Below are 55,790 nucleotides of genomic sequence, written 5' to 3' on the forward strand. Positions count from 1 at the left end.
GGCAGCCTGCTCCAGGAGCGGCGCGCGGGCTTCGGCGACGCCGCTGCTCACGGCATCCCCACGCACGTCACGCTGCTGCCGCCGACAGAGGTCGACGCCTCGCTGCTGCCCGCGATCGAGGCACATCTCGTCGAGGTCGCGGCCGCCGGCCGCCCCTTCCCGATGCGGCTGTCCGGCACCGGCACCTTCCGGCCCCTCTCGCCGGTCGTCTTCGTCCAGGTCGTCGAGGGCGCCGAGGCCTGCACGTGGTTGCAGAAGCAGGTCCGCGACGCCTCCGGGCCCGTCGCGCGCGAACTGCAGTTCCCGTACCACCCGCACGTCACGGTCGCGCACGGCATCGACGACGCGTCGATGGACCGCGCCTTCGAGGAACTCGCCGACTACGAGGCCGGCTGGCCCTGCACCGGCTTCGCCCTCTACGAACAGGGCGCCGACGGCGTGTGGCGCAAGCTGAAGGACTTCGCCTTCGGGGGGTCGGTGGTGCCGCCGCAGCCGGGGCACGCGGAGCGCGGGTCCATTCCCGCGAGTTAGCTCCGCCGGTAGGGCCGCGACCACGGAAGTGCCGTGATGCGTCGTCGGCCCTCGGGCGTCTGTGGCGCCGTCATGGCTGGTCGCGCCCACGCGGCAGAGCCGCATGTCGATACAGCCCCGGCGCCCCTTGCGACCCTTCCTGGCGCTGCGGCACACGCGCGCGTGGATGGCTTACGACGCGCCCCGAACCTAGATCGGCAGCCGCCGGAACGCCGCCCGAGGCACATGCCGCAGGGCCGACATCACGACCCTGAGCGCGCCCGGCACCCACACCGTCTCCGAGCGCCGTCGCAGGCCCAGTTCGATCGCCGTCGCTACCGCCTCGGGAGTGGTCGCCAGTGGGGTTTCCTCCAGGCCGGCGGTCATCTTGGACCGTACGAATCCGGGGCGTACGACCATGACGTGGACGCCGGTGCCGTGCAGCGCGTCGCCCAGGCCCTGGCAGAAGGCGTCCAGGCCGGCCTTGCTGGAGCCGTAGATGAAGTTGGCGCGGCGGGCCCGCTCGCCGGCGACGGAGGACAGGACGACGAGCGAGCCGTGGCCCTGGGACTGGAGTGCGCTCGCGCTGACCAGGCTCGCCGACACGGCACCCGTGTAGTTGGTCTGGGCGACCCGCACGGCGTTCAGCGGCGCGCGCTCGTCACGTGCCTGGTCGCCGAGGACTCCGAAGGCGAGCAGCACCATGTCGATGTCGCCCTCCGCGAAGACCTTGCCGAGCACCGTCTCGTGGGACTCGGGGTCCAGCGCGTCGAAGGCCACGGTGCGCACGTCGGCCCCCAGGGTGCGCAGATCGGCGGCGGACCGCTCCAGGGTGGGCGACGGGCGGCCCGCCAGCCAGACCGTGCGGGTACGGCGCGCGATCAGGCGGCGCGTGGTGGCCAGCGCGATCTCGGACGTACCGCCGAGGACGAGCAGGGACTGGGGGATGCCGAAGGCGTCCTTCACGACAGCTCCTAGAGATCTGAGAGTCCGAGAAACCTGAGAGTCTGAGAGACCTGAGAGTCCGAGAGACCTGATGGCGGGTGTTGCGGGCGAGGCGGCCGGGTTCTACAGGCCGAGGCGGCGGGCCAGGTCCGACACGAACACCCCGTGCGGGTCGATCTCGGCGCGCAGGGCGCGGAAGTCGGCCAGGCGCGGGTACATCGCGGCGAGCAGCTCGGGCCGCAGCCGGGCGTCCTTGGCCAGGTAGACACGTCCGCCGGCCGCGGCCACCTCATCGTCCAGCTCGTCGAGGAGGGCGCCGAGGCCGGGCAGGCCGGCCGGGATGTCCAGGGCGAGCGTCCAGCCGGGCACGGGGAAGGAGAGCCAGCCGGGGTCGGCCTCACCGAAACGCTTGAGGACGGCCAGGAAGGACGGGCAGCGGTGCTCGGAGACGCGCCGCACGATCCGGCGCAGTGTGTCCTCCTGGCCGCGTCCGACGACGAACTGGTACTGCACGAAGCCGCCCCGGCCGTAGATCCGGTTCCAGTGGGGCACGCCGTCCAGCGGGTGGAAGAAGGCGGTGAGCTTCTGCAGTTCGCCGGTACGCGCGCGTGGGGCCGTGCGATACCAGAGCTCGTTGAACCAGCTCACGGTGCGGCGGCTCAGCAACCCCTCCGGAAGGAAGGCGGGCGCGCCAAGGAGGCGGGAGGGGCGGAAGGCGAGCGGGTCTCTACGCGCGCGCGTGCCTTCGCGCAACGCCTCCAGGGGTGCGTGGTCGCCGCGCGTGAGGACCGCACGCCCTGTCTCCGCGCCGCGTGCCAGCAGGTCGATCCACGCGACCGAGTAGCGGTAGTGGTCGTCGGTGGCGACCAGTCGGGCCATCAGGTCGTCCAGGTCCCGGGCGCGCTCCGTGTCGACCGACATCAGGGACGTTTCCACCGGCTGGAGCTGGACCGTCGCGGTCAGGATCACGCCGGTCAGGCCCATACCGCCGGTGGTCGCGTCGAACAGGGGGGTTCCGCGGCGGACCATGCGGATCCCGCCGTCGGCGGTCAGGAGTTCCAGCGACAGGACATGGCGGGAGAAGGTGCCCGAGACGTGGTGGTTCTTGCCGTGGATGTCGGCCCCGATCGCGCCGCCCACCGTCACATAGCGGGTGCCGGGAGTCACCGGCACGAACCAGCCGAGCGGGAGCAGCACCTCCATCAGCCGGTGCAGCGAGACTCCCGCGTCGCACAGCACGGTGCCGCCGTCGGCGTCGATCGCGTGGATGCGGTCCAGGCCCGTCATGTCGAACACCGAGCCCCCGGCGTTCTGCGCCGCGTCCCCGTACGCCCGCCCCAGGCCCCTGGGGATGCCTCCGCGGGCCCCGCAGTCCCGGACGGCGGCCGCGGCCTCCTCGTAGGTCCGTGGGCGGATCAGACGGGCGGTGGTGGGGGCGGTGCGGCCCCATCCCGTGACGGAGACGGTGTCGGCAGGCATGTCGGCGACCGTAGCGCCCATTTATGGACGGTTAGTTATGAAACATTCCTTCTCTCCCCGAAATGGGTGATTAATGGGATGTCGTTCAATATTGCCGTAGTTCTTGCGTCGGTGACGTGAACAGTGAGTCCACATGGATCACCTCGACGACAAGGATCACCTGGACGACAAGAACCACCTGGACGACAAGAATCACCGAAGCCTTCTGGGCGCGGACTGCCGAATCCTTTCGGCGTTCCATGCCCGCGGCCGTGACCCACGCGTCGCCTCCGCCGCGCGAGCCCTCTCCCGGGCGGGCGAACACGGCGCGCTGTGGCTGGCGGCGGGTCTCGTGGGAGCCGGCGTGGACGGTGGGCGGCGAGGAGCCTGGTTGCGGGGGACGGCGCTCACGGCGGGCGCGCACCTCGTCAGCATGGGTGTGAAAAGGGTGGTGCGCCGACCGCGCCCGGCACATGTCGAGCCCCGCGTGCGCACTGCCGGCCGGCACTCCTTCCCGAGCTCCCACGCGACCTCCGCGGCGGCGGCCGCCGTCGCCTACGGGGCGCTCGGCGCGTACGCGATCCCGCCGCTCGCCGCCGCGATGTGCCTGTCCCGCCTGGTCGTCGGCGTCCACTACCCCTCGGACGTGGCGGCGGGCGCGGCCCTGGGGGTGCTCGCGGCATGCGTCGGGGCGGGCTGGGTGAGGGGAGGGGGCGCCCATGCCTGAGACCGCGCCCTTCACAAGTGCCGCACGCATCAGGCAAGCGGCGCTCCACGAGCAGCGCACGCCCTCACGGCAGGCCGCACCGCCACCCCGTGAAAGCGGCCTAGGCGCCCTGCTGAAAGGTCTCCTCCGGACTGCGCGCCCCAAGCAGTGGGTCAAGAACGTCCTGGTCATCGCGGCCCCGGCCGCCGCCGGCCGGCTCTTCTCGATCCACGCCCTGACCCAACTCGCGCTCGTCTTCGCCCTCTTCACCGCTTGTGCGGCCGCCGTCTACCTGATCAACGACGCCCGCGACGCCGAGGCGGACCGCGCGCACCCCACCAAACGCCGCCGCCCGGTCGCCACCGGCCAGGTGCCCGTGCCCGTCGCCTACGCCGCCGGAGGCGTCCTCGCCGTCCTCGCACCGGCCGCCGCGGCCTGGCTGACCTCGCCCTCTGTCGCGGCGCTGCTCACCGGGTACATCGGCATGCAACTGGCGTACTGCGTCAGCCTCAAGCACGTCCTGGTCGTCGACCTCGCCGTCGTCACGACCGGGTTCCTGATGCGGGCGATGGTCGGCGGCCTCGCGCTCGGGATCCCGCTGTCGCGCTGGTTCCTGATCACGACCGGCTTCGGGGCGCTGTTCATGGTGTCGGCCAAGCGCTACTCCGAGGCCGTGCAGATGGCCGGGAAGGCGGGCGCCACGCGCGCGTTGCTCACCGAGTACACCACCGGCTACCTGCGCTTCGTCTGGCAGTTGGCGGCCGGGGTCGCTGTCCTCGGGTACTGCCTGTGGGCCATGGAGGAGGGCGGCGACCCGCACGCCGACGTGCTGCCCTGGCGACAGCTGTCGACGGTCGCCTTCATCCTCGCGATCCTGCGCTACGCCGTCTTCGCCGACCGCGGCGCGGCGGGCGAACCCGAGGACGTCGTCCTGCGCGACCGCGCGCTCGCCCTCATCGGTGGGGTGTGGCTGGCGATGTACGGGATGGCGGTGGCCAATTGGTAGGCACGCGCGCGTGGAGCCATCGCGAACCCCCGCCCCCGACCCGGACCCCGCACACGGGCCCGGCAGGAGATCACCGCGCATCACCACCCGCACCACCACCCGCACCCCCGCTCACCGGCCCGAGAACCACCCGCGCCGAACTCCTCGGCTTCGCCACCGTCGGCCTCCTCGCCTACGCCGTGGACCTCGCCCTCTTCACCTGTCTCCGCGGCCCCGCCGCCCTCGGCCCCCTCACCGCCAAGGCCCTTTCCTTCGTCGCCGGATGCGCGGTCGCCTACGCCGGGAACGCCCTCGGTACCTACCGCCACACGCGGCCGAGGGGCCTGCGCCCCTGTGCCGTCTTCGTCGCGGTGAACGTCGCCGGGGCGGCCGTACAACTGCTGTGCCTCACCGTGAGCCACTACGGCCTCGGACTCACCTCCCAGCGTGCGGACACCGTCTCCGGGGCCGTAATCGGCATGGCGCTGGCTACTGTCGTGCGGTTTTGGGGCACTCGGACATTGGTCTTCCGCACGGAGGGCAGAGTCGGATCATGGACTGGCTGAAGAAACTTCCCGGTGTCGGGTCCGCGGTGACCCGGCTGATGGCCACGCACGCGTGGCGGTCGTACGAGCGCATGGACCGGGTGAAGTGGACACGGCTGGCCGCCGCGATGACCTTCATCAGCTTCATCGCGCTCTTCCCGTTGCTGACGCTGTCCGCCGCGATCGCCGCCGCGACGCTCAGCCAGAAGCAGCAGAACAAGCTGGAGGACAAGCTCGCCGACCAGGTGCCCGGCATCTCCGACCAGCTCGACATCGACGCCCTGGTCCAGAACGCCGGCACCGTCGGTCTCATCGCCGGCGCCGTCCTGCTGTTCACCGGCATCAGCTGGGTCGGCTCCATGCGGGAGTGTCTGCGCGCGGTGTGGGAGCTCCCCGACGAGGAGGAGAACCCCGTCCTGCGCAAGGCCAAGGACGCGGGCATCCTGGTCGGCCTCGGCGGCGCCCTGCTCGTGACGATCGCGGCCTCCACGGTCGCCTCCGCCATGGTCGGCTGGATCACCCGGCAGCTCGGCATCGACGAGGGCGGCTGGGGCGGGATCCTGCTGCGCATCGCCGCGTTCCTCGTCGCCGTACTCGCCGGCTTCCTGGTCCTGCTGTACGTCCTGACCCTGCTGCCCGGCGTCGAGCCGCCGCGCCGTCGGCTGCTGGTGGCCGCGCTGATCGGCGCGATCGGGTTCGAACTGCTGAAGCTGCTGCTGAGCGGCTATATGCAGGGCGTGGCCACGAAGAGCATGTACGGCGCGTTCGGCGTGCCGGTCGCCCTGCTGCTGTGGATCAACTTCACGTCGAAGCTGGTGGTGTTCTGCGCCGCCTGGACGGCGACGCAGGGCAAGGACACCGAACTCGCCGACGCGTCCGAGGACTCAGGCGACGAGCCCGGAAAATCGGCTGACGAGCCCGAGGAACCGGCCGACGGCGGCTCTGCGGGCTCTAGGGGCTCCGGGGGTTCTGCCGACGGGTCCCATGAACGGGCCAGCCAGTCCCAGGAGGCCGCCGACGAGTCCCAGAAATCTGCCGCCGACGCGTCCGAGAAACGCGACGTCAGGAACGACCCCGACGACGCACCAGGTCGGGCAGCGGCCACCGGCGGTTGATCAGGAACGCGCCCGCGGCGAGCAGCACCAGCACCCCGCCGGCGATCCCGATCGCGACGCCGATGCCGGTCGAGCCGCCCGCAGTCGAGGCACCCACCGCCGGCTTCGAGGATCCCTGGCCGTCCCCGGTGCCACCGGCCTCCCCGGAGTCGTTCGCACCGGGCTGCGCGCTGGCCTGCGCCGCGCTCTTCGGCGGCACCAGCTCACCCACCGGCTGGACCTTGCCGGCCGCCTTGAAGCCCCAGTCGAAAAGCCTCGCGGTCTCCTTGTAGACCTCGTTGTGCTCGCTCTTCTCCGGGTTCATGACCGTGACGAGCAGCACCTTCCCGCCCCGCTCGGCCACGCCGGTGAAGGTGGCACCCGCGTTCGTGGTGTTGCCGTTCTTGACGCCGGCGATGCCCTGGTAGACGGGGACGTCGCTGTCGCCGGCCAGCAGCCGGTTGGTGTTCTGGATCTCGAAGGTCTCGCGGACCGACTTGCCCTTCTTGTTCTTCTTCGTCTCGCCCGGGAACTTGGCCGTGACGGTCGAGCAGTACTCGCGGAAGTCCTTCTTCTGCAGCCCGGAGCGAGCGATCAGGGTGAGGTCGTACGCCGACGAGACCTGGCCCGGTTCGTCGTAGCCGTCGGGCGACATCGCGTGCGTGTCGAGGGCCTGCAGTTCCTCGGCGTGCTCGTTCATCTCCTTGACGGTGTTCTCGATGCCCTTGTTCATCTTCGACAGGACGTGCACGGCGTCGTTGCCGGAGCGCAGGAAGACCCCGAGCCACAGGTCGTGGACGGAGTACGTCTCGCCCTCCTTTATCCCGACCATGCTGGAGCCGGAACCGACGTCCGCCAGATCGGACGGGACGACCTTGTGCTCCATGGTCTTCGGGAACTTCGGCAGCACCGTGTCGGCGAACAGCATCTTCATGGTGCTCGCGGGCGCCAGCCGCCAGTGCGCGTTGTGCGCGGCGAGCACCTCGCCGGACTCGGCGTCGGCGACGACCCAGGAGCGGGCGGTCAGGTCCTTGGGCAGGACTGGGACGCCGCTCGCCAGATTCACCTGCGTGCCGGGCCGCCCGAGCCGCTCGCCGCCCACGGTCGACATGTTCGCCGGGGGAGTGGCCGACGGGCTCGTACTCGGTGACGGCTTGGGAGCCGCGTGGGAGACGGGCGCGGTCAGTGCGAGGGACGACAGGACGGCGGAGGTGACCAGCAGGGATCGCCTGGCGGTCTTCTTGGGTGCGGGCACGACCGAGAACGTACATGCCGTTCCCATGGAAGTCCCGCGTCCGCCCCCACCCCGCTCGGAGAACCGGACACGCGACGGTGATACTGAACCTATGAAGCTCAGCCGCCCCGTCTCCTGGTTCCTGCTCGCCTTCGGGGTGTGGAGCTGGGTCATCTGGGTCACTTTCGTCAAAAACCTGATCAAGGACAGCAGCGGGCTCGCGTTCGACGACGGACATCCGACGGCGTACTTCTGGGTGCATCTGCTGCTGGCTGTCGTCTCCTTCGTATTGGGGACGGTCGTCGGGGTCATCGGGTTGCGTGGCGTGCGCGCATTGCGCCGGACGACATAGGAACTCGGCCAGAGCGCCGGGCGTTCACTCAGCACGCAAGGGAAAGGGAACGTCGGCGTGGTCATCGTCTTCGTGCTTGTCGCACTGCTCGTGCTGTCCGTCCTGGTGGCGGGCAACTGGTGGCTGTGGCGTCGGCTGTTCCGCGACACGACACGCGGGCCCGGGTTCGTGCGCCGCCTCGGCGTGGCGGTGATCGCCGGCGGCTGGGCGCTGACGATCGGGGCCTTGGTGGCCGAACGTGGGGGCGCGCCCTTCTGGCTCCAGCAGGTCCTCGCCTGGCCGGGCTTCCTGTGGCTGGCCCTGTCGATATACCTGCTGCTGGGTGTGGCGGCGGGTGAGGTGGTACGACCCCTGCTGCGGCGATGGCTCGAACGACGGGCGGGCGCCGTGGAAGCCGTACGGGACCCGGAGCCGGTGCCGGAGGAAGTGACGGCGGCCGCATCCCCTGCCACGGCATCCCTCGCTTCAACCGCCCCGACGTCCGCCGCGACTGCCGTCACCACCCCCGCCCCGGTGTCCGGCACGACGTCCGTCACCAAGTCGCCCCCGGCGCCCGCGCCCGACGAGGCGTCGCCCTCCACCTCCACCTCCACTCCCACCCCTGACTCCACCGACCCGTCCCGCCCCCTCGCCGCCCCCACCCGCCGTCTCTTCGTCTCCCGGGTCGTCGCCGGTGCCGCAGCCGCGGCCGCCGTCGGCACGGTCGGCTACGGCACGTACGGCGTGCTGCGCGGTCCGAAGGTGAAGCGGGTCACCGTCCCGCTGGCCAAGCTCCCGCGCGCGGCGCACGGTTACCGGATCGCGGTCGTCAGCGACGTCCACCTGGGCCCGGTCCTGGGCCGGGGCTTCGCCCAGAAGGTCGTCGACACGATCAACGGCACCCAGCCCGACCTCATCGCGGTGGTCGGCGACCTGGTGGACGGCAGTGTGAAGGACCTCGGCCCGGCGGCGGCCCCGCTCGCCCAGCTCCGGGCGAGACATGGCGCGTTCTTCGTCACCGGCAACCACGAGTACTTCTCGGGAGCCGGGCAGTGGGTCGACGAGGTACGCCGCCTGGGCCTGCGCCCCCTGGAGAACGCCCGCACCGAACTGCCCCACTTCGACCTGGCCGGTGTCAACGACATCGCCGGCGAGAGCGAGGGACAGGGCCCCGACTTCGCCAAGGCCCTCGGCGACCGGGACAAGGCACGCGCGTGCGTGCTGCTCGCCCATCAGCCGGTCCAGATCCACGACGCCGTCGACCACGGCGTCGACCTCCAGCTCTCCGGCCACACCCACGGCGGCCAGCTCTGGCCCGGCAACTTCATCGCGGACCTGGCGAACCCGACCCTGGCCGGCCTGGAGCGTTACGGCGACACCCAGTTGTATGTCAGCCGGGGTGCGGGTGCCTGGGGTCCGCCGACGCGCGTGGGCGCCGAGTCGGACATCACGGTGATCGAGCTGGCGTCCCGTCAGGCCTGACGGGACGCGGGGCGGGCACGGGACCTCAGGTTGGACGGCGCGGGGGCCGCGGGGCGCGGGCCTCGTGCTTGACCGCGCGGGGCAGGGCGCGAGCGCCAGGCTTGACGGCCCGGGGCCGATACCGGCCCCCCGACTGGCCGCGCGGGCGAGACCGGTCCCCCCGACTGGCCGCGCGGCCGCGCTGGCCCATATCTGTGAACAGCCTGTGAAACCTGCTGGAAACGCCCGTAGGTAAGTTCTTTCCCATGTCGCCCGAATCCCCTTCCCCCTGTTGAAACGCGTGTGATTAGGTGTGCGCGCCACTAAGGGGAGTGGCGCATCCATTGCTCATGCGGGGCCCGTCGAGGGCCGGGGAGAGGGCACACCCATGCGTTCGGTTCGCATGCGGATTCTCGCGACGCTGCTGGTGCTTGCAGCCGTGGGAGCGGGCGGCTGGCAGTTGTTGTCATCCGGCGACGACCAGAACAGGACCATCACGGTCGGCACGACGGACGCCGTCACGTCGCTCGACCCGGCCGGCGCCTACGACGCCGGTTCCTGGGCGCTGTTCAACAACGTCTTCCAGTCGCTGCTGACCTTCGAGTCGGGCGGGTCCACACCCGTGCCGGACGCGGCCCGGAGCTGCGGCTTCGTCGGTACGAACCTGAGCACCTACCGGTGCGAGCTGCGCGACGGTCTCACCTTCCCCAGCGGGCGCGTCATGACCGCGCAGGACGTCAAGTACTCCTTCGACCGGGTCAAGCGGATCAAGTCGAACGTCGGCCCGTCCTCCCTGCTGGACACCCTCGCATCGGTGAGCGTGAGCGGACGTGCGGTCACCTTCCATCTGTCCTCGCCCGACGCCACGTTCCCGCTGAAGGTGGCCACCGGGGCGGGCTCCATCGTCGACCGGGAGAAGTATCCGGCCAACGCGCTGCGCACCGACAACGCTGTCGACGGCACCGGCCCGTACACCCTGACCGCGTACACGAAGGACGAGAACGCCGTCCTCGCCCCCAACGCGCACTACAAGGGCGCCCTCAACGGCAGCGGCAGCCCCGTCGAACTGCGCTACTACTCGGACGCCGACGCCCTCGAGAGCGCCTGGAAGGCGAAGCGGATCGACGTCGCCACCCGCACGCTGCCGCCCGAGGTCCTCGCCGGCCTGAACGCCGCCGACCCGGGCCAGCGCGTCTCCGAGGCCGACAGCTCCGAGATCCGCAACCTGTACTTCAACACCCGCAAGGGCTCGCCCCTGCACGACGTCCGGGTCCGGCAGGCCATGGCTTGGCTGATCGACCGCGAGCGGCTGGCGGCCACCGTGTACAAGGGGACCGTCGACCCGCTGTACTCGCTCATCCCGACCGGCATCACCGGCCATACGACGTCGTTCTTCGACGCGTATCCCAAGCTCAGCACCGCCAAGGCGCGCGCCCTGCTCACCGAGGCCGGCGTCAGCCTGCCCGTCCGCTTCACCTACGGCTACGCCACCGGCCGCGGTGCCGCGAGCACCGAGGAGGCCGCGGAGCTCAAGCGGCAGTTGGAAGCCGGCGGGCTGTTCAAGGTGACGGTCAAGGGCTACGAGTGGACCGACTTCCAGAAGCGCTGGGCGGGCGGCAAGCTCGACGCGTACGCCGTCGGCTGGGTCGCCGACTTCCCCGACCCGGACACCTACGGCGGCCCGCTCGTCGGTACCACCGGCACCATGAACACCGGCTACAGCGACAAGACCGTGGACCGACTGATCACGGCCAGCCAGCAGTACGCCGACCGCAGCGAGGCCACACAGGACTTCCGTTCGGTGCAGGAGGCCGTCGCCCGTGATGTCCCGGTGCTCCCGCTGTGGCAGGCCAAGGAGTACGTCGTCACCAGCGAGGACGTCGGCGGCGGCCAGTACCTCTCGGACGGCACCGGTGTCTTCCGCCTCTGGCGTCTCACCTGGATCTGACGCGATCTCGCGGCTTTGACATTCCCTGCGGTGATGCCAGGGTGCCGCCCGGCCCTGCACCATGTGGTGACAGTGTGCGCGGGGTGAGGAGCAAACGTGTTGAGACGCAACGCCTTTCGGCTGCCCCGGCACCCGGCGTCGGTCGGTCTCGCCCGGCGCCGGGTCCGGGACCACCTGGCCGACTGGGGGCACGGACCGCGGGACTCGGCGCTGGAGGACGCGGTGCTGCTCGTCTCGGAGCTGGCCACCAACGTCGTACGCCATGGCCCTCTCCTGGAGCGCGAGTTCGAGGTCGCCGTGACCGCGCTCGCCGACGGTTCGTGCCTGATCGAGGTGTCGGACGAGGGCCGGCTGGAGCCCCGGTTGCGGGTGGTGGAGGAGTGGGAGGAGACCGGCCGCGGCCTGCACCTGGTGGAGCATCTGGCCACGGTGTGGGGGGTGTGGAACCGGGGGCGACATGGGAAGACGGTCTGGGCGCTGATACTCGCCGGCGCCTCCGCCGACAGTTGAGCCGCGGCGAACTCGTCACGACCGCAGAGCGAAGCCGCTACGACCGTGAGGCTGCCCCCGTCGCTACGACCGTGAGGACGCCCCCTTCGGCTACGACCGTGATCCCGCCCCCGCCCCCGTCGGCAGCGTCACCGTCACCGCCACCCCCTCACCCGGCGCCGTCCGCACCGCCACCTCCCCGCCGTGCGCCTCCACCACCCCCTGCACGATCGCCATCCCCAGCCCGCTGCCCGCGCCCCCGCCGGCCCGGAAGAACCGGTCGAAGACACGGGCCGCGTCCTCCTCGCACAGCCCCGGCCCCTTGTCCTCGACGCACAGCCGCACGACCCCGTCCGCCCGCTCCACCCCCAGCCGCACCGGCACATCGGCGGGCGTGTGCGTACGTACGTTGCTCAGCAGGTTGCCCAGCACCTGGCGCAGCCCCGACTCGTCGGCCCGCACGAGCAGCGTGCCGTCCGCGCCGACCGTGATGGGCCGCTCCGGCTGCTGCACCCGCAGGTCCTCGGCGGCGTCGCGCACCAGGCGGCTCAGGTCGACGTTGCGGAAGCGCAGTTCGGGCCGCTGGTCGAGGCGGGCGAGGGTGAGCAGCTCGTCGACGAGGCGGCCCATGCGGTCGACCTCGCCGTTCATCCGGTCCCAGGCCCGCTTGCGCTCGGCCGGTTCCGTCAGCATCCCCTTGTCGTACAGCTGGAGGTAGCCGCGTATCGCGGACAGCGGGGTGCGCAGTTCGTGCGAGGCGTCGCCGACGAAGCGGCGCAGCTGGGCCGCGCTGCGCTCGCGCGTGCGGTACGCCGACTCCACTTGGTGGAGCATGGAGTTGAGGGCGACCCGGAGCTGCTCGACCTCCAGCGTCGGGTCGCGGCTGGAGGGGACGCGCCGGGTCAGATCGCCCTCGGCGATCGCCGACGAGGTCTCCACCATGTCCTCCAGCGGCCGCATCCGGCGGCGCACGCTCAGCATGGTCACGCAGCCCAGCAGCGCCAGCAGCAGCGTGCCGACGGCCAGGTCCATCCTCAGCGCCTTGCCCATGCCCTCGTGCAGGCCCTCGGTCGGGACGGCGATCAGCACGACGGTGCCGTCCGACAGCCGGGCGCCGACCATCCGGTAGCGGTCCCCCTCGACGCGTACGTCCCGCGGCTCCTCGGCGGCGGAGAGGGCGAGCGGGTCCTTGGCCGCGGCGGCGAGCGCGTGCTGGCGGGGTGTCGGCTCCAGCGGGCCCAGAGCCACCGGCCGCCCGCCGGAGTCGACCGCGACGTAGACCATGGAAGGGCTCGGCAGCGGATCCGTGTCCGTTTCGCCGCTGCCGGTGAACTTGTCCATCGCGACGCCCAGTTCGCTCAGCGACTCGATCTGCCGCAGGGTGAACCCGGCGTTCCCCAGCGTGGTGCGCGCGCTCTTCAGTTCGCTGTCGACCTTGTCGAGCAGGTAGAACCGCGCGGTCATCAGGCTGACCGCGGTCGCGACGACGATGCCGACGGCCAGCAGCGCCACGTTCGCCAGCGTCAGCTTGCCGCGCAGCGAGTGGATGCCTCGCCGGCGGCAGACGTCGAGGATCCTCAAGGCCCTCATGCCAGCCCGTATCCGACCCCGCGCCGTGTGGTGATCACCGGCGGTCCCAGGGCGTCCAGCTTGCGCCGCAGATAGCTGATGTAGGTCTCGACGACCGTCGACTCGGGCGGGGCGTGCTCGTACTGCCAGACGTGGCGCAGGAGTTGCTCCTTGGGCACGATCCGGCCGCCGTTGCGCACCAGGAAGCGCAGCAACGCGTACTCGGTGGGGGTGAGTTCGACGGTGCGGCCCGCGCGGCGCACCGAGTACGTCGTCTCGTCCAGCTCCAGGTCGCCGTATCTGAGGGGCGGGCGCTGCGGCAGCACGTCGGCCGGGCGGGTGCGGCGCAGTACGGCCGTGATCCGGGCGATGACCACGTCGACGTCGAACGGCTTGGTGATGTAGTCGTCGCCGAAGCCGAGGGCGCCGACGATCTCGGCGGGCGAGTCGCGCGCGGTGAGGAAGACGAGTGCCAGACCGGGGCGCCGCTCGCGCAGTTCACGGCCGAGGGCGCGGCCGTCGCCGTCCGGGAGCATGACGTCGAGCAGCGCCACGTCGGGTCGGGTGCGCTCGGCGAGGGCGAGCGCCTCGCGGACCGTGCCCGCGATCATGACCTCGAAGCGGTGGTAGCGCAGCGCGATGGCGAGGACGTCCGCGATGCTCTCCTCGTCCTCCACGACCAGCACGGTGCCAGAAGCCGTCGTCATGCCCCCAGTATCGGCGGGGCCACTGACAGTCGGGTGGGCCGGCCGCTTTGGAGTTCCTTGAGAGTCCGCTTTGGAGTTCCTTGAGAGTCATGGCCGTCGTCTGCCACGCGCGCGCGGCGCCGCCAATCCTGTTGCCAGGACCTGGGGGACCGACCGAACCGAATAAGGAGCGTTGAGCGTGGCGGCATTGGCACGGTGGTGCTATCGGCACCGGCTGGTGGTCCTGTTGCTGTGGGTGGGGGCACTGTTCGGCCTGGGCGCGGCGAGTTCGGCCGCGGGCACGAACTACGCGAACGTCTTCTCCCTCCCGAACACGGACTCCACGACCGCGTACGACCTGATGGAGAAGGCCTTCCCGGAGCGCGCGGGCGACACCGACACGGTGGTGTGGAAGGTGGGCGAGGGGAGCGTGCGGGACGAGTCCGTACGGTCCCGGATCGCGCCCGCGCTGGAGGAGATCGGGCGGATGAAGGGGGTCGGCGAGGTCACCGACCCGTACGCGGAGCAAGGGGCCGCGCAGATCAGTCGGGACGGGCGGATCGCGTACGCCCAGATCACGTTCACCGAGCAGGCGAACGGCATCCCCAAGGAGCTGATCGAGGACGTCGTCGACACGGCGCAGGCCGCCGAACGCGACGGCCTCCAGGTCGAACTGGGCGGCCAGGCCATCGCCCGCACCCAGGAGCCCCCGCAGGGCACGGCGGAGGCGGTCGGCATCCTGGCGGCCGCGGTCGTGCTGTTCCTGGCCTTCGGCTCGCTCTTCGCGATGCTGCTGCCGATCGTCGTGGCGATCGCCGGCGTCGGCACCGGCCTGATCGGGACGATGCTGCTCAGCCATGTCACGGACGTGCCCGAAGTCGCCCCGCTGCTCGGCTCGCTGATCGGCCTCGGCGTCGGCATCGACTACGCCCTGTTCATCGTCACCCGGCACCGGCGCGGCATCCTGCGCGGCATGAAGCCGCAGGAGGCGGCCGTGACCGCCCTCAACACCTCCGGCCGAGCGGTGCTGTTCGCGGGCGGCACGGTGTGCATCGCGCTCGCCGGAATGCTGGTGATGAACATGCGGTTCCTGGACGGCGTGGTCGTCGCGACCTCGCTCACCGTCGTGCTGAGCGTGCTGGCCGCGATCACTCTGCTGCCGGCCCTCCTCGGGCTGCTCGGCATGCGGGTGCTCAGCCGCCGGCAGCGACGCCGGCTCGCAGCGACGGGACCGGAGCCCGCGGAGGAGAGCGGCCTGGCGGCGCGCTGGTCGTCGTACGTCCAAAGGCACCCGCGCCCGGTCGCCGCCATGGCCGTCGTCGTCATGGCGGCCCTCGCGATCCCGGTGCTGTCGCTCCGCCTCGGCGCCACCGACCAGGGCAACCACCAGGAGTCGCAGACCACCCGCCAGGCCTACGACCTGCTCGCCGAGGGCTTCGGCCCCGGTTTCAACGGCCCGCTCCAGGTGGTCGTCGAGGGTGAGGCCCCCGCCGGTCTCGTCGACGGCATCAAGTCGACCGAGGGCGTCGCCCAGGTGGCCGCCGTCCCGCCCGCGAACGGCGTCACGGTCATCCAGGTCGTGCCGACCACCTCACCCCAGTCCGAGCAGACGGACCAGCTCATCGACCGCCTGCGCGACGACGTGATCCCGCAGTCGGGCGCCGAGGCCCATGTGGGCGGGGTGACGGCGGTCTTCAAGGACTTCGCCTCCGTCACCGGTGACCGACTGCCGTACTTCATCGCGACGATCATCGCGCTCGGCTTCCTGCTCCTGCTGGTGGCCTTCCGCTCGTTGGTCGTGCCCCTCACGGCCGCGCTGATGAACCTCATCGCGGCGGCCGCGTCCTTCGGCGTCCTGGTGGCGATCTTCCAGTGGGGCTGGGGCACCGAGCTGATCGGCGTCGGCAAGGAAGGCCCGATCACGTCGTTCCTGCCGGTCATCATGCTGTCCCTGCTGTTCGGCCTCTCCATGGACTACCAGGTGTTCCTGGTGAGCCGGATGCACGAGGAGTGGGTGCACACCAAGGACAACGCGCGCGCGGTGCGCGTCGGCCTCGCGGAGACCAGCCGGGTCATCAACTCCGCCGCCCTGATCATGATCTGCGTGTTCAGCGCGTTCGTGCTGAGCGGCGACATGGAGGGCGCGATGGCGGGCATCGGCCTCGCGGCCGCCGTCGCCCTGGACGCGTTCATCCTGCGCACGGCCCTGGTGCCGGCCGCGATGCACATGCTCGGCAACGCGAACTGGTGGCTGCCGGACTGGCTGGAGAAGCGGCTGCCGCACCTCGCGGTCGAGCCGAAGGAGGAGCCGGTGGCCGAGGAGGCCGAGGAGGCCGAGCCGGTCGTCGCGGGCCGGACGTCGGTCGTGCACGGCTTCGTCCGCACCGTCGACGGCGAGCCGGTCGACGGCGCGGCGGTGACGCTGCTGACCAAGGGCGGGCGCCGGCTGGACCGGGTGATGTCCCTGGCCGACGGCTCGTACATCGTCTCGGTGCCGGCGCCGGGAACGTATCTGCTGGCGACGGCCGCCGAGTCGTACGGGTCCCGGGCCGGGCAGGTCGTCGTGACGGACGGGCCGCTCGTGTACGACGTCGAGCTGGCCGAGGGTGAGGTGGACGCCGTCAACTGACGTTCGCCGGAGGCGGTTTCAGGGGCGCTCGTCCTTAGGCGTGCGCCCCTTCGCCGGATCCGGAATGGCGTTCGTCATCCCCGGCAGGAAGTCCGTGAACAGCTCGTGCACCTCGCGCACCAGCGGCCGCAGCACCCGGAACCGTGCCAGCGAGACGCCCCGCGCGGTCAGCCGGGCGCCCCGCTCGGCGAGCCGGTAGCTGCGCTCGCGCCCCTCGGTACGGTCGAAGACCCAGTACAGGACGAGGCCCATCTGGGAGAGCCACATCAGCTCGGGCAGCACGTCCCGGAGTTCCTCGGGCACCTTGGTCTTCGTCGCGCCCGCCAGCACCTCCCGGTGGATGCTGATGGCTTCCACGCGCGCGTGCTCCGACTCGGCGGAGAAGGGGCTGAGCGGGCTGTCGGGATCGGCGGCGTTCTTGAAGAACTGCACCGCGAACTCGTGGTAGGGCGTGGCGATGTCCAGCCACACCTTCAGCACGCCCGCGAGGCGCGCCTCCAGGTCGGTCTCCCGGGCCAGGACGTCCCGGATCGCCGCCCTGTGCTCGGCGGCGATCCGGTCGTAGAAGCCCTGGATCAGGTGTTCCTTGCCCGCGAAGTAGTAGTACGCGTTGCCGACGGAGACCCCGGCCTCCTGGGCGATCGCCCGCATCGTCGTCTTGTCGTAGCCCCGCTCCTGGAACAGCCGCATGGCGGTCTCCAGGATCAGCGCACGGGTCTGCTCGGACTTGGTGGGCGTATCGCCCTGTTCAGGGCTGTCGTTCTTCGAGGACACGGAAACAGAGCCTAACGAGTGGCGTTTGCGCCGATCGTCAGGAGGCCTGTGCCGTCTGGTACAGGTTCTGGGCGTCGGCACCGAAGTACGGGCCGTACATCCGGTTCGGCAGGAAGTTGTACTTGAAGCTGTTCACCGAGGACAGCAGGCCGGTCCCCGTGGACTCGTTGAACTGCGTGAACCACGGGCCGCCGCTGGAGCCGCCGGTCATGTTGCAGTTCATGCCGTGGTCGTTGGACAGCAGGAAGTCGCGGTTGGTGTTGCCGCTGCAGTAGATGAACTTCTCGCCGTCGTACGGCGCGGCGGCCGGGAAGCCGAACGCGTACATGCGCAGGTTGTAGCCGGTGTTGAAGGCCAGCCCCTGCCCGCCGACCACGTCCGTCAGCAGCTTGCCGTCCAGCGGGGCGACCACGGCCGCGCCGACGTCGTAGTTGATGTCCTCGCTCGCCGTCCACTGCGGGGTCGAGAGCGTCTTCGACGCGGACCACCGGCCGTACGGGGCCTGCCCGTCGTGGTAGCCGGGCACGAAGACCCAGTTGGTGTGCCAGGCGCCCTCCAGCTTCACGCAGTGGCCCGCCGTGATGACGGTGCTCTTGTTGGCGCTGGTGACGGCGTTGCCGGAACAGGACGCCGTACGTCCCTGGTAGGTGAAGAACACCCGCCCCGCCGTGGACACGACCGAGCCGCCGCCGGTCCACTGACCGCCGCTGTTCGGGAAGGCCAGCAGACCGATGTCCGCCGCGGCTTTCCCGACCTTCGCCGCCGGGGAGGTAGGCGCGACGGTGGTCGCCGTGCCCTTGAGGGGCGCCGAGCCGCCGTCGACATGGCCGTTGACGGTCACCAGGTCGAGCGGGGTCGCCGCGCGCATCCGTTCCGAGGTCCAGAAGTCACGGGCCTTTTGCTGCGCGCCCCCCGAGACCGAGCTGACGGCCGTCGAGCTGTCGGACCTCGGCGCGGCGCCCGCGGGAGTGGCCAGGGCGCCGGCGGTGAGCAGCGCGGTGACGCCGACGAGGGCGCCGAGGACGGGACGGGGTATGCGGGTGACGCCGGGTATGCCTCTCACGCGTACTCCTTCTGCTATGGGGGGACCGGGCGACCGGGTGGGCCGCCCGGCTGACAGACAGTCGGTGCGAGTGCGGAGTGGAGAACCGGGAGGCAGCGTGCCAACCCCAGCACCGTTTTGGAAGGGCGCATGCCAAAACGGAGTCCGAAAGCGGGGCGTTCAGGACGGTTTGGCACAGGCGTCGCTGTCGCAACCGGGTGGGTTGTACGTCCAGCCCCAACTCGGGTCGTACGACCACCCCTCCGCGCTCCGATAGACCCGCCCGCCCCACTGCGGCGCGCCCTTCTGCGCCCCATGTGCCACCTGCGGCCACGGTGCCCCGCGCCACTTGGCGGCGGCGAGCGCGGCACCCTTGGCGAGCCGTGCCCCCGACGGAGTGCTGAGGCGATGGGCCAGCGGCCGGTGCTCGCGCAGGGCCCACAGGGTGACGATCCAGGCGGCGGGGCCCTGGTAGACCTGCCCGGCGTCGCCGACGACGGTGATCTCTTCGAGCGTGGCGCCGTGATCGAGGCCGGGGTGGCGCCGCCGGGCCTCCTCGGACCCGGCCGGCACCAGCTCCAGCGGCACCAACTGGGGCTGCTTCACGAGCCAGTCGCGCACGAAGGAGCACAGGGAGCAATCGGCGTCGTAGAGAACCGTCAACCGGCGGACCGGGGCGGCGGGCCCGGGGCTCGGAGCGCTGGGCCCGCCTGCCGCGACGGCGTCCGTCTTGCCGGCCACCGGGTCACGCCCCGGCCGACGGAGCGACCCAGTTCTGCGGGGCGACCGGAGGCACCTGCTCCCGCTCCATCGCGCCGCGCCGACGGATCTTGTTGAGGACGTAGACGTTGCCCAGGTGCATCACACCGAGCACCAGCAGCACCACGCCGAGCTTCGTCGACAGGGCCTCGAAGACCCCGCGCGCATCGACGACGGTGTCGTCGTCGCTCAGGTACAGCGCGACGAAGCCGAGGTTGACGAGGTAGAAGCCGACCACCAGGAGGTGGTTCACGGCGTCGGCGAGCTGCTCGTTGCCGCGCAGCACGTCGGCGAGGAAGATCCGTCCGTTGCGACTGAGCGTGCGGGCCACCCAGACGGTGAGGGCGATGCTGACGACCAGGTAGATGACGTAGGCGATGACCGTGCGGTCCATGGCCTGCCCCCTTCTTGAACACGTTCAAAACGCTGACAGGGATGACTGTAGGCCCTGTCTTTGAACATGTTCAACTCAATTGGGTGAGGCCTCCGTCACGCGTCCGTCACGCCCGCGTCCCGGCCACCAGGGGAGGTCCGGGCGCGCCTTCGGTCAGGGTCTGCGCGCGAGCGCCGGCCGTTTGGTGTAGTCCGTGAACCCGATGACGTTCCCCCAAGGGTCGGCGATCTCGACGGTCCAGCCGGTGGCCACGGAGGCGGGTTCGTCGAGCGGTGCGATGCCCGCGTCGCCCAACGCCCGTGCCGCCGCCCTCGCGTCCGGCACCTCCAGCCAGACCCGAGGGGAGGGCCAGGGCGGCGACCGGTGCCCCAGCGTCTCCTCGTACCGCAGCAGGATCCCGGGCGTCTCGCCCCCGACCTTCAGCAGCGCGATCCCGGCCTCGTCGAGCCGGAACCCGACCGCGAACCCGGCGAGCTCGTAGAACCGGACGGCCTCACCGAGGTCGCCGACCGGCAGTAGCACGTTGTCGAACCCGAGCAGCTCGTACGACTCATCATCTGACATGTCGTCAGAGTAAGGGGATGATCGGCCGGAACCGGTGATTGTCCCCATCCCCTTTGGCGTCGATATCGACTTGCTGGTGTTCCGGCCATGCCACCGGCTTCTGAAGTCATACTGATGAGTGGTCAGTGACGGGTGAGACAGGTGAGCAAAGTCGGACCGGACCAACGGAGGGGGCAGCTTCGTGCGGCGGGTGTTTGCGGTGCATTTCGTGCCGTGCGCGCTCTTCGTCGTCTGCCTCTGGGCCCTTCTGCGGGCCGGTTCCTTCACCGGGCCCAGCCACTGGGAGCGGGTGCTCCCCGGAACCCCGGCGGCGATGGCCGGAACCCTGACGGTTCTTGCAGCGTGTGCGGCGATCCTGGGTCTGTTGCTCCAGCCGTTCCAGGTCCGGGCCGTACGAGTGCTGGAGGGGTACTGGTACCGCTGGCCGGTGACGGCCGGGCTCGCCGGAGTGTTGATCGAAGTCCAGCGGAGGCGCTGGGAGGCGCTGCGCGAGCGGGCGGAGGAAACGGCCTCGACCGCGACCGCCCGTGAGGTGCGGGCGGACGCCGGTCGCCGACTGGGGGCACGCCCACCCGCAGACCTGCTGTTGCCGACGGCGCTCGGCAATGCGTTGCGGGTCGGGGAGTTGAGCGCGGGCGAGCGGTACGGTCTTTCCACCCTTGCCTCGTGGCCGCGTATCTACATGCAGATCTCGGACCGCATGTCCGAAGCTCTGACTTCGACGAGGGATGCTCTGGACACTGCCGTGAACCTCTGCTGGAGCTTCCTGGCGGTGGCCCTGACGTATGGCGTCGCCCTGTACGACGAGCCGCACTCGTGGTGGCTCTGCGGTGGGGCGTTGATCCTCGCGGCCATCGCCTACAAGGGGGCGGTGATCGCAGCCCTGGCCTACTCGGGGCTGATGCACGCGGTCTACGACCTGCACCGGTTCGAACTGCTGGATGCGCTGCACTACCCGTTGCCGAGGGACACGGCCACTGAGAAAGAGATCTTCGCCGAGGTCACCGCCCGGTTCACGGGACGAGGACGCACTCACGTCGACTACCACCACGGCGAGGACTGGTCACACCCGCACAATGCCAACCGATCCGCATACGCCGAGCACATGGATGACGAATCCGGTTGAGGGATCGGGTGGTTCACTGGGCGCCGGCCCTGTCTCCGCTATGCGTGTCAGCAGGGCTCCCGAAGTATTCACCTTCACCCACTGGTCTCGTGGTACGGCCACCCGCACATGGCCGGCGATCGCCGTGACGTTCACCGTGGTCCGTTTCGCTGCCGACTTCCGCGTCAGATCGGCCCGGAGCTCACCTAGTACGGCTCGGAGGGTGAGGGTTGCGCTCGCCTCCGCGGGTATCACGACTCTTCCGGTCGTCAGGGTCCGGCTCCAGCGGCTGCCTCTGCCGCTCGGCGCAGCCGTACCGATGAGCAGGGCACCGCTGAGTGCCAGTGCCGCGGGCAGCGCGAGGGCGGTGACCAGGTGCGCACTGATCTCACCGGCCGCCACCAGCGCGACCGTCGATACGGCCGCTAGCGCAAGGGGGCCGATGAGAGAGGCGGGTGGTATCGCGGCGCGCAGCAGATTGAGCGCGGCCAGCCCCAGTAGCGCCCACGGCCACCACTCGGCCGCGAACTCCAGCGCGGAACCGGCTCGGTGTGCGGGGTCGCCGACGAGATAGCAGCCGACGGCCACCGCAGCCAGCCCGAGCCACGTTCTGATCCGCGACGCCCGCCGCCCACGCTCCGCCATCGCCGGCTGACTCCCCCTCCCGCCGCATTGCGGAGGCGGCGCGCGGCGTCATCGTAGTGGGGCGAGGGGACAGTGGGGCCAGCGGGCCAGGAGGGGGCTTCCGGTATTCATTCGGTACGGCGTTGCCGGGCTTGCCAGAGCCTTCGGTGATAGTGGTCGGCGATCGCCTTGTCCATGAACCACATGACGACAGGCGGCAGTTCACGGTAGTCGCACTCCGGCGAGTGATGGGGCTCCTTGCCGAGTGGATCCGGGAATTCTGTGCCGGACCCCTCGTCTCCGGACGACAGCGTGGCATCCCAGGCCTGGAGGTGACTCGACTGGTAGCCGGGCCAGTCCTTTTCTTCGTCGGGGACGACGATCCACTTGCATTGGAGGCAGGTGGGCCGCCTTTTCTTGGGCGGTGGCATCGGCGGTGGAAAGCCGGGAAGCTCTGTGTGGGTAAACATGTGTCAGCCCCTTCTTCGAGCCTTCTCAATGAGTCGATGCACCGATGTGTAGAACCAGTTGCTCGTCTTGCCGAACGCATCCATGTGCATATAAGTCACCCAGGCCGCGTCAGCCAAGGTGGCGAGCAGCACGACAACGGCCGCGGTCCACCGCCACTCGGGCTGTTCGCCGCAGTCCGGCGGCACCAGCGCTGCGGCGATTCCGAGTCCCAGCAGAATGGTGCCGAAATTGAAGGAGTGAACTGCCCACAGTTGGTATTTGGCCCAGATCGCCTGATCCTCTTCCTGCTTCGTCCTCAGATCCGGAGCGAAGGCCTTGACGTGGTCAGGCCCCAACCAGCACTCCAGATCGTCGTAGGAATAGAGGTACAGGCGGGCGTGATAGGCGAACTGAATGCTCGCGATCAGCGCGAGAGCTGCGATGACGAGGAGTAACAGGATGGGGCCGGGCCACTGGAATTCGTCGTCCGCGCCTCCGACCACGCCGGCCAACGAGAGAGCGGCGGCCGTGAGGAGGGGCGCAGCGATGAAGAGAGCCGATGCGCTGGCATGCCCATAGCCGTACGGTTCTGGTGCAGCCCAGGGATCTCTCTCCCCTCTGGGCGCCTGGTATTCCGCCACGCCTCCCCCTCCGTCAGCGCTACAGAACCCGCGCTTCGGAGTGTGACGGTGCGCCACCTCCTTCAGCAGGGGCGCAAACCGGCCAAAAAACCTGAGGGCCCTGTTTCCGAAGTGACGGAAACAGGGCCCTGAGGTCAGGCGGGGAAGCTCAGAACCGCCGCGTGATCAGCGCCTTCTTCACCTCGGCGATCGCCTTCGTGACCTCGATACCGCGCGGGCAGGCGTCCGTGCAGTTGAACGTCGTGCGGCAGCGCCACACGCCGTCCTTGTCGTTGAGGATCTCCAGGCGCTGCTCGCCGGCCTCGTCACGCGAGTCGAAGATGAAGCGGTGCGCGTTGACGATGGCGGCCGGGCCGAAGTACTGGCCGTCGTTCCAGAAGACCGGGCAGGACGACGTGCACGCCGCGCAGAGGATGCACTTCGTGGTGTCGTCGAAGCGCTCACGGTCCTCGGCCGTCTGGAAGCGCTCGCGCGTCGGCTCGTTCGTGTCCTTCGTGATGAGGAAGGGCATGACGTCCCGGTACGCCTGGAAGAACGGCTCCATGTCCACGACCAGGTCCTTCAGGACCGTCAGGCCCTTGATGGGCTCGACCGTGATCGGCTTCTCGGGGTTGATGTCCTTGATGAGGGTCTTGCAGGCAAGACGGTTCTTGCCATTGATCCTCATCGCGTCCGAGCCGCAGATGCCGTGGGCGCAGGAGCGGCGGAAGGTCAGCGTGCCGTCCAGGTCCCACTTGATCTTGTGGAGGCCGTCGAGGACGCGCTCCTTCGGGTCGATCTCCAGCTGGAAGTCTTCCCACACGGCCTCTGCGGAGACTTCCGGGTTGAAGCGGCGGACCCGGAAAGTGACCGTGATGTACGGGGACGCGGCGGACTCGGCCTCCACCTTGTCCATAACGGGGGTTGCCATCAGTACTTACGCTCCATCGGCTGGTAGCGGGTCTGGACGACCGGCTTGTAGTCGAGACGGACGGACTCGGTGCCGTCGTCGCCCACCTCGCGGTACGCCATGGTGTGGCGCATGAAGTTGACGTCGTCGCGGTTCGGGTAGTCCTCGCGGTAGTGACCGCCGCGGGACTCCTTGCGGGCCAGCGCGGAGACCGCCATGACCTCGGCCAGGTCGAGCAGGTTGCCGAGCTCGATGGCCTCCAGCAGGTCCGTGTTGAACCGCTTGCCCTTGTCCTGGATCGAGACGTTCTTGTAGCGCTCGCGCAGCTCCGCGATCTTCTCGACCGCCGTCTTGATCGTCTGCTCCGTGCGGAACACCATGACGTTCGCGTCCATGGTCTCCTGCAGCTCCTTGCGGAGCGTCGCCACCCGCTCGGTGCCGGTGGACGAGCGCAGGTTCTCCACCTGGTCGACCACGAGCCTCGCCGGGTCCTCCGGCAGCTCGACGAAGTCCGCCTTCTGGCTGTACTCCGCCGCCGCGATGCCGGCCCGACGGCCGAACACGTTGATGTCCAGCAGCGAGTTGGTGCCGAGGCGGTTCGCGCCGTGGACGGATACGCAGGCGACCTCGCCGGCCGCGTACAGACCCGGGACCACCGTGGTGTTGTCCGAGAGGACCTCACCCTCGACGTTCGTCGGGATGCCGCCCATCGCGTAGTGCGCCGTCGGCTGGATCGGGATCGGGTCCGTGTACGGCTCGATGCCGAGGTACGTACGGGCGAACTCCGTGATGTCCGGGAGCTTGGCGTCCAGCTGCTCCGGCGGGAGGTGCGTCAGGTCCAGGTAGACGTGGTCGCCCTCGGGACCGCAGCCGCGGCCCTCGCGGATCTCCGTGTAGATGGAGCGCGAGACGACGTCACGGGACGCGAGGTCCTTCATGACCGGCGCGTACTTCTCCATGAAGCGCTCGCCGTCCTTGTTGCGGAGGATGCCGCCCTCACCACGGGCGCCCTCCGTCAGCAGGATGCCCATGCGCCAGATGCCGGTCGGGTGGAACTGGAAGAACTCCATGTCCTCCAGCGGGAGGCCACGACGGTAGACCGCCGCCTGCCCGTCGCCCGTCAGCGTGTGCGCGTTCGACGTCACCTTGAAGAACTTGCCGCAGCCGCCGGACGCGTAGATCACGGCCTTCGCCTGGAAGACGTGGATCTCACCGGTCGCCAGCTCGTACGCCACGACACCGGCGGACTTCTTGACGCCGTCGACCTCGGTGATCAGCTGGTCCAGGACGTAGAACTCGTTGAAGAACTCCACGCCCTCCTTCACGCAGTTCTGGTACAGCGTCTGGAGGATCATGTGGCCGGTGCGGTCCGCGGCGTAGCAGGACCGGCGGACCGGGGCCTCGCCGTGGTTACGGCTGTGACCGCCGAAGCGGCGCTGGTCGATCGTGCCGTTCGGGGTGCGGTTGAACGGCAGGCCCATCTTCTCCAGGTCGAGGACGGAGTCGATGGCCTCCTTCGCCAGGATCTCGGCGGCGTCCTGGTCGACCAGGTAGTCACCGCCCTTGACCGTGTCGAAGGTGTGCCACTCCCAGTTGTCCTCCTCCACGTTGGCCAGCGCGGCGGCCATACCGCCCTGCGCGGCGCCCGTGTGGGAGCGGGTGGGGTAGAGCTTGGTCAGCACGGCGGTGCGGCTGCGCTTCGTGGACTCGATGGCCGCGCGCATACCGGCGCCACCGGCGCCGACGATGACGGTGTCGTACTTGTGGATCTTCATGGTGGTTGCCTCAGCCCCGTGCCTAGCGGATGTTCGGGTCGAAGGTGAAGATCACCAGCGTGCCCAGCAGGATGGTGAACACCGTGGCGGTGTAGAGCAGGCCCTTCAGCCACAGGCGGGTGTTCGCGCGCTCCGCGTAGTCGTTGATGACCGTGCGCAGGCCGTTGGCGCCGTGCAGCATCGCGAGCCACAGCATCAGCAGGTCCCAGACCTGCCAGAACGGGCTCGCCCAGCGGCCCGCCACGAAGGCGAAGCCGATCTTCGACACGCCGCCGTCCAGCACCAGCTGGATGAGCAGGTGGCCGATGACCAGGACGACCAGGACGATGCCGGACAGGCGCATGAACAGCCAGGCGGCCATCTCGAAGTTGCCCCGGGTGGACCTCGGGGTCTTCTTGGTGCGCTTGCGCGGGGCCTCGATGTACGGGGCCGGGTTGTCGACGTTGTAGAGGGACTCGCCCTCGACCGGGCCGATACCGGTGGCGGTCTTCTCGGTGGTGGACATACGCGTCAGCTCCCGAACAGTTCCTGAGCGGCGTGGCCGAGGACGGGGTAGATCGCCCCGAGCATCAGCACCAGCCAGAGGCCGACGACGGACCAGAGCATCTGCTTCTGGTAGCGCGGGCCCTTCGACCAGAAGTCGACGGCGATGACGCGGAGCCCGTTGAGCGCGTGAAAGAGGATGGCGGCGACGAGGCCGTACTCCAGCAGCGCGACGATCGGCGTCTTGTACGTGGCTACGACCTTGTCGTAGTCCTCGGGAGAGACGCGGACGAGAGCGGTGTCCAGCACGTGAACGAACAGGAAGAAGAAAATGAGGACGCCGGTGACTCGGTGAGCCACCCAGGACCACATTCCTTCCCGGCCGCGGTACAGCGTTCCAGCCGGCACGGAAGTTCCTCCGGGAGCGGGGATTGGGGCCGCGCCGGCTTGTGCTGTCGGTCGGGCCCGGCCGGGTACGGTCCTCCGGCCCCCAGCATCGTAGCGATGCGCCGCCGCTGGGCTGAGCGGGGGGCGGGCGGTGTGATCAAACTGGCACGCGGATGGGTGATTGGCGGCTAATGAGGTGAGGTGTCCTTTCGGCTGTCGGGTGCGGCGCCGTTCGGGCTGGTCGCGCCCACGCGGCCGTAGCCGCGCATCGACTACAGCCCCGCGCTCCTGACGGCGCGGACCAGCCGTCCTTTTGCGAGGCGCCGGAGTTCCTCTGCCGTGACTACGCGTTCCTCGTCCGGATCGTTCGCCAATCGAGACCGGATGGCGTGCAGGACCTGGTCGAGGGCCTCGGCCGGGGGCAGGTCGTCCACGCAGATGATGAACGCATGGCCGAACTTGGCCTCGTATGCGGCATTCGCCGCGTTGAGGGCCGTGTGGGCGGCTCCGTAGATCCCTTCCGGTAGTACCGGCAACGTTTCTGCTGCCAGTGCCTCCGCCAGATCCGCCGGGGACAGGTCGTACGCCGCCTCGTCCGAGGCCGCCAGGAGGGCGTCCAGGTCCGGGTACGGGCGGTGGTCCGCGAGGCGGTCGGCCCAGCGGGGGCTGCGCAGGCAGGTGAGGAGGGTCTGCCGGACCTCGGCGGCGGGGGCGGTGTTGAAGGGCTCCAGCGCGTTCGGGGACGGTGGAGTGCGGGTCTGCTCGGGGAGCGACGGTATGGCGACTCGGCCAGGAAGGTGTGTGGGCGTCACGTGGGTTTCGGCAGGGGAATTTGGGAAAGGAGTGGCGCTCACGTTATCGAGACTGGACGTGACGTGTCCGACCGATGCCCGAATTTCAGCCGAACGGGAGAGTTTCGAAACGTGTGGTGGACGCCCGAACGTGGCATCGGAGTTACGTTGGCGAGGTGATCCAGCACAAGCACAGGCGCCGGGCACCGGCGAAGAAGGCGCTGAAGCAGACCTGGGTGCTGATCGTCGCGGTGGTCCTCGTGACGGTCGGGGCCGGGGTGAGCCTGGGGCTCCTGGCCACCGGCGACGACGCGGGGCCGGACGGGTCGGAGCAGTGGCGGTCCGCCCCGGGGACCTCGGAGGCCGCCTCTTCGGCCGCCCCGAGAAAGCCGGCCGCACCCACTCCGTCACCCACTCGGTCGTATCCGGTCTCGAAAGCTCCGCAGACCATTCCCGCGGTGACGTCCCACACAGCCGCCCGGGGACCCGGCTGGCGTCCCGCGCGCGGGGAGCGGGTCGTCGTGAGCGACGCGAAGCTCGCCGACGAGGGGCGGCTCGTCGCCGGTGAGCTGGGGCTGACGTACGCCGGTGAGAAGGAGGACTCGCGCGCCGGGGACGTGCGGCTGACCTTGGGCGGCGGCAAGGGCGCCGATCCGGAGTCGTACACCATGACCGTGCGCGACGGGCGCGTGGCCATCAGCGGGCCGGGCGAGGCGGGCGTCTTCTACGGGACGCGGACGCTCAAGCAGGAGGTGCACGGCGGCGGTACGGCGCCGGAGGGCGTCGTGCGCGACGAGCCGGCCAAGCCCGTGCGCGGGTTCATGCTCGACATCGCCCGCAAGCACTTCACCGCGGACTGGATCGAGGACCGGGTGCGGGAGCTGGGCGACCTGAAGTTCAACCAGCTGGGGCTGCACTTCTCCGACGACCAGGGGTTCCGCATCGAGTCCGACTCGCACCCCGAGGTCGTCTCGCCGCAGCACCTGACGAAGGCGCAGGTCAGGAAGATCGTCGAGCTGGCGGAGAGCCGGCACATCACCGTCGTGCCGGAGATCGACTCGCCCGGGCATCTGGGGGCCGTCATCGCCGCGCACCCCGATCTGCAGCTGCGCAATGTCAGCGGGGCCGCCACGCGGGGTGCCATCGACATCTCCAAGGCCGAGTCCGCCGAGATCGTCGACGACCTGCTGAACGAGTACGCCGGTCTCTTCCCGGGGAGCCAGTGGCACCTCGGCGCCGACGAGTACCAGGCCCTCGTCGTCTCCAACCCCCAGGCCTCCTACCCGCAGCTCGCCGCCGCCGCTCAGGAGGCCTACGGCTCCGGCGCCACCGTCTCAGACCTCGCCACCGGGTGGCTCAACGACCGCGCCGCCACCGTCCGCGCCCACGACCGCACGGTGCGGGCCTGGAACGACGGGTTCTTCCGGAACACGTCCGTCCAGCCGGACAAGGACATCCAGGTGGCGTACTGGACGGGCAAGGAGATCGGGGCGCGGGTGCCGGTGGAGTATCTGCGCGCCGGGCGGAAGCTGATCAACTACAACGACGAGTTCCTCTACTACGTGCTCGGGCAGCCGCAGACCTTCGTCTATCCGACGGGGCAGCGGATCTACGAGCAGTGGACGCCGCGGGTCGTGCGCGGGACGACGGCCGTGCCGGAGACCTACGACGACCAGATCCTGGGCGGGTCCTTCGCGGTGTGGTGCGATCTGGCGAACTCGCAGACGCAGGCCCAGGTCGCCGCCGGGATCCGGATGCCGTTGCGGGCGCTGGTCCAGAAGCTGTGGGACGAGGAGGCGCCGGAGTTGTCCTGGACCCAGTTCAGGGCGCTGGCCGACCGGCTGAACTGACTGTGGATTGGCCCATACGGCTGCGGACCCCTGTACGAATGTGGTGTATTCGGCCGGAGCCGAACCGAACAGCCAGGGGGAACCGGGATGGGCTACTGGGGGTACTTCGTCGTGGGCCGTGGGGAGCGGCCGCTGGCGGAGTTGGACGCGCTGGCCGGGGCCGAGGGCATGGCCCTGCGCGAGGAGGCCGCCGGCGGCTGGCAGGTGTGGGAGTACCCGAGCGGGGACGGCGAGGTCGGGAACATGAACGACCTGGCCCGCGAGACGGGGGCGCCCGCGCTCTTCGGGTACGTCATGGACAGCGACTGCGTGGTCGTGGAGGCGGCGGCGCCGGAGAGCGGGGCGTGGACGACCTGTCTGGCGCGGGCCGCCATGGCCGGGTACCTCGGCGCGGGGGACGAGGGGCTCACGCTGGAGGACTACTTCCTGGAACCCGGGGACGCCGCAGCGCGGGCCGTCGCCTGGGCGGCCGAGGCCGGGCACGAGGTGAACGCCGAGTCGGTCGTCGACGTATTCACCGCTGATGCGGACCCATTGGCCGAAAACCTCTTCTTCCGGCTGCTCGACCGGCTCGGGGTCGTGCCGCTGTGACACTCACGGGCCGTCGCACGCAGTAAGGGGAAGTGCGGGCTCCGTTAGGAAGGTGCCCGCCAGGGGCCTGTGCGGGGACCCCGACCCTCGTGACTGACCCGCTTAGGGAGGCGTGGATGAGCCTGGTGGAACTGATCGCTCAGGCCGACGAACGCGGACTGGCCGCCAGCGGGTTGGCTTGTTTGGATCGGTGTGTGCCCCTGTTGGGCGGTGACGACGAGGTGCTGCGGCCGCTGTGGGCCAACCTCGCGGCGGGCGGCGACCCGGCCGAGTGGGGCGGACTTTTGGAGCAGGCGCGCTCGAAGCTGGGCGTCGCGGAGATCGTGGACGACGAGGACATCGAGGACGAGGCCGCGCTGCTCGCCCGGCGGATGCTGGCCGCCGCCCCGGCCGTCCGGTCCGCCGCCGAGGCGAGGATATGGGCCGACGCCTGCTCGGTCGCCTCGCTGCAGATACACCGGCTGCTCGATCCCGCGGAGGACGACGTGTCCTCGGCGGGCGCCCTTCCCCAGGCGCTCAACTCCGTGCGCGCGGGCGGAGCACCCGCCACGGGCCGTACGACGGGCATGTCGCCGCTCGTCGCCGCCGAACTGCGCCGCCAGGTCAGCGTTCTGGAACTCCTCGCCGGACATGGCGTGGGCGGGCTGCGCCGGGCGCTGGAGGTGTCGACGGAGGGGCGGCGCGTGCTGCGGGCGGTGGTGTCGCGGCGGGCCCGGGGGAAGGCCTGACGCCCTTGGGCCGGGGCAGGGGCCGACGCCCTTGAGGCGGGGCACGGTCCGGCGCCCTGATGCGCCCTGATCCCGTCCCGCTCTCAACGCACCAGCCACTTCACCACCGCGTCGCCGTACTCGGCCGTCCTCGCGTAGAAGGCGGTCAGGTCGCGGTGCGTCGCCGCGAAGAGGCCGCGCACCTGGGGTTCCGGGTCCGGTACGTCGTACGGCTGGAGCAGCCGCACGCGCGCGTGCCGCCACAGGTCGTCGAAGTCGGCCGCTCTGAGGAACCCGGCGACCCCGGCCACCTGGGACGCGGTGAGCAGCTGGAACGGTGGCAGGGCGGAGTCGGTGGGGAACACCGGGCGGCCGCCGAGGACCACTTGGGTACAGGGGCCGTCCGGTGTCCGGTTCGGGGGGATGCCGGAGTAGAGGAGTTCGAACTCGGCGTACTGCCTGTCCAGCACCTCCTCACGATGCCGGCCGATCCGCTCCCGCACGGTGTCCCAGTCGTCCTCGAAGAGGCGCTGGAACCAGGTCGCGCTGTTGCGCAGTGCCGAGGGCGGCACCGCGCGGAGATGGAAGTACATGCTCATCAGTGACTGGAGCGCACAGGAGCGGCGAATCGTCACCCTCGCGTCAACGTGGGCTGCCGCGTAAACCTCGTTCCTGGGGGAGTCCTGTGGCTGTCGTGGGAGCGAGGTGGGGCGGTCCTGCACCGGTCCCGGGAAGCCGCCGGATCCGGGTGACGAAAAGCTGTTCGCCCACGCTCTCCAGGATGTGACGACTCAAGCGGAGACCAGGCCCTCAGCCGCGACCAAGCCGATGCGGTGGGCGGCGGACGCGGTGGCGATGCTGCGCGAGGGAGCGCGGCTGCGGCTCGACTACTCGGCGCAGAGCCTGTGGCGGGTCGACCGGATGATCGACGGCCTGCGCGGCGAGGGAACGCCGTACGCCGCCGTGGAGAGCACGTTGCGCGGTCTGGGCGCGTACGCCGGCGAGGTGATCGTCCGTCAGACCGGTGCCGAGTGGTGGGCGTCGGGAGGCGACCACTGGATCCGTACGCCTGACGGCCGGCTGTGGGACCCGATCGAGGAGGCGCGGCGGTGTTTCGCGGGCGACGGGTCGCTGCGGTTGCTGTGCCGGGACGCTACGCGCGGTCAGGCCTGGCGGTAGGACATCGCGGGCTGGGCGACGCGGCAGACATGGCCCGGCCGGGACCCCGTGAATGGGCGGGGTCCCGGCCGGGTCAGGTGTTCTCGGCGGATTACGGCGTCAGCGTCTGGCCCAGGTGGGCGTCGGTCGGGGTGCCCAGGGTGGTCTTGCTGTAGATGACCGCCTGGCCGTAGCCGAGGCCCGTGCTGTTGCTCGGGAGGTACAGGACGATGCCGTCCGTGCCGTCCTCGCCCTCCGCGCCGAACGTCAGGTCCGCGCGGCCGTAGCCCGACAGGTCCGTCAGCGAGACGGCGGAGCCGAACAGGTCGCCGCTCTCGGCGGCGCCGGGTACGCCGGACGTGTCCTGCGAGACGCGGATCGAGCCGGTGCCGGTCAGGCCGGTCGACGTGCCCTTGGCCAGCAGCGCGTCACCCGCGTTGGACTGGTTCACGCCGTCGCGCGGGAAGTCCTCGCCGGGGACGCCGGTGAAGGCGTCGGCGAAGCCGTCGGCGTTGTAGTCGCCCACCGAGACGGAGGCGCCGAACAGGTCACCGGACTCGTTGCCGCCGGCGACGCCCGACGTGTCCTGGTGGATCGTCGTCATGCCGGTGGTGGTGAAGCCCGTCGACGTGCCCGGGACCATGGTGATCTGGCCGCCCGAGAGACCGCCCGACTCGGACGCCACCGGCTGGCCGATCACGATGTCGTCGTAGCCGTTGCCGTTGACGTCGCCCGCGGCGATGGAGCGGCCGCCCTTGACGGAGATGACCCCGGCCTTGGTGAGGCCGGTCGCCGAGCCCGCGAAGCGGAGCACGCGGCCGATGCCGCCGGTGTCGCGGTAGTTGAGGGCGACGTCCGCGTAGCCGTCCCGGTTGAAGTCGCCGGTCGCGGCATCCAGGTAGGCCACCGAACCCGTGGCGGAGGTCAGCGTGCCGGTGGCCGTGGCGCCGCCGGTCAGCCGCGCGTTCCAGTTGCCGCCCTTGCCGGTGCCGGCCGCGAACACGTCCGCCTTGCCGTCGCCGTCGAAGTCGCCGACGGCCACCGTGGAGCCGAGCTTGGCGCCGGTCGCCGTGACGCTGCCCGAAGTGGTGTACGAGAAGCCGGTGTTCAGCGCCGGGCCGTACATGACCGTGACCTGGCCCCGGTCCGCGTGGCCGCTGGTGTCGTCCTCGCCGGGCGCGCCGATCGCGAGGTCCGCGTAGCCGTCGCCGTTGACGTCGCCCCACGCCGTGGAAGCGCCGAAGTCGTCGCCGGACTCGTGGGAGCCGGGGACGCCGGTGCTGTTCTGGGTGAGGGTCCGCTTCGAGGCGGTGACCGGGCCGTCGACGCCGCCCGGGACGACGGTGACGGTGCCGCCGTTGCTCAGCGCGCGGGGCGTGCCGGTGACCAGGTCGGTGATGCCGTCACGGTTGACGTCCGAGGTGGCGAGCGCGTGCGAGATGCCCGGGGTCTTGGCGACCTGGGCGATTCGGCTGAGCTTGGGGTAGAGGCCGGCGCCGGGGCAGGCCGTGGCGTTGGTGTCCCTGTGGCCGAAGACCCGCGGCAGCGTGACCGACGTCCCCTTCGGGATCTTGTTGCCGCTGTAGCCCTGCTCCACGCCGGACGTCAGCGTCACCTTGCCGGTCGGGTCGATGCCGTACATCCCGAACTTCCACGCCACGATCCGTGAGATCGCATCCAGGCCGGCCCGGCTGGGCGTGGCCTTCTCGAAGTTGCCGATGTACGAGATGCCGACCGTGTTGGTGTTGAACCCGGCGTCGTGCGCGCCGATCACCGGCAGGTCCGTACCGCCGCTGCGGCCCTCGAAGATCTGTCCGCACCGGTCGACGACGAAGTTGTAGCCGATGTCGAAGTAGCCCTGGCTGATGTGGGCCTGCTGGATGGTGCGCAGCCGGGCCGCGGACTCGGCACAGGACAGGCCGTTGTCGCTGTCGACGCCGGTGTGGTGGACGACGGCGGCCTTGATCTCGGTGCCGTACTCCGGAGTGCCGTCGTAGTCCGTGGACGCGCCCCACTCGGCCTGCGTGATGACCGGCGGCTTGACGACCGTGGAGGGCCGGGGCGCGGGGACCGTGGAGGTCGGGGTCGGGGTCGGGGTCGGGGTCGGGGACGCGGTGGGCGTCCCGGTCGCCGTCGTGGTGTCCGTGGGCGCCGGGGAGTCGGTCGGCGTGGCCGTGTCGGTCGGCGTCTCCGTCTCCGTCGGCGTGACGGTCTCCGTGGGTATGACGGTCTCCGTCGGTGTGACGGTGTCCGTCGGTGCCGGGTCCTCGGTGGCCGGCGTCGTGGTCTCCTCCGCCACGAAGGCGGCCGGGGTCGTCGCGCCCTTCGGGTCCGTGCCCGGGTCGAGCAGCTTGACGTCCATGCCGGCCGGCTGGGCGCCCACCTCGGTGCCGTCCGCGTTCACGACGCGCACCTCGATGCCGTCCGAGTCGCCGGTCCACACCGACTCCGTGCCGCCGCGCAGAGCCGCCCGCTCGCCCTCCGCGCCGTCCGCCTGGCTCGGCTCGACCGTCACCTTCTGCCAGCCGGACCACTCACCGGTCTCGATGTCCCGGGTGCGTACCTCGGGCGTGCCCTTGGCCTGCGCCTCGGGGTCGTTCCACGTCAGCACGACCGCGTTGAAACGATTGGTCTCCTGCTTGGCCAGGCCCCTGCGGCCGGAGCCGCGGTCCTTGAGCTTGAGCGTGTGGATCGACGGCTTACGGCCGTCCGGCTCGGCGTCGGTCGGCGTGGACGGATCCGCCATCGCGTAGGTCACGACACCGGCACCGCTCAGCACGACGGCGCCCACCGTCAGCCACGCCCGTCTCTTGAGGCTGAGCGGTTTGTACGCATGGGTCCTGCGAGGACTCAACTGTCCCACCCCTAGGAAATGGTCACGATCGCATCACCTGTCACACAGGTGGCATCTACAGACAGCGCGCAGGCCCTGGAAACCATCACTTCCTCCGGCGCTGCCGCCACCGCCCGCCCGTTTTGATCACACACCGGCCGATTCGCGCACTCGATCGAATTCTCTCTGCCTGCCGTGCTAGCTTGCGGCGCCTTTCGCAGGGCCGTTCCGCGTCGACCCCCGTGTGTCCGCGTCGAACGGCCCCCTTCGCCATGCCTGTTGGAGGTGCTCCGTGGCCCCACGCCACAAGCCGAACCGAAAACGACCACTCGTACGCGGTGGCCTTGCCGCCGGCCTGGCCCTCGCGGCCGCCGGTGGAACCCTGCCCTTCCTGCTGTCGAACGCCCATGCCGAGACCCCCTCTCTGACGATCCCGGCTCCGGACCGCTTCAAGCCGGTCGCCAACCCCGTGTACGGCGCGGGGCCCGGCGGCGTCGTGGAGCGCACGGAGGTCCAGGACCAGAGCGCGCTCGGCTACTACCGCTGGACCCCGGACGGCGGCGCCCCGGTCGACCTGCCCGCCTCGTCCCCGTCCGACGACGTCAACTCGATCGACGGCGGGGGAGGCAGCCACGTCTCCGTCACCAGCGGGGACGTCGTCGCGATCTACGACTCCCCGAACCGGGTGCAGCTGAAGGACATGCAGTCCGGCACCACCACCAAGTACACGCTGCCCGACGGCCACTTCTACCGTGGCGTCTTCGGCTCGTACGTGCTCACCGCCACTCGCGACGCGAACGGCGAGAAGAACGTCCTGCACGTGCTGCGCATGGCGGCGGACGGACAGCTCACCGACACTCCCGTCACCGGACTGAACGGCTGGGTCGCCGAGGACGGCATGACGCTCGGCGGCGACGACCGTTCGGTGGCGATCTGGTACGCGCACCCCGACGGCACCCGCGGTGTCGGCCTGCTGGACCTGGCGACGGCCGCGGTCACCCCGGTGTTTCCGGGCGCCACCGGAGCGAACGCGCAGGTCGTGTTCTCCGACGCGTACGTCGCCTGGTACTCGCCCGACGGCGGCAACACCACGGCCCGCGTGCTCCCGCGCGCCACGCCGCAGGCGGCCGACACCGAGGTCGAGCTCGGTTCCGGCGAGGGCACCGCGCGGCTCGGCCTCGTCGGCGACTGGCTGCTGACGATACGTCAGTTCACGCAGGGCGCGGGCGACTTCCTGGCCCGCGAGGGCGCCGCCCTCACCGCCCTGCCGATCGCCGGCGGTGCGCCCAGGACGCTGCTGGAGCACGCCGGCTGGCGTATGGCCCAGGTCCCGGGCGGCGGCGTGACCGTCACCGGCGGCGCCTCGGCCGGGGACTGGGCGGTGCGCCGGGTCGCCGTCGGTGACGACGGGGCGCCCGTGCTGCGTACCGTGCGCCAGGTCGCGCCCAAGGAGGGCAGGCTCACGAAGCTGTCGCTCACGGCCGGGCACCTGGTCACGGCCGAGTCCGACACCACGTACCTGCCGGCGCTCCACCAGCGCCAACTCACCCTCGGTGCCGCACCGTCGGCGGGCGAGCGGTCCCTGCTCGCACGGCCCGACGCGCAGACCACCGGCGAGGCGGCCCAGCGCCTCTACGAATCCCGGCAGCCGGTCGGCACCGGAGACGGCCGCACCGTCGTCGCCGCGACCGACGCGGACGGCGCCCAGGTGCTCGTCGTCCTGGCGGCGGACGGCACGAAGACCGTCGTACCCGCCGTGGACCCGCAGACCGGCGAGAAGATGCCGACGGGCTCCGACCACGTCTCGGCCGTGCGCTCGGCCTCCGGGCGCTACGTGGTGTTCGGCGACAGCGGGCGCGGCCTGGAGGACCGGCAGTACGTCGTCGACCTGGACGCGTCCGGCGGACCGAAGGTGGTCCGGGTCCGCCAGGGCCAGGGCGGGCTCGCGGTGTGGGGCACCAAGCTGTGGATGCCGAGCGACTCGGACGACGGCACGCTCCAGGCCGTCGACCTCAAGTCCGGCGAGACCACGGCCACGGACCCGATCACCGACAACGGCTGTCTGCCGCAGCAGCTGCAGACGGCAGGGCCCTGGGTGTACTGGGACTGCTATCCCACCGGGTCGGTCAGCTCCGGCCACGGCGTCTACAACACCGAGACCCGGCAGTCCTCCTGGGCCCCGCGCGGCACCCTCGGCGACGGCTATGTGGTGGCGTACGAGGAGAACCGGGGCCAGCTCAACCTCACCCCGATCGGGGACGCGCCGCGCACCGTCGAGGCCTTCACGGTCCAGTACGCCTACCCGATCGTGCAGACCGACCGCTTCGGCGGCGCGCTCGCGTACGCCAAGGAGAGGAGCGCCCGGATCACGGTGGTCGACTCGGGCGTCGCCACCTCCCCCGTGGCCGGGATCGAGTCGCGCACCGACCAGTCGGTGGACCTCGCCTCCGCCACCGACGCCGTGTGGGACGCGCACTGGCAGCTGTCCAAGCCGGTGACCGACGCCCGGGTGACGGTCCGGAACAAGAGCGGGCGCACGCTGTTCACGGGCTCGGCGAAGGAGTACGCAGCCGCTGTCTCGTTCTCGTGGAACGGCCGTACCGGCGACGGCCGCTACGTCAACGACGGCACCTACACCTGGGAGCTCACCGGCACCCCCGCGGACGGCAGCGGCGCGGCCCTGAAGGTCACGGGCACCGTCGCGCTCAGCGGCGGCCAGCGCCTGCGCACCACGGGCTGAGCAGAGCCCCGGAGACAGCTCGAACCGGAGACAGGTCAGAGTCGAACCGGAGACAGGTCAGCGAGGAGACAGGTCAAAAGGGAGGCGGGGCCGGGTCCTTGAGGACCCGGCCCCGCCGGCCGTAAGAGCGCGGCCCCGTGGGGCCGCAGGGCGTCAGCCCGCCCAGACCTCGGCCTCGTCGGCCGGGACGGTGGTGGCCAGGCCCAGCTCCTTGCGGGCGGCGACCGTCTTGTTCGGGTCGATACCGGTGAACGCCGGGTCGTACGCGATGTAGAACGCGTCCGCGTCGGCGGCGTTCGCGGCCTTCTTCCACTGCTCGGCCGTCTTCGTCAGCTGCTCGCGGAGCTTGCCGACCTCCGTGCCCTCGATGCCCTTCAGGCCCGCGAGGTGCGCGTCGAGGGCGGCGGCGACGGCCTTCGCCTGCGCCTTGTAACCCTTCAGGTCGTCCTCGACGTAGTCCTTCTCGGACTGGTTCGCCCACAGAGCGTCGTAGACGCCGTTCGAACCCTTCAGGAAGGAGGTCTGCTCGGGCTTCAGCTTCGCGTTCAGCGCACCAGTGAACGTGCCCGACTCCTTGGTGTAGGTGCAGGTCACGGCGCGGTCGCCGGTCGCCCAGCTCTCCTGGGTCGGGGTGTAGTAGAAGACCGCGACGCCCTTGGGGAGCGCCCAGGTGTCCGGGGCGAGCTTCGCCGCCTCGACCGGGCAACGCTCGTCGGCGACGGCCGAGATCGCCTCGTCGCCGGGGTACTTCGCCGCATCGTCGACCTTGAACTCGCCGACGACCTGACCCGCGTGCGCCTCGTCGCAGGGCACGATCTCGACGAGGACCTCCTCGCCCTCGCCCTTGTTGTTCGGGTTGTAGCAGTCCCCGAGGTCCAGCGAGAACACCGACCGCTGGCGGGCCACCTTCTTCGCGCCGTCCTTGGCGCTGTCGATGGCATCCGAGGCCTCCGAGCACCCGGCCGCGCCTATCGCGAGCAGGGCGACGACGGCAGATATGCCACGAAGGGGACGAGACGGGGTACGGATTGCCATGACGTGTACATCCTCTTATGAGAACTTTATGGGGAGTGGCGCGTGCATCGTATGCCACCCCTGTGACAGGGCTGTGCGAGGGTTACTTGCCGGTCAAGCGGCAGCGGTTCACGGTTCCGCGCTCTGCTTTCGGCTCGTCACAGCGTTCCGACCGCCAACGCGCCGCAATGGTTGTATGCAGACGCACGAGAAGCCGGAAAGTTGTACGGCTTCTGTGATCTTGCTCTGTGTGAATGAACACCCTCGTCACCCGTGATGCTCATGAGGCGACGTCCGCTTGGTCAACGGGAGGACCACCAGGGGTCCTTGACCAGCAAAGGGGTGGGGTCCCATGAACACAGTGGACGAACGCACGCCGTGCGCACGGGAGATGCGCCCGCACGCCGCGGCCTTCGTCACCCGCGTCACCGCCGACCACCGGCTCCCGATGGACTACTCGGTGGCCAGCCTGCGCATCGTCGACTTCCTGATCGACGGACTGCGCAAGGGCGGTGCGAGCCGGGAGCGGGTGCGTGTGCGGGAGGCGCTGTCGGGTCTCGGGGCGTACGTCGGTGAGGTGCTCGTGCGCCGCGCGGGGGCGGTGTGGGTGGACTTCGACGCCGACCAGCGCGCCTACTTCGGCCAGCCGGTCGGGGTGCGGATGCCGGACGGCCGGGTCTGGAACCCCCTCGGCAAGGTCCACAACCGCTTCGACCTCGGCGGGCCGGAGGAGTCCCTGCGGACCTTCTATCTGACCCTGCACGGGCGGGCACGGAAGGCGGCGGCATGAGGAGCCGGACCTGCGCCGCGGCCACGTTCCTCGTCGCCGCGGTCCTGACCGGCTGTTCGGGCTCGCCGGACGGGAAGGAGCCCGTCGAGTCCCGAGCCGCCGCGACGCCCGGGCAGAGCCGGCAGGCCGCGCCCGCCGAGCCCCGGCCGCGGACCGCCGCCGAGTTCCTGGCCAGGGCCGAGCAGGCCATGGCCGCCGAGAAGGGCTGGACGTTCGCGGTGGAGGGGCGCGAGGGCGTCGTCCTGCAAGGGCAGGAGAGCGCCGCGACCTACACGGCCACGGTGCACCGCACGACGGGCGGCGCGTGGGCGCTGCACTCCCAAGGCTCCAGTCGCAGCAGCAAGGGCGTCACCAGGGCCGAGGAGATCTACGTCGTCGACGGCACGGCCTACGTCAAGGAGGGCACCGCCTCCTGGGAGCACGGGCCGCTCTCCGACCCGGAGTTCGCGGACAAGGTCGAGGACCCGGTGGCCGCGCTCGACGCGTTCCGGGAGTACGGCGAGGCGGTTTCGCTGTCCGAGGGGACGGGCGGAGGGGTCCGGCTGAGCGTCCGCACGACATCCGCCGCGCTGACCGCCGTACGGGAGCAGGGCGTCGTACAGAAGGCACTGCGCGAACTCGCCCCCACCCTGGAGCAGTTGCGGGCGGCCGGTGTCACGGCGCCCGAGAGCCGGATCCGGGTGGAGCGCGTCGAGGAGTCGGTCGTCCTCGCCCCCTCGACGTACCGGATCACCGCGCACACCTTCCGATGCACCTTCCTCATCCCTCACGGAGGGCAGGACATCCGCTACGACCAGCTCGTGACGGAGCGGACCTCCGGGGCCTACGACGGGGCCGTGGCGCTTCCGGAGGGAGTGGCGTGACGGACGCCCTGTGACACTTCTGTGAGGCCGGGCGCTGTTGACCGTGGGGGAACGTGGGCAAGGGTGGCCGTACCCCGAGGTAGGGATTCGCCACGAACCAGTACGGACGAGGACAGTTCTTGGGCCGAGGAGGGGACACCCGCCGCGTGCACGCGCACGACGGGGAATTGAGCGCGGCCGTCGCGCGGGCCCAGGAAGGTGACGAGGCCGCCTTCGCGATCATGTACCGGCTGGTGCAGCCGGGACTGCTCGGGTACCTGCGCGGTCTGGTCGGGGACGACGCGGAGGACGTGGCGTCCGACGCCTGGCTGGAGATCGCCCGGGACCTCGGCCGGTTCAAGGGTGACGGAGCGGGCTTCCGCGGCTGGAGCGCGACCATCGCCCGGCACCGGGCGCTGGACCATCTGCGCCGGCAGAAGGTACGGCCCCGGTCGTCGGCGCTCGAACAGGACGTGCTGGACCTGCCCGGTCCGCACAGCACGCACGACCAGGCGCTGGAGTCGCTCTCCACGGGGCAGGCCCTGGAGCTGGTCCGCGGGCTGCCGCGGGACCAGGCCGAGGCGGTGTTGCTGCGGGTCATCGTCGGCCTCGACGCCCCCGCCGCGGCCCGCGTCCTGGGCAAACGGCCGGGCGCGGTGCGGACGGCCGCGTACCGGGGTCTGAAGCGCCTGGCCAAGCAGCTGGGCGTCGCAGGTGTGACGGATGACGGCCCCCGGACGCTGGGGGAATCGAAATGAACAGTGCGGGCGACTGCGGCGGCCAGGGCGGAACATCGGCCCCTCGCTGAGGCGAGGCGGGATGCGATGAGTCGAACAGGGCGTGGGGGACGTACAGGCTCTACGAGCCGGTGAGTCACAGCCGTCACAGAGATCACGTAGATCGCATACGACACATGCATCACGTGAACCCCATACACATCAGGTCGGACAGGAACGGGAAACAGACATGGGTGAACAGCAGAGCGGCGGTGGGTCCCCCGGCCGTCGGCGTGTGCACCCTGACGCCGTGGGCCACGGCCACGCGTCCGGCCCGGCCGTGGTGCTCGACGGAGCCGAGCTGGAGGCGCTGCTCTCCGCCGCCGTGCTGCGCGGGCACCCCGTGGACGCCGAGGGCGAGCAGCGAGCCGTGGCCGCGTTCCGGGCCGCCCGGGACGCCGGGGCCCACCGGGCGAGCACCCGGCGCCGGGACGACTGGCGGCCCCGTGATCGGCGGCGGCTCGCCCGCTCGATGAAGACGGCGCTCTCCGTGTTCGTCGCCGGCCTGACGCTCGGCGGTGTGGCGTACGCGGCGATCGGCTCGTCGGACACGCCGGACGCCTCCTCCGACGACAAGGGCAGGCCCACCCAGACGGCCGGCGCCCCCGACCGGCCTGCCGCGAGGCCCTCCGCCGGGTCCGACGCCGCCTCCGGGAAGCCCGGCCACCCGGTCACCGCCCAGGACACCGAGGCCAAGTGCCGCGCCTTCGACCAGGTCGCGGGCCGTGGCCAGGCGATGGACTCGACGGCCTGGGAGCGGCTGGTCGCGGAGGCGGGCGGTGCGGACAAGGTGGCCGCGTACTGCGCCGAGCAGCTGGCGGCGGCGAAGAACGAGCCGGGCAGGAAGGCCGACGAGAGCGCTCCGGCCGGCAGCGGTCAGGACCGGAGCGGTAACAGCGGGGCCGACAAGAGCGGGTCCGACGCTGCTGGGTCCGACGCGAGTGGGTCCGGCTCCAGTGGGTCCGACACGAGTGGGTCCGGCTCCAGTGGGTCCGACACGAGTGGGTCCGGCAAGAGCGCCGAGAACGACGAGAGCGCCGAGAAGAAGAACTGACTCGGCGGAAGAAAGAAGTCCGGATCGGCGGGCACGCCTCCCGGCCGCGACAACGGCCACCGGCTCTGCGCCGAGGCAACGGCCGGGGCCGCCACCCCCCACAGGAGAGGCCCCGGCCGTCGCGCGGCACGGGCCGCGCGGCGGCCCGTACTCTCTACAGCGCCATGACTGCGTTTTCTGTCACACCTGGGCGCACAGATCGCCGATTCCCAGGTAGTTGCATGTTGTACGGACATGGACGAGCAGCGGTTTCAGGCCGTAACGTGCCTTTCGCGCCGGACGCGGAGGGTGTATGACCACCGCAACGACCTGCGGTCCTGAAGCCGCAACCACCAATTGAGGTACCGAGTGCTGGGGGACGACGCGGAGCTGACCGCCGCGGTGCTTGCTGCACAGGACGGGGACGAGACCGCGTTCCGGACTGTGTACCGCTCCGTGCACCCGCGGCTGCTCGGGTACGTACGGACGCTGGTCGGCGACCCGGACGCCGAGGACGTCGCCTCGGAGGCGTGGCTGCAGATAGCGCGTGACCTGGAGCGGTTCAACGGAGACGCGGACCGCTTCCGCGGCTGGGCCGCCCGGATAGCCCGCAACCGCGCGCTGGACCACATACGCATGCGCGGCCGCCGCCCCGCGATCGGCGGCGACGAGACGGAGCTCACCGGGAAGGCCGCCGAGTCCGACACCGCGGTCGAGGCCATGGAGGCCCTGGCCACCGACGGCACCCTCTCCCTCATCGCACGGCTTCCGCAGGACCAGGCCGAGGCCGTCGTCCTGCGCGTGGTGGTGGGGCTCGACGCCAAGACCGCCGCGGAGACGCTGGGCAAGCGGCCGGGTGCCGTACGGACCGCCGCGCACCGTGGCCTGAAGCGGCTCGCCGAGCTGCTCGGCGACGATCCGGAATCGGCCGGGGTGCTCGACGCCCTGCCTTCCCAGCGAGGAACCCGCGGCCGTGCGGTGACGTCTGCGAGTGTGACGCATATGCGTTCGCGGACGCAGAAGGATGTGTGATGGCCGACGAGCAGTACAGGTGGCTGGACCGCGAAACGGCGGAGCGAATGCTGCGCGGAGAGTCACTCGAAGCTGTCGACGCGGCCCATCGCGACCAGGCCGAGCAGCTCGCCAAGACGCTTGAGGCGCTGACCGCCGAACCCCCGCTGAGCAGCGCGGAACTCCCCGGAGAGGCCGCCGCGTTGGCGGCGTTCCGCGCGGCGCGCGCCCGCCGGGACGACGACTCCGTGACCGTCGGCGCAGGCTCGGGCTCCGCTGCCGCGCAGGCCTCCGACGTCGGGCTGGTCCGGATCGGCACCCCCGGCCGAGCCCCCGTTCGCCCCCGGTGGGGCCGTCCCCTGCGACTCGGCCTCGCCGCCGCGCTGGCCGTGGGCATGGTCGGCGGGGTCGCGGTCGCGGCCGGAACCGGAGTGCTGCGGACGCCGTTCGGCGGAGACGAGCCGGGCCGCCCCGCCGCCACGGTCTCGGCACCGGTGAGCGAGGAGCGTCCCTTCGTCTCGCCCTCGCCGGGGATCAGCGCGCAGGACGAGCCCACGCCCGACGGCACGTCGAAGGGCCCCACCGGCCCCGGCACCACCCAGGGCACCGCGCCCGGTGGGCCCGCCGCGGGCCACGAGACCCCCGGCGCGGACCGGGACAGGCCGACCGGCGGCTGGTGGAAGCTCGTCGGCTCCTGCCGCGACATGCGCGACGGCAAGGAACTGCCCGGCGACCGCCGCCGTGCCCTGGAGAGCGCGGCGGGCAGTTCCGCTCGCGTGTGGAAGTACTGCAAGACCGTGCTGACCGGCGCCGGCGAGAGCACCCGTGCCCAGGGTGACGAGCGCAAGGGCGACGACGGCCAGGACGAGGACGAGGGCAAGGGCGGCCGGGGCAACGGCGACGACGACGGCAAGGGCAGAGACAAGGGCAAGGACGACAAGGACCGCTCGCGCGACGAGGGCCGCGGCAACGGCCACCGCACGAACGGCACCGCGGAAACCCCGTCCATCGGTGCCGGCCTCCTGTCGAACCGGGTCCAGCTGCCCACGCCCCTGGTGCCGAGCCCGTCGTACAGCGCGCTCTGAGCGAAGCCGGCAGGGCAACCGGACGGCTCGCCTCGTCGTGATCCTGCTCATGTCGATGGGTGGCCGCCGTCCTCGGTGTCCACGCGATCGTCGCCGTCGGCTGACCGGACCCGACGCCTCGCCACTCCTGTCACACGCCGCTGACCTGCGGTTTTGCGCCCCGGGGAAATTCCCGGAGAAATTCTTGGCGCGGGGAGTGACGTTTTCGGACGTGGTGGCGCTGAAGAGAGTGAGCCGACTGGTCATCGGCCGTCGCACAGAGCCGGGGTTCCCCCCGTACCTGCGGCTCGTGCATCGGCGCGGGCGGGACACGTTCCCCCGGTCCCGCCCGCGCCCCACTTCCCACTCATCCCGCGAGGCTCGCGTGCCTCACCAGTGGACGACGACCTTGTCCCCGGTCCTCACCTGGGCGAACATCTCCGCGATGGCCCGCTCGTCCGCCACGTTGACGCAGCCGTGCGAGGCCCCGGCGTAACCCGTGGCCGCGAAGTCGGACGAGTAGTGCACCGCCTGGCCGCCGCTGAAGAACATCGCGTACGGCATCGGCGAGTCATAGAGCGTCGACACATGGTGCCGGGACTTCCAGTAGACGCTGAACACACCTTCCCGTGTCGGTGTGTACTGCGACCCGAACCGCACCGGCACCGTCAGGACCGACCGCCCGTCGATCATCCAGCGCAGCGTCCGGCTCGACTTGCTGATGCATAGCACCCGGCCGGTCAGGCACCGCCCGTCCGGCGCATCGGCCGGCTGCCCGCCCATCAGGTACAGGTCCCACTTGCCGGGCTCGCGCGTCATCTTCAGCAGCCGCTGCCAGGTGACCTCGTCCGTCCTCCCCGTCTTCGGCAGCCCCCGCTTCCCCTGGAAGCCCCGGACCGCCTGCTCGGTGAGCTCGTCGTACGTCCCGGTCGGCCCGTCGAAGAGCCAGGCGACCTGCCGCAGGCGGGCCTGCAGCTCACGTACGTCACGGCCCTCGTCGCCCCGCTGCCACAGCACGGCGGGTGCCTCGGGCGTGGGCGTGGCGCTCGGCTTGTCGTCGGGCGGGGCGGACTTCGGGGACGGCGTGCCGCTCGGCAGCTCTATCCGCACGGGTGAGCGCTGCTCCTCGCCCGAGGCCTGCACGGTGCACCCGCACAGCACCGCCAGCACGGCGCCCGAGGCGAGTGCCGAACCCGATCTCCGCATGCCCTTGGTACGCATCCCGACCCCCGTCGTCTCATCGCGGCGACCGCCGACCGCCCGGACATCACCTGAGATGTTCCCCGCGCGTGACCGGTTGCGAACCAGGGGGCATGGTGGGAAGGGCGAGGGCACATCAGGCGGGCAACAAGCACACCACCGCGGAGGCACCCACCATGACGCGTGAGTCGGAGTCCGGACTGCCCATCGAGCCGGTCTACGGGCCGGACGCGCTGACCGGCTGGGACGCCTCGGAGAAGCTGGGCGAGCCCGGTTCGTACCCCTTCACCCGCGGCGTCTACCCCACGATGTACACCGGCCGCCCCTGGACGATGCGCCAGTACGCCGGCTTCGGCACGGCGACGGAGTCCAACGCCCGCTATCGCGACCTGATCGCGCACGGCACGATGGGCCTGTCGGTCGCCTTCGACCTGCCCACCCAGATGGGCCACGACTCCGACGCGCCGATCGCGCACGGCGAGGTCGGCAAGGTGGGCGTGGCGATCGACTCGATCGACGACATGCGGGTGCTGTTCGGCGGGATCCCGCTGGACAAGGTGTCGACGTCGATGACGATCAATGCCCCCGCGGCCCTGCTGCTGCTCCTCTACCAGCTGGTCGCGGAGGAGCAGGGCGTGAGCGCCGACCGGCTCACCGGCACCATCCAGAACGACGTGCTGAAGGAGTACATCGCGCGCGGGACGTACATCTTCCCGCCGAAGCCGTCGCTGCGGCTGATCGCCGACATCTTCAAGTACTGCCGGGCCGAGATCCCGAAGTGGAACACGATCTCGATCTCCGGCTACCACATGGCGGAAGCGGGCGCGTCGCCCGCGCAGGAGATCGCCTTCACCCTCGCTGACGGCATCGAGTACGTCCGAACGGCGGTGGCGGCGGGCATGGACGTCGACGACTTCGCGCCCCGCCTCTCCTTCTTCTTCGTGGCCCGTACGACGATCCTGGAGGAGGTCGCCAAGTTCCGCGCGGCACGCAGGATCTGGGCCCGGGTGATGCGGGAGGAGTTCGGCGCGCGGAACCCCAAGTCGCTGATGCTGCGCTTCCACACGCAGACGGCCGGTGTGCAGCTGACCGCCCAGCAGCCGGAGGTGAACCTGGTCCGGGTCGCGGTGCAGGGCCTGGCGGCGGTGCTCGGCGGCACGCAGTCCCTGCACACCAACTCCTTCGACGAGGCGATCGCGCTCCCCACGGACAAGAGCGCGCGGCTGGCGCTGCGCACCCAGCAGGTGCTGGCGTACGAGACGGATGTGACCGCCACGGTCGACCCCTTCGCCGGCTCCTACGTCATCGAGAGGATGACGGACGACGTCGAGTCGGCGGCGGTCGAGCTGATGCGGAAGGTCGAGGACCTCGGCGGCGCGGTGTCCGCCATCGAGCACGGCTTCCAGAAGAACGAGATCGAGCGCAGCGCGTACCGGATCGCCCAGGAGACCGACTCCGGCGAGCGGGTCGTGGTCGGCGTCAACCGCTTCCAGCTGGACGAGGAGGAGCCGTACGAGCCGTTGCGGGTCGACCCGGCGATCGAGGCCCAGCAGGCGGAGCGGCTGGCGGGGCTCCGTGCCGGGCGCGACCAGCAGGCGGTGGACGCGGCCCTGGGCGCCCTGAAGAAGGCCGCCGAGGGTGCGGACAACGTCCTGTACCCGATGAAGGACGCGCTGCGGGCCCGTGCCACGGTCGGCGAGGTGTGCAACGCCCTGCGGGAGGTGTGGGGGACGTACGTTCCGGCGGACGCGTTCTAGCGTGCGACACTCCTGTGCATGTTCGGTGTCATCGACCTTCCCACCTATCTGGCGGGACTCGTCCTGATCGTCCTGCTTCCCGGCCCCAACTCCCTGTACGTCCTGTCCGTCGCCGCCCGGCGCGGGGTGCGTGCCGGGTACACCGCGGCGGCCGGGGTCTGGTGCGGGGACACCGTGCTGATGACGCTGTCGGCGGCCGGGGTCGCGTCCCTGTTGCAGGCCAACGCCGTGCTGTTCGGGATCGTGAAGTACGCCGGGGCCGGGTATCTGACGTGGCTGGCGATCGGGATGCTGCGGGCGGCCTGGGGGATGTGGCGGGCTCGGCGGGAGACGGCCGCCGACGTCACGCCCGACACCGTCACCGACGAGCGGCCCTACCGCCGGGCCTTCGTCATCAGCCTCCTCAACCCCAAGGCGATCCTGTTCTTCATCGCCTTCTTCGTGCAGTTCGTCGACCCCGGGTACGCCTATCCGGCGCTGTCGTTCGTCGTCCTCGGGACGTTCGCGCAGCTCGCGAGCTTCCTGTATCTCACTGCGCTGATATTCAGCGGGACGAAGCTGGCGGGCGCCTTCCGGCGGCGTAAGCGGCTGTCGGCGGGGGCTACTTCGGCTGCGGGGGCGTTGTTTCTCGGGTTTGCGGTGAAGTTGTCCTTGGCCAGTGCTTGATGCGGCCGCACATTGAATACGGCCCCGCGCCCCTAAGGGGCGATTCGCTCCATGTAGTCCGATAGGTCACCGCTGGTTTCGCCTGCCCAACCCACGTAGCCGTCCGGTCGGACGAGGAACAGGCCCGCGCCGTACGACTCCTGTATCCGGCCCTGGACCACCCGTACCGCCTCCGGCACCTCCGGCGCCTCAACCCCCACCGCCACCAGCGTCCAGTGCGGCCCCCGGAACGCGTCGAAGAGCCGCATGTCGCCCAGCATCCCGTCAGGTGCGCGGTCGCCCGCTCGTACCGGACCCGGAGCCGACCGCGTCTCCTGCGTGAGCGTCGACTCGCGATAGCCCAGGCCGAGTTGTCGGGTCGCCTCGCCGCGTCGGACCTCGCCGCGGTGGACGGCGGTCGACAGGCCGAGCATGTCGGCGGCGATGGAGCGTCGCTCCTCCTCGTAGGTGGCAAGCAGAGTGGGTTCAGCCCCTCCTCGTAGCACCGCCCCCAGCTTCCAGCCCAAGTTGTACGCGTCCTGGACGCTGGTGTTCAGCCCCTGGCCCCCGGCCGGTGAGTGGACATGCGCCGCGTCCCCGGCGAGGAACACCCGCCCCTCCCGGAACCGGTCCGCCAGGGCCGCCCGGGGGCGGAAGTCCGAGGCCCAGCGGACCTCGGTCACGGCGTCGGCGTCCAGGTGGGAGCGCGCGGCGACCGTCTTGCGGACGCCGTCCAGGGACAGGTCCACCGCGGTGCCCTCCGGGAACCGGGCGGCGATCTGGAAGTCCTCCGTGCCCGCGAGCGGGCAGATCGCCATGAAGCCGTCGGTGTCGTCGCGCGGCGGGAAGACGTGCCAGTGGTCGCGGTCCAGGCCGGTCAGCCGCACGTCCGCGACCAGCATCGGGTGCGGATCGACCGGCTCCCCGGTCATGCCGATGCCGAGACACCGCCGTACCGCCGAACGGCCCCCGTCGGCCGCGACGACATACCGTGCGCGGACGCTCTCGCCGGCCGCGAAGCCGACCGTCACCCCGTCCTCGTCCTGGGTGATGCCGACGGCCTCTCGGCCGAAGGCGACCCGGCCGCCCAGCTCGGTCAGCCGCGCGAAGAGGATCTCCTGGGTCCGCCACTGCGGCACCATCCACGGCTCGGTGTACGGCGAGTCCTCCGTCGCCTCCGCCGGGTCGAACATCTGGTGCTCGCCGACCCGCCTGCCGTCCTGCCAGATCATGCCGACCGGGTAGCTGCCGCCGGCCGCGCGGATCGCGTCCAGCACGCCCAGGTCGTCGAAGACCTCCAGGGTGCGCGGCTGGATGCCCTTGCCACGGGAACCCGGGAACAGGGCCTCGGCCCGCTCCACGACCAGCGCGTCCACCCCGCGCCGGGCCAGGTCGACACCGAGGGCGAGGCCGGTCGGGCCGGCGCCGACGATCAGGACATCGATATCGGTGTGATCGGTGTGTATGGGATGCATCGGGCGATCCTCCTTAACGTTGTTAAGTTCTGATGGCTACGAGAGTGCCCTTAACGCCGTTAAGCTGTCAAGCGTGAACACGGAACGCCGCGCCCCCCTCGACCGCACCCGGGTCGCCGACACCGCCCTCAAGCTGCTGAACGAGGTCGGCCTGGACGGCCTGACGCTGCGCGCCATCGCCAAGGAACTCGACGTCAAGGCGCCGGCCCTCTACTGGCACTTCAAGGACAAGCAGGCGCTGCTCGACGAGATGGCGACCGAGATGTACCGCCGGATGATCGCCGGGACCCCCCTCGACCCCGACGACACCTGGCAGGAGCGGCTCCTCAGGTCCAACCGAGGGCTGCGCACGGCGCTGCTCGGCTACCGCGACGGCGCGAAGGTCTTCAGCGGCTCACGCTTCACCGGCATCGAGCACGCCGAGCAGATGGAGGACAACCTGCGCCTCTTCACGGCCGCCGGTTTCACCCTCGCCGATGCGGTCCGCGCGACCTCGACGACGTACTTCTACACCCTCGGCTTCGTCACCGAGGAGCAGGGCGTCGAGCCCGTGGCGGGGGAGCGCCGCGAGGGGTACGACGTAGCCGAACGCGCCCGCCTGATGGCCGACTTTCCCTTGTCGGCTCAGGCGGGCGCGGAGATCTTCGCTGACTACGACCGGCACTTCGAAGAGGGGCTGGCGGTGGTGATCGCCGGGATCGGGGCGCGGTACGGGGTCAGGTGAGGCTCGCGGATCAGGTGTGGGTGCCCGTCCACCGGTAGTAGGAGGCGGCGACCTGGCCGGCGTCCGTGGAGTAGACGGCGTCCCTGACGTCGCTCGTCCTCAGGATCGACTCGCTCCCGCTGCCCAGCAGGCCCTGGAGCCTCTTGAGGTCGGCCGTGTAGTAGAACAGCTGGCCGTTCTCGCCGCTGTTGCAGGTACTCGTCCAGACGGCGTTGACGTCCGTCTTGTTGTCGGTCATCAGACAGAGGCCGGTCTCCCGGTTCTTGAGTTGCTTCCAGGTGCCGCTGCCCACCCAGTCCCAGTCCTGGCGGTCGCCCCCGTTGCAGCTCGTCGCGAACGCGGACCCGGCTCCGCCGGTCAGACAGGTGCCGAACCGCTCGTTCTGGAACTGCCAGTATGTGGGCGCCGCCTGCGCGGACGACGGGAGGATCATGCCCGCGCCCACAGCCAGCGTGCTGAGCGCGGTGATGGTGGCGAGTCGCAGCTTCTTCACTACAAACCTCTCTCAGGAGCGGGAAGTGAACCGAGCAACAGCATTGCTGGCTGCGGCAGTTGAGGCGTTGGCGCTCAGAGCACACTCATGTGGCAATCCGTCCACTCCGGACACCGGCGTGCCGCCGGAAGTCCGTCGGCGCGATGCCGTACGCCGCCCGGAAGGCCCGGGCGAAGTCGTCGGCCCGGGCGAAGCCCCAGCGGGCGGCGATGGCATGGACCGGCGTGGCCGCCTCGGCGGGGTCGGCGAGGTCGAAACGGGCGCGTTCGAGGCGTCGGCGGCGGATGTACGCGGCGACGGTCTCGCTCTCCTCCGCGAAGAGGCGGTGCAGATAGCTGAGGGAGATGCCGTGCGCGGCGGCGACGGCACGCGGGGTCAACTCAAGGTCGGACAGCCTGCGTTGGATGAACGCCCTGATGCGTGGGGTCAGCGTCCGCCCCGGCGGATCCGGCCGATCCGGCTGTTTGGGCGGGGCGCAGGGGTCGGTGTCGGGGGAGTGGGAGGACAGCAGGGTGGCCACCATGGTGCCCAGGACCGTTCCCAGGCGCGGTCCGTCCGAGGGCTGGAACGTGCCGGTGTCCTCGGTCAGCTGGGTGAGCAGCCGGGCCAGAAGGGCGCCCGCACCCGCACCGCCCGCGATCCGGCGGCCCGGCATCCGGTCCGCCTCCTCCGGGGACAGGGGGAGCAGCGCCTCGGGGATCCCGATGCCGACTGCCCGGATCGGGCCGGCGCGCAGCTGCAGCGGTCGTAAGTGGTCGTCGAAGTAGAAGTCGCCCGCGCCCAGGGGCGTCTCGCGCCCGCCGTGGACGATCGCCGCCTCGCCCTCCAGAAGCAGGACCAGGTGGAACTGGCGATCGGCCGCCCGCCGGACCGGTGCGAGGGCCCGTGAGAACAGCGGCGGGCAGGTCACGGACCACACCGAGGCCGCCCCGAACTCGACGAGCCGTACGTGTTGCCGGATGGAGATGCCGTGTCGCCCGTACGCCCGGTTGAGCCCTCCCACGGTGTCCTGGCCCTCAACCACGAGGTACTCGGGGAGCCTGGCGGCGCCAGTCCCGCGGCGGCATGCCGTACGCGGCGTTGAAAGCACGCGTGAAGGCCGCGTGCTCCCGGAATCCGCAGTCGGCCGCGATGCGGTGCACCGGCACGTCCCGCAGGCGGGGGTCGGTGAGCGCACTTCGGGCCCGCTCCAGGCGCAGGCCGCGGATCAGCTCGGTGACGGTGGTGTCCCGGCTCCTGAAGAGGCGGTGCAGATAGCTGACGGAGATGTGGAGGGCGGCGGCGATGTCCCGGGGTGAGAGGTCCGGGTCGGACAGGTGCTCCTGGACGAATGCCTCGACGCTCGCCAGCAGGGTTCTTCGCCGGGACTCGTCCGGCAGCCGTGGGCCGGTGTCCAGGTGGTGGGCGAGCGTGGCGGCCAGCAGGTCCAGGGTCACCGTGCTCAGCCGGTCGATGTCGGCGGTCGTGCGGCGGACCCGGTCGGCGGCCAGGTCGCCGAGGAAGGTGGTGAGCAGCGCACCCATGCCCTCCTGGCCGGGTAACCGGGTCCCGAGCAGCCGGTCGGTGTGGCGGGCGGACAGCGGCAGCAGGGCACGGGGCACATGCGCGCGCACCAGCGTTACCGGTCCCCGGCCGGCCATCCGTACGCTGAACGGCCGCGAGCTGTCGTAGAGCGCGAAGTCACGCTCGCCCAGCAGGGCCTCGCGCCCGGCCTGGGTCACCACCAAGGCCCCGCGCCGCGGGAACACCATCGAGCACAGCTCGGGGTCCGCCGCCCTGATCATCGCCGGGGTGCGCCGCACCAGGGACGGCGAGCAGGTCAGCTCCACGATGTTCACCGGGCCGAGATCGAGTGCCCGGGCCGTGGCCTCGAAAGGCCCCGGGTCCGGGGCCGTGATCCGCATCGGGTGGTCGCTGTGGAGCAGGAAGTCGTCGAAGCGGGCCAGTCGCTCGGTCTGCGGCAGCTCCGCGCTGTGGAAAACGGTCGTGTGCACACATTCCCCCCGGGTTCCATCGAGTCGTATCGAACACCCGAGCGGGGATCATAAGCGCTTCGGATGGCGGCCGGGTGGCCGCGGAAAAGGGGGCGCCGTCCGGTTACCTTTCGTTCACCTGGTAGTTGGCAGGGGGTTGAGATCCGGCGTCGAACATCTCCTACGGTCGCAGGGATCCGCCCCGGAGAGAGCCCAGGTGTACGCGTGACCAACCGCCCCCCGACACTGTCCGTGATCGTCCCCTGCTACAACATCGAGTCGTACGTCCCCGAGACCGTGACCAGCCTGGTCAACAACGAACGGGACGACTTCGAGTTCATCTTCGTCGAGGACAGGTCCACCAAGGACAAGACGTACGAAGCGCTGCTGACGCTGACGAAGAGACTCAAGAACAGCAGGGTGATACGGCACGAGGAGAACGGTGGACTGGCCACCGCGCGCAACACCGGGATCGACGCCTCGGAAGGCCGCTACCTCACCTTCCTCGACGGCGACGACTGGCTGGCGCCGGGCTATCTCGCGGATCTGGTGGACGCCATCGAGCGGTTCGACGTCGATTTCGTACGCACCGACCACGTCCAGGTGACGGGCATCGAACGCGCCGTGCACCGGGCACCCGAGGGCCGCCGCCACACCCCCCTCGACCCGCGCTCCTCGATCCTCCCGGTCGACGACACGACCATGGTCGACTACCCGTACGCCTGGGCCGGCGTCTACCACCGCCGCCTCCTCGACAAGGGCATGCTGCGCTTCCACGACGGACTGAAGACCGCCGAGGACCGCCCCTGGATCTGGGACCTGCACCGCAGGGCCGACTCCTACGCCGTCGCCAGCCTGCGCGGCGTCTTCTACCGCCGGGGTGTGGCCAGCTCGCTCACGCAGATCGGTGACGTCCGTCAGCTGGACTTCTTCCGCTCCTTCGACCTCGTCCTCGCCGAACTCGCCGAGGACCCCGAGGTGGGCCGCCTGCGCAAGAAGGCGCTGCGCAACTACTGCGTGGTCATCGCCCACCAGCTGCTCAGCCGGGGCCGGTTCGAACGCAGCATCGCCGCCAGGCTCAAGCAGATGGCCGCCGAGGCGCTGGGCAGGATGTCGGAGGACGAGCTGGAAGAGGCCCTCGTCGGGATGGGCGAGGAGCGCGTGTACATGCTGCGCCGGATACGGGGTGGCATGAAGGGAGTGGCGGCATGATCCAGATCTTCTTCTCGGCCACGCAGTACGCGGCCGCGACCGTCACCGCCGCCATACGGGCCGGCCAGTTCGGCCCGCGCGAGGGCGTCCGCCGCATCCTCGTCGTCAGCAACACCGCCGCCATCCCCGAGGTCGGCACCCCGCTGGACCGGATGGCCGGCTTCGAGAAGCTGCGCCCCGAGTTCGACGAGGTGCGCTCCTGGAACGAGTTCATCTCCCCGCACCACCCGGCCGGCTGGTCGCCCCGGGGCCAGGACACCCTGCTGTGGGAGAAGGCCGTACGCCTCGCCTGGAACCTGGGCGACGAGCCCGTCGAGATCGCCTGTGAGTCCATCCAGGCCAACCCCTCCCGCGCGGTCGCGGACATCTTCGCGGACAGCCCGATCCATGTGTACGCGGACGGCCTGATGAGCTACGGCCCCACCCGCAACCGCATCCCGCACGGCATGAGCAGCCGGATCAAGCGCGTCCTGCACCTCGACCTGGTGCCGGGCCTTACGCCCATGCTCCTTTCCGAGTACGGCGTCACGCCCGAGGCCGTGCCGAACGACGCGATCGTCGACGTCCTCGCGCAGATCGGCGAGTCCGGCGCCGGCATCCTCGCCGAGCGCCTCCCGGCCGACGCCCCGCCCACCGCCGTCCTCCTCGGCCAGTACCTCTCGGCCATCGACCTGATCACCCAGGACGAGGAGGAGCAGCTCCACATCCGCTTCCTGCGCGCCGCCGCCCGGGCCGGCCACCAGGACGTGCTGTTCAAGCCGCACCCGAGCGCGCCGGCCGTCTTCAACGAGTCCCTGGAAGCGGTCGCGGCGGAACTGGGCGTCAACCTCACGGTGTTGAACGAGCCGGTCCTCGCCGAGACCGTCTTCGCCTTCCTGAAGCCGAAGCTCGTCATCGGCTGCTTCTCGACGGCCCTGATGACCGCCGCCGCCTTCTACGGCATCCCGGTCGCCCGCGTCGGCACGGACCTGCTCCTCGAACGCATCACCCCGTACGAGAACAGCAACCGCATCCCGCTGACCATCATCGACGCGGCCCTGCCCGACGCGGAGCACGCCGAACTCGGCTCCCCGCTCGAACTCACCGGGATGGCCGAGGAGTTGGCCCCGCTGGTGCGCAGCGTCGGCTACTGCATGCAGTCCCGCAAGCACCACGCCCTGCGCGACGAGGTGACCACCTGGCTCGCCGCCAACCTGGCCCAGTACCAGGGCTACTTCAAGCGCCGCCGCCTCACCAGCCTGCGCCTGCCGGGCGGCAGCCCGGTCCGCGCGGAGGCGCTGCGCAGGCACCCGGCGGTGCGGAAGGCCGTGCGGCAGCTGCGGCAGACGACGCGCAAGTAACGTCCCTTGCCTGAAAGGCGGTTGGGGCGCCCCCCTCAGGAGGGCGCCCCAACCGCCTTTTTGCGCTACCGCACCGCAGGCAACGCCCTCTTCAGCCGCGGCCCGAACGGCTTCTCCACGAACCGGTGCATCAGATACGCCAGCCCCAGCAGGCTCAGCACCGACAGCGCGAGCGTGGCATAGGAACCCAGCCCGAGCCCCCGGTGCAGCACCCGGATGAAGAACCAGCCCAGGTGCTCGTGGATCAGGTAGAAGGGGTACGTCAGCGCCCCCGCCACCGTCAGCCAGCGCCAGTTGGCCCAGCTCATCCAGCCCAGCGCGACCACCGCGACGGCGGCGAAGGCGAGGAAGACGATGGCCTGGATGACGTACGGGGAGCGATGGAAGTCGCCCTGCGCCCCCGGGTGCCACAGCGCCGTGACCGAGTAGCGCTGGCCCAGCAGGAAGGACATGCCGACGATCCCCCACAGCAGCAGATCGCTGCCGAAGCGGTGGATCAGGTACAGCGCGAGGCCGCCGATGAAGAACGGCGCGTGGTCGCGCATCACCAGCTCGTCCGTCAGCGGATTGTCGGCGACCCGGGCGAAGGCGGAGGCCAGCGTCCACAGGATGCAGAAGGTGACCACCCGCTTGTAGGTGACGCCCTTCCAGATCACGAACAGCGCGAAGAGGACGTAGAACTTCAGCTCCACCCAGAGCGTCCAGCACACACCCAGGACCCGCGGCACGCCGAGCGGCTGCTGCATCATCGTGAGGTTGACCAGGAGCTCGTCCGGCCGGACCGGGTGGACGACCACCGGCAGCAGCACCGCGGCGCCGGTGACCATGACGATGGCCACCCAGTACGCCGGGTAGAGGCGGGAGATCCGGGAGCGGAAGAAGTCGCCGAGGCTGCGGCCCCAGCTGCTCATGCAGATCACGAACCCGCTGATGACGAAGAAGAACTGCACGCCCAGGCTGCCGTAGGTGGACAGCTGCGACAGCGTCGGGAACATGGCGCCGGGGGACTGGTCCCAGGAGGCGGCGACCTCGCCGTTCTTGCCGGTGAAGTGGTACATGCAGACCATCAGGGCCGCCATGAGCCGCAGACCGTCCAGGGCGCGCAGCCGGCTCGCTCCCCGGGGCCGGACGGGAGGCCGCTCGGCGAGGACCTGGTTCAGCCGGGGTGCCGGCGGCGCCGGTGCTGCCGGCGGTGCCGTGGCCTGGTCAGCCGCGCTCATCCTGGGGCCCTTCCACTGGGAGTCTCGAGGTGCGTTCGGTCGTACGTGACGGCTGTTGCCGTTTAATACGACGA

General features: G+C 70.6%; 54 protein-coding genes (1 of these 54 running past the window's edge). 27 read left to right on the top strand and 27 right to left on the bottom strand.

Features of this window, described 5'->3' with window-relative positions:
* Positions 1-531, top strand: the 3' portion of a protein-coding gene (locus tag ABD932_RS24975) for a 2'-5' RNA ligase family protein (protein WP_345015750.1). Its footprint begins 48 nt before the window's first position; only the last 531 of its 579 coding nucleotides appear in the window; the start codon falls outside the window, past its left edge; the stop codon is at positions 529-531.
* A 189-nt stretch (positions 532-720) separates the two neighbouring features.
* On the opposite strand, the gene dprE2 is transcribed toward ABD932_RS24975, so the two are convergent.
* Together dprE2 and dprE1 are read right to left on the bottom strand one after the other, a co-directional pair.
* Complete coding sequence (gene dprE2 / locus ABD932_RS24980) at positions 721-1,476, bottom strand: decaprenylphospho-beta-D-erythro-pentofuranosid-2-ulose 2-reductase (protein ID WP_345015751.1); 756 nt, start codon at positions 1,474-1,476, stop codon at positions 721-723.
* A 102-nt stretch (positions 1,477-1,578) separates the two neighbouring features.
* Positions 1,579-2,934, bottom strand: a complete 1,356-nt coding sequence (gene dprE1, locus ABD932_RS24985; protein ID WP_345015752.1) for a decaprenylphosphoryl-beta-D-ribose oxidase — start codon at positions 2,932-2,934, stop codon at positions 1,579-1,581.
* Positions 2,935-3,067: 133 nt separating this feature from the next.
* Here dprE1 and ABD932_RS24990 point away from each other — a divergent pair, with 133 nt between their 5' ends.
* The 4 genes from ABD932_RS24990 to ABD932_RS25005 are packed head-to-tail and all read left to right on the top strand — an operon-like array spanning position 3,068 to position 6,264.
* On the top strand, positions 3,068-3,640 hold the full coding sequence (locus ABD932_RS24990) for a phosphatase PAP2 family protein (RefSeq protein ID WP_345015753.1): 573 nt from the start codon (positions 3,068-3,070) through the stop codon (positions 3,638-3,640).
* A complete protein-coding gene (locus ABD932_RS24995; protein WP_345015754.1) occupies positions 3,633-4,625 on the top strand; it encodes a decaprenyl-phosphate phosphoribosyltransferase in 993 nt (330 codons plus the stop codon). Before ABD932_RS24990 ends, ABD932_RS24995 begins: the two co-directional genes overlap by 8 nt.
* Positions 4,619-5,170, top strand: coding sequence for a GtrA family protein (locus ABD932_RS25000; RefSeq protein WP_345015755.1), 552 nt, complete (start codon positions 4,619-4,621; stop codon positions 5,168-5,170). Before ABD932_RS24995 ends, ABD932_RS25000 begins: the two co-directional genes overlap by 7 nt.
* Entirely contained in the window at positions 5,158-6,264 is a 1,107-nt protein-coding gene (locus ABD932_RS25005; RefSeq protein ID WP_345015756.1) for a YihY/virulence factor BrkB family protein, read from the top strand. The genes ABD932_RS25000 and ABD932_RS25005 overlap by 13 nt, the downstream gene beginning before the upstream one ends.
* Here the strand turns inward: ABD932_RS25005 and ABD932_RS25010 are convergent.
* Complete coding sequence (locus tag ABD932_RS25010) at positions 6,212-7,498, bottom strand: D-alanyl-D-alanine carboxypeptidase family protein (protein ID WP_345015757.1); 1,287 nt, start codon at positions 7,496-7,498, stop codon at positions 6,212-6,214. The two genes, ABD932_RS25005 and ABD932_RS25010, sit on opposite strands and share 53 nt — an antisense overlap.
* A 91-nt stretch (positions 7,499-7,589) precedes the next feature.
* On the opposite strand from ABD932_RS25010, the gene ABD932_RS25015 reads away from it, so the two are divergent.
* From ABD932_RS25015 to ABD932_RS25030, 4 genes are all read left to right on the top strand, one after another.
* Positions 7,590-7,829, top strand: coding sequence for an SCO4848 family membrane protein (locus ABD932_RS25015; protein ID WP_093905493.1), 240 nt, complete (start codon positions 7,590-7,592; stop codon positions 7,827-7,829).
* 57 nt (positions 7,830-7,886) lie between these two features.
* The gene (locus ABD932_RS25020) at positions 7,887-9,290 is read left to right on the top strand and encodes a metallophosphoesterase (RefSeq protein ID WP_345015758.1); all 1,404 of its coding nucleotides are present in this window, start codon (positions 7,887-7,889) and stop codon (positions 9,288-9,290) included.
* Between the two features lie 367 nt (positions 9,291-9,657).
* Positions 9,658-11,217, top strand: coding sequence for an ABC transporter substrate-binding protein (locus ABD932_RS25025; RefSeq protein ID WP_345015759.1), 1,560 nt, complete (start codon positions 9,658-9,660; stop codon positions 11,215-11,217).
* A 96-nt stretch (positions 11,218-11,313) separates the two neighbouring features.
* On the top strand, positions 11,314-11,727 hold the full coding sequence (locus tag ABD932_RS25030; RefSeq protein ID WP_345015760.1) for an ATP-binding protein: 414 nt from the start codon (positions 11,314-11,316) through the stop codon (positions 11,725-11,727).
* Positions 11,728-11,817: 90 nt separating this feature from the next.
* Here ABD932_RS25030 and ABD932_RS25035 read toward each other — a convergent pair whose 3' ends face one another.
* Together ABD932_RS25035 and ABD932_RS25040 are read right to left on the bottom strand one after the other, a co-directional pair.
* Positions 11,818-13,296, bottom strand: coding sequence for a sensor histidine kinase (locus ABD932_RS25035; RefSeq protein ID WP_345015761.1), 1,479 nt, complete (start codon positions 13,294-13,296; stop codon positions 11,818-11,820).
* The gene (locus tag ABD932_RS25040; protein ID WP_345015763.1) at positions 13,293-13,982 is read right to left on the bottom strand and encodes a response regulator transcription factor; all 690 of its coding nucleotides are present in this window, start codon (positions 13,980-13,982) and stop codon (positions 13,293-13,295) included. Before ABD932_RS25040 ends, ABD932_RS25035 begins: the two co-directional genes overlap by 4 nt.
* 187 nt (positions 13,983-14,169) lie before the next feature.
* Here ABD932_RS25040 and ABD932_RS25045 point away from each other — a divergent pair, with 187 nt between their 5' ends.
* Entirely contained in the window at positions 14,170-16,590 is a 2,421-nt protein-coding gene (locus ABD932_RS25045) for an MMPL family transporter (RefSeq protein WP_345016390.1), read from the top strand.
* 18 nt (positions 16,591-16,608) lie between these two features.
* Here ABD932_RS25045 and ABD932_RS25050 read toward each other — a convergent pair whose 3' ends face one another.
* From ABD932_RS25050 to ABD932_RS25070, 5 genes are all read right to left on the bottom strand, one after another.
* Complete coding sequence (locus tag ABD932_RS25050; RefSeq protein WP_345015764.1) at positions 16,609-17,364, bottom strand: TetR/AcrR family transcriptional regulator; 756 nt, start codon at positions 17,362-17,364, stop codon at positions 16,609-16,611.
* Positions 17,365-17,401: 37 nt separating this feature from the next.
* Positions 17,402-18,427: a trypsin-like serine peptidase gene (locus ABD932_RS25055; RefSeq protein WP_345015765.1), complete on the bottom strand. Its 1,026-nt coding sequence runs from the start codon at positions 18,425-18,427 to the stop codon at positions 17,402-17,404.
* Positions 18,428-18,586: 159 nt separating this feature from the next.
* Positions 18,587-19,069 carry a thiol-disulfide oxidoreductase DCC family protein gene (locus tag ABD932_RS25060; protein ID WP_345016392.1) on the bottom strand — a complete coding sequence of 161 codons (483 nt, stop codon included), beginning with the start codon at positions 19,067-19,069 and terminating at the stop codon, positions 18,587-18,589.
* An 82-nt stretch (positions 19,070-19,151) separates the two neighbouring features.
* Positions 19,152-19,559: a hypothetical protein gene (locus tag ABD932_RS25065; protein ID WP_250084946.1), complete on the bottom strand. Its 408-nt coding sequence runs from the start codon at positions 19,557-19,559 to the stop codon at positions 19,152-19,154.
* Between the two features lie 153 nt (positions 19,560-19,712).
* The gene (locus tag ABD932_RS25070; protein ID WP_345015766.1) at positions 19,713-20,123 is read right to left on the bottom strand and encodes a VOC family protein; all 411 of its coding nucleotides are present in this window, start codon (positions 20,121-20,123) and stop codon (positions 19,713-19,715) included.
* 199 nt (positions 20,124-20,322) lie between these two features.
* Here ABD932_RS25070 and ABD932_RS25075 point away from each other — a divergent pair, with 199 nt between their 5' ends.
* A complete protein-coding gene (locus ABD932_RS25075; RefSeq protein WP_345015767.1) occupies positions 20,323-21,249 on the top strand; it encodes a hypothetical protein in 927 nt (308 codons plus the stop codon).
* On the opposite strand, the gene ABD932_RS25080 is transcribed toward ABD932_RS25075, so the two are convergent.
* The 8 genes from ABD932_RS25080 to ABD932_RS25115 form a co-directional block, all read right to left on the bottom strand.
* Complete coding sequence (locus ABD932_RS25080; RefSeq protein WP_345015768.1) at positions 21,187-21,873, bottom strand: hypothetical protein; 687 nt, start codon at positions 21,871-21,873, stop codon at positions 21,187-21,189. The two genes, ABD932_RS25075 and ABD932_RS25080, sit on opposite strands and share 63 nt — an antisense overlap.
* 107 nt (positions 21,874-21,980) lie before the next feature.
* Positions 21,981-22,322 (bottom strand): hypothetical protein, encoded by a 342-nt coding sequence (locus tag ABD932_RS25085; RefSeq protein ID WP_345015769.1) that lies wholly within the window; start codon positions 22,320-22,322, stop codon positions 21,981-21,983.
* A gap of 3 nt (positions 22,323-22,325) precedes the next feature.
* The gene (locus tag ABD932_RS25090; RefSeq protein ID WP_345015770.1) at positions 22,326-22,943 is read right to left on the bottom strand and encodes a hypothetical protein; all 618 of its coding nucleotides are present in this window, start codon (positions 22,941-22,943) and stop codon (positions 22,326-22,328) included.
* A 148-nt stretch (positions 22,944-23,091) separates the two neighbouring features.
* The gene (locus ABD932_RS25095; RefSeq protein WP_126394427.1) at positions 23,092-23,853 is read right to left on the bottom strand and encodes a succinate dehydrogenase iron-sulfur subunit; all 762 of its coding nucleotides are present in this window, start codon (positions 23,851-23,853) and stop codon (positions 23,092-23,094) included.
* Entirely contained in the window at positions 23,853-25,607 is a 1,755-nt protein-coding gene (gene sdhA, locus ABD932_RS25100; protein WP_345015771.1) for a succinate dehydrogenase flavoprotein subunit, read from the bottom strand. Before sdhA ends, ABD932_RS25095 begins: the two co-directional genes overlap by 1 nt.
* Before the next feature lie 22 nt (positions 25,608-25,629).
* Entirely contained in the window at positions 25,630-26,112 is a 483-nt protein-coding gene (locus ABD932_RS25105; RefSeq protein ID WP_126394429.1) for a succinate dehydrogenase hydrophobic membrane anchor subunit, read from the bottom strand.
* Positions 26,113-26,117: 5 nt separating this feature from the next.
* The gene (gene sdhC, locus ABD932_RS25110) at positions 26,118-26,498 is read right to left on the bottom strand and encodes a succinate dehydrogenase, cytochrome b556 subunit (protein ID WP_079056196.1); all 381 of its coding nucleotides are present in this window, start codon (positions 26,496-26,498) and stop codon (positions 26,118-26,120) included.
* A 251-nt stretch (positions 26,499-26,749) separates the two neighbouring features.
* Positions 26,750-27,289, bottom strand: a complete 540-nt coding sequence (locus ABD932_RS25115) for a 2-oxo-4-hydroxy-4-carboxy-5-ureidoimidazoline decarboxylase (protein WP_345015772.1) — start codon at positions 27,287-27,289, stop codon at positions 26,750-26,752.
* A gap of 215 nt (positions 27,290-27,504) precedes the next feature.
* Between ABD932_RS25115 and ABD932_RS25120 the strand changes: the two genes are divergently transcribed.
* From ABD932_RS25120 to ABD932_RS25130, 3 genes are all read left to right on the top strand, one after another.
* Positions 27,505-29,118, top strand: a complete 1,614-nt coding sequence (locus ABD932_RS25120; protein ID WP_345016394.1) for a beta-N-acetylhexosaminidase — start codon at positions 27,505-27,507, stop codon at positions 29,116-29,118.
* An 87-nt stretch (positions 29,119-29,205) separates the two neighbouring features.
* Positions 29,206-29,709 (top strand): hypothetical protein, encoded by a 504-nt coding sequence (locus ABD932_RS25125; RefSeq protein ID WP_345015773.1) that lies wholly within the window; start codon positions 29,206-29,208, stop codon positions 29,707-29,709.
* A gap of 116 nt (positions 29,710-29,825) precedes the next feature.
* Positions 29,826-30,437: a hypothetical protein gene (locus tag ABD932_RS25130; protein WP_345015774.1), complete on the top strand. Its 612-nt coding sequence runs from the start codon at positions 29,826-29,828 to the stop codon at positions 30,435-30,437.
* Positions 30,438-30,520: 83 nt separating this feature from the next.
* Here ABD932_RS25130 and ABD932_RS25135 read toward each other — a convergent pair whose 3' ends face one another.
* Entirely contained in the window at positions 30,521-31,009 is a 489-nt protein-coding gene (locus ABD932_RS25135) for a DUF1877 family protein (protein ID WP_345015775.1), read from the bottom strand.
* A gap of 190 nt (positions 31,010-31,199) precedes the next feature.
* Between ABD932_RS25135 and ABD932_RS25140 the strand changes: the two genes are divergently transcribed.
* Complete coding sequence (locus ABD932_RS25140) at positions 31,200-31,595, top strand: hypothetical protein (RefSeq protein WP_345015776.1); 396 nt, start codon at positions 31,200-31,202, stop codon at positions 31,593-31,595.
* A gap of 91 nt (positions 31,596-31,686) precedes the next feature.
* Here the strand turns inward: ABD932_RS25140 and ABD932_RS25145 are convergent, their stop codons facing one another.
* Complete coding sequence (locus ABD932_RS25145) at positions 31,687-34,428, bottom strand: FG-GAP-like repeat-containing protein (protein ID WP_345015777.1); 2,742 nt, start codon at positions 34,426-34,428, stop codon at positions 31,687-31,689.
* A gap of 271 nt (positions 34,429-34,699) precedes the next feature.
* Between ABD932_RS25145 and ABD932_RS25150 the strand changes: the two genes are divergently transcribed.
* Entirely contained in the window at positions 34,700-37,147 is a 2,448-nt protein-coding gene (locus ABD932_RS25150) for a FlgD immunoglobulin-like domain containing protein (RefSeq protein ID WP_345015778.1), read from the top strand.
* A gap of 153 nt (positions 37,148-37,300) precedes the next feature.
* Here ABD932_RS25150 and ABD932_RS25155 read toward each other — a convergent pair whose 3' ends face one another.
* On the bottom strand, positions 37,301-38,182 hold the full coding sequence (locus tag ABD932_RS25155) for a septum formation family protein (protein ID WP_345015779.1): 882 nt from the start codon (positions 38,180-38,182) through the stop codon (positions 37,301-37,303).
* Between the two features lie 331 nt (positions 38,183-38,513).
* On the opposite strand from ABD932_RS25155, the gene ABD932_RS25160 reads away from it, so the two are divergent.
* The 6 genes from ABD932_RS25160 to ABD932_RS25185 all read left to right on the top strand — a co-directional run bounded on the left by ABD932_RS25160 (position 38,514) and on the right by ABD932_RS25185 (position 43,698).
* The gene (locus tag ABD932_RS25160; protein ID WP_345015780.1) at positions 38,514-38,951 is read left to right on the top strand and encodes a hypothetical protein; all 438 of its coding nucleotides are present in this window, start codon (positions 38,514-38,516) and stop codon (positions 38,949-38,951) included.
* On the top strand, positions 38,948-39,814 hold the full coding sequence (locus tag ABD932_RS25165; protein ID WP_345015781.1) for a hypothetical protein: 867 nt from the start codon (positions 38,948-38,950) through the stop codon (positions 39,812-39,814). The genes ABD932_RS25160 and ABD932_RS25165 overlap by 4 nt, the downstream gene beginning before the upstream one ends.
* A gap of 119 nt (positions 39,815-39,933) precedes the next feature.
* Complete coding sequence (locus tag ABD932_RS25170) at positions 39,934-40,551, top strand: RNA polymerase sigma factor (protein WP_345015783.1); 618 nt, start codon at positions 39,934-39,936, stop codon at positions 40,549-40,551.
* A 208-nt stretch (positions 40,552-40,759) separates the two neighbouring features.
* Positions 40,760-41,623: a hypothetical protein gene (locus tag ABD932_RS25175; RefSeq protein WP_345015784.1), complete on the top strand. Its 864-nt coding sequence runs from the start codon at positions 40,760-40,762 to the stop codon at positions 41,621-41,623.
* Positions 41,624-41,971: 348 nt separating this feature from the next.
* Positions 41,972-42,634, top strand: coding sequence for an RNA polymerase sigma factor (locus tag ABD932_RS25180; protein WP_345015785.1), 663 nt, complete (start codon positions 41,972-41,974; stop codon positions 42,632-42,634).
* Entirely contained in the window at positions 42,634-43,698 is a 1,065-nt protein-coding gene (locus ABD932_RS25185) for a hypothetical protein (RefSeq protein ID WP_345015786.1), read from the top strand. Before ABD932_RS25180 ends, ABD932_RS25185 begins: the two co-directional genes overlap by 1 nt.
* Before the next feature lie 369 nt (positions 43,699-44,067).
* Here the strand turns inward: ABD932_RS25185 and ABD932_RS25190 are convergent, their stop codons facing one another.
* Positions 44,068-44,898, bottom strand: a complete 831-nt coding sequence (locus ABD932_RS25190) for a L,D-transpeptidase family protein (RefSeq protein WP_345015787.1) — start codon at positions 44,896-44,898, stop codon at positions 44,068-44,070.
* A 155-nt stretch (positions 44,899-45,053) separates the two neighbouring features.
* Here ABD932_RS25190 and ABD932_RS25195 point away from each other — a divergent pair, with 155 nt between their 5' ends.
* The gene (locus tag ABD932_RS25195) at positions 45,054-46,634 is read left to right on the top strand and encodes an acyl-CoA mutase large subunit family protein (protein WP_345015788.1); all 1,581 of its coding nucleotides are present in this window, start codon (positions 45,054-45,056) and stop codon (positions 46,632-46,634) included.
* Between the two features lie 18 nt (positions 46,635-46,652).
* A complete protein-coding gene (leuE, locus tag ABD932_RS25200) occupies positions 46,653-47,300 on the top strand; it encodes a leucine efflux protein LeuE (RefSeq protein ID WP_345015789.1) in 648 nt (215 codons plus the stop codon).
* A 32-nt stretch (positions 47,301-47,332) separates the two neighbouring features.
* On the opposite strand, the gene ABD932_RS25205 is transcribed toward leuE, so the two are convergent.
* Positions 47,333-48,754: an FAD-dependent oxidoreductase gene (locus ABD932_RS25205; RefSeq protein ID WP_345015790.1), complete on the bottom strand. Its 1,422-nt coding sequence runs from the start codon at positions 48,752-48,754 to the stop codon at positions 47,333-47,335.
* 73 nt (positions 48,755-48,827) lie between these two features.
* Between ABD932_RS25205 and ABD932_RS25210 the strand changes: the two genes are divergently transcribed.
* Positions 48,828-49,478, top strand: a complete 651-nt coding sequence (locus ABD932_RS25210; protein WP_345015791.1) for a TetR/AcrR family transcriptional regulator — start codon at positions 48,828-48,830, stop codon at positions 49,476-49,478.
* 10 nt (positions 49,479-49,488) lie between these two features.
* On the opposite strand, the gene ABD932_RS25215 is transcribed toward ABD932_RS25210, so the two are convergent.
* The 3 genes from ABD932_RS25215 to ABD932_RS25225 form a co-directional block, all read right to left on the bottom strand.
* Positions 49,489-49,971, bottom strand: coding sequence for an RICIN domain-containing protein (locus ABD932_RS25215; protein WP_345015792.1), 483 nt, complete (start codon positions 49,969-49,971; stop codon positions 49,489-49,491).
* Between the two features lie 85 nt (positions 49,972-50,056).
* The gene (locus ABD932_RS25220) at positions 50,057-50,974 is read right to left on the bottom strand and encodes a helix-turn-helix domain-containing protein (RefSeq protein WP_345015793.1); all 918 of its coding nucleotides are present in this window, start codon (positions 50,972-50,974) and stop codon (positions 50,057-50,059) included.
* A gap of 13 nt (positions 50,975-50,987) precedes the next feature.
* Positions 50,988-51,965, bottom strand: a complete 978-nt coding sequence (locus ABD932_RS25225) for a helix-turn-helix domain-containing protein (RefSeq protein ID WP_345015794.1) — start codon at positions 51,963-51,965, stop codon at positions 50,988-50,990.
* Between the two features lie 204 nt (positions 51,966-52,169).
* Here ABD932_RS25225 and ABD932_RS25230 point away from each other — a divergent pair, with 204 nt between their 5' ends.
* Positions 52,170-53,156, top strand: coding sequence for a glycosyltransferase family 2 protein (locus ABD932_RS25230; RefSeq protein ID WP_345015795.1), 987 nt, complete (start codon positions 52,170-52,172; stop codon positions 53,154-53,156).
* Entirely contained in the window at positions 53,153-54,496 is a 1,344-nt protein-coding gene (locus ABD932_RS25235) for an alpha-2,8-polysialyltransferase family protein (RefSeq protein WP_345015796.1), read from the top strand. The genes ABD932_RS25230 and ABD932_RS25235 overlap by 4 nt, the downstream gene beginning before the upstream one ends.
* Positions 54,497-54,561: 65 nt before the next feature.
* Here the strand turns inward: ABD932_RS25235 and ABD932_RS25240 are convergent, their stop codons facing one another.
* Positions 54,562-55,716 (bottom strand): acyltransferase family protein, encoded by a 1,155-nt coding sequence (locus ABD932_RS25240; protein WP_345015797.1) that lies wholly within the window; start codon positions 55,714-55,716, stop codon positions 54,562-54,564.
* Positions 55,717-55,790 lie beyond the last annotated feature (74 nt).

This window comes from Streptomyces shaanxiensis (assembly GCF_039537145.1).
Lineage (GTDB): Bacteria > Actinomycetota > Actinomycetes > Streptomycetales > Streptomycetaceae > Streptomyces > Streptomyces shaanxiensis.

What these genes read in the sequence shown, in the direction of transcription:
- ABD932_RS25040 (WP_345015763.1), bottom strand. Translation starts at nt 13,982, where the DNA reads ATGACGACGGCTTCTGGCACCGTGCTGGTCGTGGAGGACGAGGAGAGC.
- ABD932_RS25175 (WP_345015784.1), top strand. Translation starts at nt 40,760, where the DNA reads ATGGGTGAACAGCAGAGCGGCGGTGGGTCCCCCGGCCGTCGGCGTGTG.
- ABD932_RS25095 (WP_126394427.1), bottom strand. Translation starts at nt 23,853, where the DNA reads ATGGCAACCCCCGTTATGGACAAGGTGGAGGCCGAGTCCGCCGCGTCC.
- ABD932_RS25195 (WP_345015788.1), top strand. Translation starts at nt 45,054, where the DNA reads ATGACGCGTGAGTCGGAGTCCGGACTGCCCATCGAGCCGGTCTACGGG.
- ABD932_RS25165 (WP_345015781.1), top strand. Translation starts at nt 38,948, where the DNA reads ATGAGGAGCCGGACCTGCGCCGCGGCCACGTTCCTCGTCGCCGCGGTC.
- ABD932_RS25005 (WP_345015756.1), top strand. Translation starts at nt 5,158, where the DNA reads ATGGACTGGCTGAAGAAACTTCCCGGTGTCGGGTCCGCGGTGACCCGG.
- sdhA (WP_345015771.1), bottom strand. Translation starts at nt 25,607, where the DNA reads ATGAAGATCCACAAGTACGACACCGTCATCGTCGGCGCCGGTGGCGCC.
- ABD932_RS25080 (WP_345015768.1), bottom strand. Translation starts at nt 21,873, where the DNA reads ATGGCGGAGCGTGGGCGGCGGGCGTCGCGGATCAGAACGTGGCTCGGG.
- ABD932_RS25015 (WP_093905493.1), top strand. Translation starts at nt 7,590, where the DNA reads ATGAAGCTCAGCCGCCCCGTCTCCTGGTTCCTGCTCGCCTTCGGGGTG.
- ABD932_RS25125 (WP_345015773.1), top strand. Translation starts at nt 29,206, where the DNA reads ATGGGCTACTGGGGGTACTTCGTCGTGGGCCGTGGGGAGCGGCCGCTG.
- ABD932_RS25190 (WP_345015787.1), bottom strand. Translation starts at nt 44,898, where the DNA reads ATGCGTACCAAGGGCATGCGGAGATCGGGTTCGGCACTCGCCTCGGGC.
- leuE (WP_345015789.1), top strand. Translation starts at nt 46,653, where the DNA reads ATGTTCGGTGTCATCGACCTTCCCACCTATCTGGCGGGACTCGTCCTG.
- ABD932_RS25070 (WP_345015766.1), bottom strand. Translation starts at nt 20,123, where the DNA reads ATGTCAGATGATGAGTCGTACGAGCTGCTCGGGTTCGACAACGTGCTA.
- ABD932_RS25205 (WP_345015790.1), bottom strand. Translation starts at nt 48,754, where the DNA reads ATGCATCCCATACACACCGATCACACCGATATCGATGTCCTGATCGTC.
- ABD932_RS25160 (WP_345015780.1), top strand. Translation starts at nt 38,514, where the DNA reads ATGAACACAGTGGACGAACGCACGCCGTGCGCACGGGAGATGCGCCCG.
- ABD932_RS25185 (WP_345015786.1), top strand. Translation starts at nt 42,634, where the DNA reads ATGGCCGACGAGCAGTACAGGTGGCTGGACCGCGAAACGGCGGAGCGA.
- ABD932_RS25035 (WP_345015761.1), bottom strand. Translation starts at nt 13,296, where the DNA reads ATGAGGGCCTTGAGGATCCTCGACGTCTGCCGCCGGCGAGGCATCCAC.
- dprE1 (WP_345015752.1), bottom strand. Translation starts at nt 2,934, where the DNA reads ATGCCTGCCGACACCGTCTCCGTCACGGGATGGGGCCGCACCGCCCCC.
- ABD932_RS25025 (WP_345015759.1), top strand. Translation starts at nt 9,658, where the DNA reads ATGCGTTCGGTTCGCATGCGGATTCTCGCGACGCTGCTGGTGCTTGCA.
- ABD932_RS25240 (WP_345015797.1), bottom strand. Translation starts at nt 55,716, where the DNA reads ATGAGCGCGGCTGACCAGGCCACGGCACCGCCGGCAGCACCGGCGCCG.
- ABD932_RS24990 (WP_345015753.1), top strand. Translation starts at nt 3,068, where the DNA reads ATGGATCACCTCGACGACAAGGATCACCTGGACGACAAGAACCACCTG.
- ABD932_RS25065 (WP_250084946.1), bottom strand. Translation starts at nt 19,559, where the DNA reads ATGGACCGCACGGTCATCGCCTACGTCATCTACCTGGTCGTCAGCATC.
- ABD932_RS24995 (WP_345015754.1), top strand. Translation starts at nt 3,633, where the DNA reads ATGCCTGAGACCGCGCCCTTCACAAGTGCCGCACGCATCAGGCAAGCG.
- ABD932_RS25130 (WP_345015774.1), top strand. Translation starts at nt 29,826, where the DNA reads ATGAGCCTGGTGGAACTGATCGCTCAGGCCGACGAACGCGGACTGGCC.
- ABD932_RS25235 (WP_345015796.1), top strand. Translation starts at nt 53,153, where the DNA reads ATGATCCAGATCTTCTTCTCGGCCACGCAGTACGCGGCCGCGACCGTC.
- ABD932_RS25105 (WP_126394429.1), bottom strand. Translation starts at nt 26,112, where the DNA reads ATGTCCACCACCGAGAAGACCGCCACCGGTATCGGCCCGGTCGAGGGC.
- ABD932_RS25135 (WP_345015775.1), bottom strand. Translation starts at nt 31,009, where the DNA reads ATGTACTTCCATCTCCGCGCGGTGCCGCCCTCGGCACTGCGCAACAGC.
- ABD932_RS25085 (WP_345015769.1), bottom strand. Translation starts at nt 22,322, where the DNA reads ATGTTTACCCACACAGAGCTTCCCGGCTTTCCACCGCCGATGCCACCG.
- ABD932_RS25155 (WP_345015779.1), bottom strand. Translation starts at nt 38,182, where the DNA reads ATGGCAATCCGTACCCCGTCTCGTCCCCTTCGTGGCATATCTGCCGTC.